Here is a 44,126-nt window from a genome sequence, read left to right as displayed (position 1 = left end):
GCTCCCACAGGTACTGCACAGGTCTTGGGCATTGTGCATTACCTGTGGGAGCTGGCTTGCCGGCGATAGGGCCGGAACAGGCGACATCATTGCTTGGGAAACAGCACATTCCCGCAACGCGAACAGAACGCCGCGCCATGCTCATGGCTCTTCTTGCTGCAGGTCGGGCAGTCGTGCTGCAACTGTTCCCCGCGCATGGCATTGGCCAGCTCGGCGGTAAAGATCCCGGTCGGTACGGCGATGATCGAATAACCGGTAATCATCACCAGCGAGGACAGCACCTGCCCAAGCGGGGTTTTCGGCACGATATCGCCAAAGCCTACCGTGGTCAGGGTAACGATGGCCCAGTAGATGCCCTTGGGAATGCTGGTAAAGCCATGCTCAGGCCCTTCGATCACATACATCAAGGTGCCGAACACCGTCACCAGGGTCGATACCGTCACCAGGAACACGATGATCTTCTGCTTGCTGCCGCGCAGCGCCTCCATCAGGTAATGGGCTTGCTTGAGATAGGGGCTGAGCTTGAGCACGCGGAAAATCCGCAGCATCCGGATCACCCGGATGATCAGCAGGTACTGGGCGTCGCTGTAGTACAGCGCGATGATCCCCGGCACGATCGCCAGCAGATCGACCAGGCCATAGAAGCTGAAGGCATAGCGCAAAGGCTTGGGCGAGCAGTACAGGCGGGTGAGGTACTCGGCCAGGAAAATCGCGGTAAAGCCCCACTCGATGCCGGCCAGCAGGCCGGCGTAGCCCTGGTGTACTTCGTCGATGCTGTCGAGGATGACGGTAACCAGGCTGGCCAGGATGATCAGCAGGAGGATCTTGTCGAAGCGTCTTCCAGCCACGGTATCGGTCTGGAAGACGATGATGTAGAGCTGCTCGCGCAGGCTCGCAGGATTGTTCATTGGCTCGTTCCACAAAAGCGATGGGCTGAGCCTAGGGGCTGCATTTCAGCTGTGCAAGCGGCTGGCGTCACGCTGCCGAGGCTGGGCCAGGTGGTTGCCCAGGTGCATCAGCCAGCAGGCGGCGACGAAGGGCGCGGTCAGGCCGGGCACCGGTAGCAGCTTGAACAGTGGTTGCAGCAGCAGGGCCAGGGCAATGGCCAGCAGTGTCACCCACGGCTTTTCACCCTGCCTGCTGAACGCCAGTGCCGCCAGCGCAGCGTTGAAACCATACAGGCCCAGCCAGGCGGCTTGCGCCTGGTCGGTGAGCAGTGCCGCGCCGCCGCCGATGGCCGAACCGATCACTGCCCACATTGCGGCATAAGGGTTGGCGATGAACATGCCGATGATGATCAGCAGACCGGCCAGGGGCTGGTCGAGCAGGAAGATCTGGCCCACGCCACGCGCCAACGCGTAAAGCGGGTCGGCCTCGACGAAGCCGCTGGGCGAGGGGGTGGCTATCAGCAATACGGCCCAGCCAAGCAGCACGAAGGGGGCGGTGTAGGCGATCAACAGCTTGCCACCGCGCTTGCGCCATTGGTGGGTGATGATGCTGGACAGGCCGCCAGCGGCGATGATCAATGGCGGCAGGATGGCCGACCAGGGCAGTACGACGCTGATCAGGATGCCGATCAGGACGCCGTTGTAGCTGTACAGCCCGGCTTGGCGGTCGGCACGGTCGTAGCCGCGTGCCTGGGCGGTGAGCAGGCCGGCCAGGGCGCCGAGCAGGGCACCACCGACCAGGCCGGGGGCGGTCAGCAGGATGGCCAGCAGGCAGCACAGGCCGCACAGGGGGTCACGCAGCAGCAGCACCTGGCTGAAGCCGTTGAGTAACGCCGTGGCCCAGTCGGGGCACGGGTTGACGAAATTTTTGGTGTACATCGGGGCAGTCAGTGAGGTTGATGGGGCGCGATGGGCCTCTTTGGGCCTCGGGTTTTCCGCAGGTCTGGTGTTTCGGTGTACGAGGGGGGCTTTGCCCTCCAATCGCCGGCAAGCCAGCTCCCACAGGGATTGCAAAGGCCTTTGAAGTGGTGCGATCCCTGTGGGAGCCGGCTTGCCGGCGATGCGGTCAGATCAAGGTCTCGATCCGCAGCGTGTTAGTCGACCCTGGCTTGCCGAAAGGCACACCGGCAGTGATCAGCAACGTGTCGCCACGGCTGGCCATGCCTTGTGCCTGGGCAATCTCCAGCGCAGTGGAAACCACCTCGTCCACCTGGCGCAGGCGGTCGTTTACCACCGAGTGCACGCCCCACGCCACGCTCAGGCGGCGCGCAGTGGTCAGGTTCGGGGTCAGGTTGAGGATCGGAGCCCGTGGCCGCTCGCGTGCCGCGCGCAAGGTCGAGGCGCCCGACTCGCTGTAGTTGACCAGCACCGCCACCGGCAGAATGCCGCTGATACGGCGGATGGCGCAGCTGATGGCGTCCGACACGGTGGCCTCGGCCTTCGGCCGGCCAACGTCGAGCTGGGCCTGGTAATCCGGGCCGTTCTCCACCTGGCGGATGATCTTGCTCATCATCTGCACGGCTTCCAGCGGGTACTCACCCGAGGCAGTCTCGGCCGACAGCATCACCGCATCGGCACCTTCGGCCACGGCGTTGGCCACGTCGGTGACTTCGGCGCGGGTCGGCGCTGGCGAGAAACGCATGGATTCGAGCATCTGCGTAGCCACCACCACCGGCTTGCCCAGTTGGCGGCAGGTGCCGATGATGCGTTTCTGAATCTGCGGCACGCTTTCGGCCGGTACTTCCACGCCCAGGTCGCCGCGGGCCACCATGATCGCATCCGCAAGCTGCGCGATGGCTTGCAGCTGTTCGACTGCCGATGGTTTTTCGATCTTCGCCATCAGGTAGGCACGGTCACCGATCAGCTGGCGTGCTTCGGTGATGTCTTCGGGGCGCTGCACGAACGAAAGGGCAACCCAGTCCACGCCCAGTTCAAGGCCGAAGGCCAGGTCGCGGCGGTCTTTCTCGGTGAGCGGGGAGAGGTCGAGCACCGCTTGCGGCACGTTGACACCCTTGCGATCGGACAGCTCGCCACCGGCCAGTACTTCGGTGTCGATGGCGTCGCTGTGCTTGGCGGTGACGCGCAGGCGCAGCTTGCCGTCGTCCAGCAGCAGGTCCATGCCCGGCTCGAGGGCGGCGATGATCTCGGGGTGCGGCAGGTTGACCCGGCGGCTGTCGCCCGGGGTGTTGTCCAGGTCCAGGCGCAGGGCCTGGCCGCGTTGCAGCTGCACCTTGCCTTCGGCAAAGCGGCCGACGCGCAGCTTCGGCCCCTGCAGGTCCATGAGGATACCCAGCGGGTAGTTCAGTTGCTGCTCGACTTCGCGGATCCACTGGTAGCGCAGGGCGTGATCGGCGTGCTCGCCGTGGCTGAAGTTGAGGCGGAAGATGTTCACCCCGGCTTCTACCAGTTGGCGGATGTCGTCGATGCCTTTGATCGCAGGGCCAAGGGTGGCGAGGATCTTTACTTTTTTATCAGGCGTCATGATTGGGCAGTCTCGAGGATCAGGATGGCGCGGAAGTCGTTGACGTTGGTGCGGGTCGGCTCGGTGACGATCAGCGCATCCAGGGCGGCGAAATAGCCGTAGCCGTTGTTGTTGTCCAGCTCGTCGCTGGCCGACAGGCCCAGGGCTTCAGCGCGGGCGTAGCTGGCCGGGGTCATGAAGGCGCCGGCGTTTTCTTCCGAGCCATCGATACCGTCGGTGTCACCGGCCAGGGCGTACACGCCCGGCAGGCCTTTCAGGCTTTCGGTGAGGCTGAGCAGAAACTCGGCGTTGCGCCCGCCGCGGCCATTGCCGCGCACGGTCACTGTGGTTTCGCCGCCGGACAGGATCACGCAGGGTGCCTTCAGCGGCTGGCCGTGCAGGACGATCTGGCGGGCGATACCGGCGTGCACCTTGGCCACTTCGCGTGATTCGCCTTCCAGGTCGCCGAGGATCAGCGGGCTGAACCCGGCCTGGCGGGCTTTGACCGCGGCGGCTTCGAGCGACTGCTGGGGCCTGGCGATCAGCTGGAAATGGCTGCGGGCCAGGGCCGGGTCATCGGCCTTGACGGTTTCCGAGGCTGGGTTGTTGAGCCAGTCGATGACGGCCTTGGGCGCTTCGATGTCGTAGCGCTTGAGGATGGCCAGGGCATCGGCCGAGGTGCTTGGGTCGGCCACGGTAGGGCCGGAGGCGATCACCGTGGCGAGGTCGCCCGGTACATCGGAAATGGCATAGGTGTACACCGTGGCCGGCCAGCAGGCCTTGGCCAGGCGGCCGCCCTTGATCGCCGAGAGGTGCTTGCGCACGCAGTTCATCTCGCCGATGGTGGCGCCGGATTTCAGCAGCGCCTTGTTGATCTGTTGCTTGTCGGCCAGGGTCAGGCCTTCGGCGGGCAGGGCCAGCAGCGCCGAGCCACCGCCGGACAACAGGAAGATGACGCGGTCGTCTTCTGTGAGGTTGCTGACCAGTTCCAGCACGCGCTTGGCCACGGCCAGGCCGGCGGCATCGGGGACCGGGTGGGCGGCTTCGACCACCTCGATCTTCTGGCAGTTGGCGCCGTGACCGTACCGTGTGACAACAAGCCCGGAGACTTCGCCCTGCCAGCTTTTCTCGACCACTTCGGCCATGGCGGCTGCGGCCTTGCCGGCACCGATGACGATGACCCGGCCGCTGCGGTCGGCGGGCAGGTAGGGTTCGAGGACTTGACGGGGGTGGGCGGCGGCGATGGCTGTGTCGAACAGCTCGCGGAGAAGTTTTTGCGGATCGACCGACATGGCAGGCTCCCAATTATTGTTGTTCTGCAAAATCAAAAACGCCCCTGGAACTGCCTCCGTGCAGGCCGAACCAGGGGCGGGTGTTGCTCGGTGCCACCTTTGAACCTGTGGTCGCAGGTTCAAAGGTGTTGAATTCATCGCCGGCAAGCCAGCTCCCACAGGTACAGCACAGGATTGAGGGATTGTGCGGTCCCTGTGGGAGCTGGCTTGCCGGCGATTGGGTTGCGCAGCAGCCCCCGAATTCGAATTACTTGTCGTCGCGGATCGAGAAGTTGGCCATGTGCTCCAGGCCTTTGATCAGCGCCGAGTGGTCCCAGTTGCCGCCGCCCAGGGCCTGGCAGGTGTTGAACACTTGCTGGGCATTGGAGGTGTTGGGCAGGTTGATGCCCAGTTCCTTGGCACCCTGCAGGGCCAGGTTCAGGTCCTTCTGGTGCAGGTTGATGCGGAAGCCTGGGTCGAAGGTGCCCTTGATCATGCGCTCGGCGTGCACTTCGAGGATCTTCGACGAGGCGAAGCCGCCCATCAGTGCTTCACGTACCTTGGCCGGGTCGGCGCCGTTCTTTGCGGCGAACAGCAGGGCTTCGGCAACGGCCTGGATGTTCAGGGCAACGATGATCTGGTTGGCCACCTTGGCGGTCTGGCCGTCGCCATTGCCACCGACGCGGGTGATGTTCTTGCCCATGGCTTCGAACAGCGGCAGGGTGCGTTCGAAGGCTTTCGGGCAGCCGCCGACCATGATGCTCAGGGTCGCGGCCTTGGCACCGACTTCGCCGCCGGACACCGGGGCGTCCAGGTAGGCAGCGCCAGTGGCCTTGATCTTCTCGGCGAAGGCTTTGGTAGCGGTAGGGGAGATCGAGCTCATGTCGATCACGACCTTGTTCGGGCCCACGCCTTCGGCCACGCCGTTGTCACCGAACAGGACGCTTTCGACCTGCGGGGTGTCGGGGACCATGACGATGATGAACTCGGCTTCCTGGGCAACTTCCTTCGGGTTGGCCAGGGCCACGGCACCGGCGGCGATCAGGTCGGCCGGGGCAGCGTCGTGGTGAGTGGAAACGAAGATGCTGTGACCTGCTTTCTGCAGGTTCTGAGCCATGGGCTTGCCCATGATGCCGGTCCCGATCAACCCGATTTTCCCCATCACAAGGTGCCTCTTAATATTTGTGATGCCTCACGCAGCCCCCAATCCCTGTGGGCGCGGGCATGCCCGCGAAACAGGCGACTCGGTGGATGGCACCGGCTATGCCGGTGTTCGCGGGCATGCCCGCTCCCACAGGGTTTCGTGTTTCACAGGGGGCTAGCGTTCAGCCGTTCAGATTGCGTTATGGGTCTTCAGCCAGCCCAGGCCCGCTTCGGTGGTGGTCAGCGGCTTGTACTCCGCGCCCACCCAGCCCTGGTAGCCGATGCGGTCCAGGTGCTCGAACAGGAAGCGGTAGTTGATCTCGCCGGTGCCTGGCTCGTTGCGGCCGGGGTTGTCGGCCAGCTGGATGTGGTTGATCAGTTTCAGGTTGGCTTCCATGGTACGAGCCAGGTCACCTTCCATGATCTGCATGTGGTAGATGTCGTACTGCAGGAACAGGTTGTCGCTGCCAACCTCGGCCTGGATTTCCAGGGCCTGTTTGGTGGTGTTCAGGTAGAAGCCGGGGATGTCGCGGGTGTTGATCATTTCCATGACCAGACGGATCCCGGCGGCTTTCAGCTTTTCCGCGGCGTAGCGCAGGTTTTCCACGAAGGTCTTGCGCACGGTGGCGCAGTCCGGGCCTTGTGGGCGAATGCCGGCCAAGGCGTTGACCTGGGTGTTACCCAGCACCTTGGCGTATTCGATGGCCTTGTCGACACCGGCGCGGAATTCCTCGACACGGTCAGGGTGGCAGGTGATACCGCGCTCACCCTTGGCCCAATCGCCCGCCGGCAGGTTGAACAGCACCTGGGTCAGGCCGTTGGCGTCCAGCTGCTGCTTGATCTCGGCAGCGCTGAAGTCGTAAGGGAAGAGGTATTCGACGCCGCTGAAACCAGCATCGGCAGCAGCCTTGAAGCGGGCCAGGAAGTCCTGTTCGGTGAACAGCATGGACAGGTTGGCAGCGAAGCGAGGCATGTTGTGTCTCCTTGCGATGAAGGCCCCCGGCGCCCTCAGGTAGGGGCCGGCACGGGGGCGTCAGGCGATCAGTCCAGCAGCGAGATGGCGGTTGGCGCGTCGTTGCCGACCAGGGCCAGGTCTTCGAACTCGTTGACCGCGTTGATCTCGGTGCCCATGGAAATGTTGGTCACACGTTCGAGAATCACTTCGACCACCACCGGTACGCGGAACTCTTCGGCCATCTTCTGTGCCTTGAGCAGGGCAGGGGCGATCTCGGCCGGCTCGAACACACGAATGGCCTTGCAGCCCAGGCCTTCGACCACGGCGACATGGTCGACACCATACGTGGCGGCGTCGGTCGAGTTGATGTTCTCGAACGCCAGTTGAACACAGTAATCCATGTCGAAGCCACGTTGCGCCTGACGGATCAGGCCCAGGTAGGCGTTGTTCACCAGTACGTGCACGTATGGCAGGTTGAACTGTGCGCCCACCGCCAGCTCTTCGATCATGAACTGGAAGTCGTAGTCACCTGACAGCGCGACCACCTTGCGCTTCGGATCGGCCTTGACCACACCGAGGGCGGCAGGGATGGTCCAGCCCAGCGGGCCGGCCTGGCCGCAGTTGATCCAGTGGCGTGGCTTGTACACGTGCAGAAACTGCGCGCCGGCGATCTGCGACAGACCGATGGTGCTGACGTAGCAGGTGTCCTTGCCGAATACCTGGTTCATTTCTTCGTAGACGCGCTGCGGCTTGACCGGCACGTTGTCGAAGTGGGTCTTGCGCTGCAGGGTGGCCTTGCGCTCCTGGCAGTCTTGCAGCCAGGCCTTGCGGCATTTCAGCTTGCCGGCGGCTTTCCACTCGCGGGCCACTTCGAGGAACACGTCCAGTGCCTTGCCGGCGTCGGAAACGATACCCAGGTCCGGGGTGAACACGCGGCCGATCTGGGTCGGCTCGATGTCCACGTGCACGAACTTGCGGCCTTCGGTGTAGACGTCGACGGAACCGGTGTGGCGGTTGGCCCAGCGGTTACCGATACCGAACACCAGGTCGGATTTCAGCAGGGTGGCGTTGCCATAGCGGTGCGAAGTCTGCAGGCCGACCATGCCGACCATCTGTGCGTGGTCATCCGGGATGGTGCCCCAGCCCATCAGGGTCGGGATTACCGGTACACCGGTCAGTTCGGCGAACTCGACCAGTTTGTCGCTGGCGTCGGCGTTGATGATGCCGCCACCGGCTACCAGCAGCGGGCGCTCGGCGTCATTGAGCAGGGCCAGGGCTTTTTCGGCCTGTACGCGGGTGGCGGATGGCTTGTGTACTGGCAGCGGTTCGTAGGCGTCGATGTCGAATTCGATTTCCGCCATCTGCACGTCGAACGGCAGGTCGATCAGTACCGGGCCTGGGCGGCCGGTGCGCATTTCATAGAAGGCCTTCTGGAAGGCGTAAGGCACCTGGCCTGGTTCCAGGACGGTGGTGGCCCACTTGGTGACCGGCTTGACGATGTTGGTGATGTCGACAGCCTGGAAGTCTTCCTTGTGCAGGCGGGCACGTGGTGCCTGGCCGGTGATGCAGAGGATCGGGATGGAGTCGGCGGAGGCACTGTACAGGCCGGTGACCATGTCGGTGCCGGCTGGGCCGGAGGTGCCGATGCACACGCCGATGTTGCCCGGGTTGGCACGGGTGTAACCCTCGGCCATGTGCGAGGCGCCTTCGACGTGGCGAGCGAGGACGTGATCGATGCCACCGACTTTCTTCAGGGCCGAGTACAACGGGTTGATGGCAGCCCCCGGGATGCCGAACGCGGTATCTACACCTTCACGGCGCATGACCAGAACGGCTGCATCGATTGCTCTCATTTTGCTCATGGTTTGTGCCTCATCGATTTTGTAATTGTATACAACTTGCTTTGTGCCAGAGTGTATTCACGGCTGGCCGCTTAGGTCAACGGGTTTTCGTCGGCGGATGTCGCTTTCGTTCGAGCGCCCGTGAAAACGGAGGTTTGCGCCATCGCATACGATCGTTTCAAAATATTGTATACAAAAAAATCTTTCGTTGTGTTCTATTTGATCTATCGGTTTTCAACTGCCCTCGGGGCTTCTCACAACAAGAAGAGGACCTTTCCATGAATGCTTTGAACCTGAAAGTCGCGGTCAGCCTGGTGAATGCCGCGCTGGCGGCGGGCCGCAAGATCAACGCCGCGCCACTGACCGTGGCAGTGCTGGATGCCGGCGGCCACTTACTGGCGCTGCAGCGCGAGGATGGCGCCAGCCTGATCCGGCCGGAGGTGGCTACCGGCAAGGCCTGGGGGGCGATTGCCCTGGGCAAGGGGTCGCGTCTGCTGGCGCTGGACGCGCAGCAACGGCCGGCGTTTTTTGCTGCGCTGAACGGGTTGGGCGAGCGGCCGGTTGTGCCGGCGCCGGGTGGTGTGCTGGTGCGTGATCAGGATGGCAAGGTGCTGGGTGCGGTGGGGATTAGCGGCGATACGTCGGATATCGACGAGCAGTGCGCGATCAGTGCGATCGAGGAGATGGGGTTGAAGGCGGATGCGGGTGTAGCAGCCTGATTCTCTATTGCCTGTTCCGGCCCTATCGCCGGCAAGCCAGCTCCCACAGAGCCGCCACAGACCTTGAAAACTGTGGTGTACCTGTGGGAGCTGGCTTGCCGGCGATGGGCTGCAAAGCAGCCCCACTGGCCCTGTCAGGCTAGCTCAGGCTCACACCCCTTGAGCACCATGCGGATTATGGTCTCCGCCGCGGCGTCATAATCGCTGTCGGCCAGCTTGGCCTTGCCGGTCACCGCAGAGATCTGCCAGTCGAAATCGGCGTAGGTCTGGGTCGCAGCCCAGATGCTGAACATCAGGTGATGCGCATCCACATGGGCGATCTGCCCGCGGTCGATCCAGCGCTGGATGCACTCGATGTTATGCCGCGCCTGCTCGTTCAGCTGCGCTACCTGGTTCGGCGACAGGTGCGGGGCGCCGTGCATGATCTCGCTGGCGAACACCTTGGACGCATGCGGCAGGTCGCGGGAAATACGGATCTTCGAACGGATGTACGCGCTCAGCACTTCCTTGGGGTCACCGTCGGCATTGAACGGGGTCGACGCCTGCATGATCGGCGCGATGATGCTTTCCAGGACCTCGCGGTAGAGGTTGTCCTTGGATTTGAAGTAGTAATACACGTTCGGCTTGGGCAGGCCGGCCTTGGCCGCGATATCGCTGGTCTTGGTGGCGGCGAAGCCCTTGTCGGCGAATTCCTCGCTGGCCGCGCGCAGGATCAGTTCCTTGTTGCGCTCGCGAATGGTGCTCATGGTCAGGGATCTTCCTCGTGTCTGGCCACCTCTAAGAGGGATCGGGCATGGTAGCACCGGGCTCGACGGGCGCTCAAGGCAGCGGCTTTGGGCTAGAATCCTCGACACTTATTCTTCTGGATGCAGGCAAACATGGCAGGAAGCAGTCTACTGGTACTGATCGACGACATCGCCACGGTACTCGATGACGTCTCGGTGATGACCAAGGTGGCGGCGAAAAAGACCGCAGGCGTGCTGGGCGATGACCTGGCACTCAATGCCCAGCAGGTCACCGGGGTGCGTGCCGAGCGCGAGCTGCCTGTGGTGTGGGCGGTGGCCAAAGGGTCGCTGGTGAACAAGGCCATCCTGGTGCCGGCGGCGCTGCTGATCAGTGCGTTCATCCCGTGGGCGGTGACGCCATTGTTGATGCTGGGCGGTGCATACCTGTGCTTCGAAGGCTTCGAGAAACTGGCGCACAAGTTCCTGCACAGCAAGGCCGAGGATGACGCCGAGCATGAAGCGCGCAAGGTGGCGGTGGCCGATGCCAACGTCGACCTGGTGGCGTTCGAGAAAGCCAAGATCAAGGGGGCGGTACGTACCGACTTCATCCTTTCGGCGGAAATCATCGCCATCACTCTGGGCATTGTTGCCGACTCGCCGTTGACCCAGCAGATCGTCGTGCTGTCGGGCATCGCGGTGGTCATGACCATCGGCGTGTACGGGCTGGTGGGCGGTATCGTCAAGCTCGATGACCTGGGGCTGTGGATGACCCAGAAGGCTTCACGCCTGGCCAGGGCGGTGGGGAGCGGTATTCTGCGGGCCGCGCCGTACATGATGAAGAGCCTGTCGGTGATCGGCACGGCGGCCATGTTCCTGGTCGGTGGCGGGATCCTGGTGCATGGCATCGAGCCTTTGCATCATGCCATCGAGGCATTCAGTGAAGGACGTGGTGGGGCGTTTACCGTGGCGCTGCTGAACGGCGGTGTCGGGGTTGTGGCCGGTGCCGTGGTGCTGGCCGTGGTGGGCATTGCGGGGAAATTGTGGCGGGCGGTTCGGCCGGCCAGTTGATGCTGCCTGGCCGGGGCTTCGCCCCGGTTCGCGGGTGAACCCGCTCCCACATGTATAACGTCTGCCATGAACCCGGTGCGGACCCTGTGGGAGCGGTTTTACCCGCGAATGGGCCGCAAGGCGGCCCCTTTACTCAGATCAGAAGTGAACCTTGACCAGGAAGCTCATGGTGTTCTGATCAGTGGTGAAGGCATCGCTGTCCTTGATGCCGTACTTGTTCTTCCAGTAGTCGTATTCCACACCCACATACAGCTGCTCCTCGCCCAGGTGCAAGGCCTTGCCCAGGTCATACTTGATCTGCGGGTTGAAGTGCAGGTTGGCCTGATAGGTGCCGCGGCGGTTTTCGTCGTTGTCCACCACCCAGTCCATGAAACCGTCGATCAGCACATCGGACGAACCGACCGGAATGGTGTACGACCATACCGGGGTGATCTGCCATACGTTGTCGCCGGCGCGGCTGCCGTCGGTGGTGCGGTTGTAGAAGTTAAGCTGGAAGTAGTCGAAGCCAGGGATGTCCAGGTCGAAGCCCGGGCCGATCAGGTACGACTCGGTATCACCTTCGCCGAACTCGTAGGTCATCGCCAGCAGCACGTCCTTGACCGGGCCGAAGGCCAGCTTCTGGTCGAAGATCTTGCCGAACGACAGGCGCGGGCTGATTTCGCCATAGTAGGTGTTCGGGCCATTGCCCTCATCTTTCTGGCCCTGGTAGAAGATCTTGTCGACAAAGATGAAGTTGTCGCCGTACTTCCAGCCATCAGCGTGCTCGAAGGTCACGGTTTGCTGGATCGACGGGTTGACCTTGAAGTTCTTGCCCCACAGGTAGGTCAGGCTGTTGTTCTGCCACTGCAGCAGGTCGCCGCCGAAGGTGGTGCCACAGGCCAGCAGGCCGCCGGCGAGGATCAGGCTGTTGATGGTACGCATTGCGAGTGTCGCTCCCTTGATTGATCTATTGTCAGCGCTTGTTGTTGGCGCTTTTTTGTCTTGCGAGTCAGCTTTTTTCGATAGGCCACAGCTGTTTGGCAAGGGTTGAGCCAACTTTCCTGGGCTGGCAAAACCTTCCTGCTCGACTTCGTTCTGAACGGATGAAAAGGGTCTTTCAGGCTGGCAACACGTTGGCCAACCGCCCGTATTCATTGACTGAGCGGTCAGTAAACGCAGGCAGAATCCCTTCTGCCCTGATCGAGGGGGCGCGCAGATTACTGGCTTGCGCGCCTTGCCTCAAGTGCTCCGTCCTGGAGCAGGGTGGATCAAACTTGTGCGTTTGGTCAGTTTTCTAGAAGTGCACCTTGATCAGGGCACTGGTGACGCTCTGGTTGCTGTCGATGTTGCCTTGGCTGTCGATGCCGTACTTGTCCTTCCAGTAGCTGTACTCAATGCCCACGTACAGCTGCTTGGCGCCCAGGTTCAGGGCTTTGCCCAGGTCGTACTTGACCTGTGGGTTGAACTGCAGGTTGGCATGGTAGGTACCGCGGCGGGTCTGGTCGTTGTCGACCACCCAGTCCATGTAACCGTCGATCAGAATGTCGGATTTGCCCACCGGAATGGTGTACGAGAAGGCTGGGGTGATCTGCCAGACATTGTCACCGGGGCGGCTACCTTCGGTGTTGCGCAGGTAGAAGTTGAGGGTGAAGTAGTTGAAGCCGGGTATGTCCAGGTCGAAGCCGGGGCCGATCAGGTAGGCCTCGTTGTCGCCCTCGCCACGCTCGTAGGTCATGGCCAGCAGTACATCCTTGATCGGGCCGAACGCCAGCTTCTGGTCGAAGATCTTGCCGAACGACAGGCGCGGGCTGAACTCACCGTAGTAGGTGGTCACGCCTTTGCCCGGGTCGGGCTTGCCGTTGTAGAAGATCTTGTCGACGAACATGAAGGTATCGCCGTACTTCCATTTGTTGGCGTGCTCGAAGGTCACTGTCTGCTGGATGCGTGGGTTGACCTTGAAATCCTTGCCGTACAGGTAGGTCAGGCTTTCGCCATGCCACTGCAGCCATTCGCCAGCGTGGGCGGGGACGGTGGCCAGCAGGCTGCTGCCCAGCAAGAGGGACGAGGTGATGCGTTTCATGTTGTGGTTCCCGGACTTATTGTTTTTGTTTGGTTTTTTTGGCGCGCAGGCGCCCCGGACGGCCCATTCCGGCGGGCCGACGGTGTAGCGTTTACGGCGAATTCGAGGTGGGGCGGCAGTGCGCCGCCCCCCTGTGCTCAATGCTGGTGACAGGCGTCGTTGTGCACCGCACGGTCGGCACCACCCAGGATGTTGAACAGCACGTTCAACACCAGGGCACTGACCGTGGCCATGGCGATACCACTGTGGGTGATGGGTTCCATCCACTCGGGCATCTGGGCGAAGAACTCCGGACGTACCACGGGGATCAACCCGAAGCCGACGCTCACCGCGACCAGCAACTGGTTGCGACGGTCGCCGATGTCCGCCTCCTGGAGAATCTTGATCCCGGTGGCGGTGACCATGCCGAACATGGCGATGGACGCGCCGCCTAGTACTGCAGGCGGGATCGAGGCAATCAGGAAGGCCGCCTTGGGCAGCAGGCTGAGCAGGATCAGCAGGGCACCGGCCACGATGGTGACATAGCGGCAGCGCACCCCGGTCATCTGCACCAGGCCGATGTTCTGGGCGAACGAGGAGTGGGTAAAGGTGTTGAAGAAGCCGGCGATGAACGACGCGCCAGCATCGCACAGCAAGCCGCGGCGCAGCATCCCCGGGGTAACTTCACGATCGGTCACCTTGCCCAGGGCCAGGAACATGCCCGTGGACTCGACGAAGATGATCACCACCACCAGGCACATCGACAGGATCGGCGCCAGGCTGAAGGTCGGCATGCCGAAGTGCAGTGGGGTCACCACTTGCAGCCACGGTGCGTCGTTCAGGCCCGACAGGTCGACCATGCCGATGGAGCCGGCCAGGATGTAGCCCAGGCCCATTCCCACCAGCACCGACACGTTGACCCAGAAACCGCGCATGAAACGGTTGATCAGCAGGATTACTGCCAGCACCAGGCCGGCCACCAGCAGGTAGATCGGCGAACCGAAGGTCCCTGCTTCCTGACCGCCACCGGCCCAGTTGACTGCCACCGGGAACAGCGACAGGCCAATCGAGGTGATCACCGTGCCGGTGACCAGTGGCGGGAAGAAGCGTACGACCTTGGACATGAACGGCGCGATCAGCATGCCGAAGAAGCCGGCGGCGATGGTGGCACCGAAGATCCCCTGCAGGCCTACGCCGGGCATGCCGGCCATGGCCACCATGCTGCCGACGGCAGCGAAACTGGCACCCATCATCACCGGCATGCGGATGCCCACCGGGCCGATACCGAAGGACTGGATGATGGTGGCGACGCCAGCGACCAGCAGGTCGGCGTTGATCAGAAAAGCGACTTCTTCACGGGACAGCCCGGCGGCCTGGCCGATGATCAATGGCACGGCGATGGCGCCGCCGTACATCAGCAGAACGTGTTGCAGGCCAACCAGGATCAGTTGGAACAGGGGCAAGGGCTCGCGCGGCGGCGCAACAGGGATATGCGCCTTGCGTGACTCGGACATGCAGCACCTCGAGTTTTGTTTTTATTCTCGGATCCAAGCGCCGGCCTCAGGCGGCAGGCTTCCGGTTAAGAAAGCCTGAGGTTCCCGCTTGAGGCTGAACGCTCGATGCTTGCTTGTTGCGTATGTCTTGAAACAGAGGCCGGGAGTGCCGGCCTCTTCGCGGGTGAACCCGCTCCTACAGGGGCGGTGTTATCCCGACAATTGTGTTTCAGTTGACCGGGGCGCCTTTGGCGATCCAGTCACCGACCAGCTTGCGCTCTTCGGTGGTCATCTGGGTGATGTTGCCCAGCGGCATGATCTGGCTGGCGACCGCTTGCGCCTGGATGCGCGCGGCCTGGGCCTGGATCTGCTGCGGGGTGTCGAACATCACGCCGGCAGGGGCGGCGCTGAACAGTGGGCTGGTCGGCTTGGACGAGTGGCACACGGTGCAGCGTTCCTGGATGACATTGTGGATCTTGTCGAAGCTCTCGCCGCCAGCCTGGGCCGTGGCCTGGGCAGGGGCTTCTGCCGGTGCGGCAGGCGCTGCGGCAGCCTTGGCGGCCTCCTCGGCGCGTTGCTCGGCAGCGGTCTTGCCACCTACAGCGGTCGCAGGCAGTGGCTGGTACTCGACCTTCGCCGCGGCTTGCTCAGGGCTGACGGCCATCGGTTTCGGACCGGTGACGTAGGCCAGGCAGATCATCGCCAGGGCGCCGACCGGCAGGGTCCAGGCGTACTTGTTGCTGTCGTGGCGGGTGTTGAAGTAGTGGCGGATCAGGACCGCGGCTACTGCGATACCGGCCAGGATCAGCCAGTTGTACTGGCTACCGTAGGTGCTCGGGAAGTGGTTGCTGATCATGATGAACAGCACCGGCAAGGTGAAGTAGTTGTTGTGGCGCGAGCGCAGCAGGCCCTTGGCCGGCAGTACCGGGTCCGGGGTCTGGTTGTTCTCGATCGCAGCCACCAGCTGGCGCTGGGCCGGCATGATGATGCGGAACACGTTGCCGACCATGATGGTGCCGATGATCGCGCCGGTGTGCAGGTATGCACCACGGCCGCTGAACACCAGGCTGAAGCCCCAGCACGCGGCGATGATCAGCACGAACAGTACGGCACCGAGCAGCGCTGGTTTCTTGCCCAGGGGCGAATCGCACAGGAAGTCGTAGATGAACCAGCCGGCGATCAGCGAGCCGATACCGATGGCCACGCCTTCGGCACCGCTGAGGGTGCTGCCAGGGGCCAGCAGGTACAGGGCCGGGTTCCAGTAGAACACCACGCACAACAGGGCGATACCGGACATCCAGGTGAAATAGGCTTCCCATTTGAACCAGTGCAGGTTCTCGGGCATTTTCGGGGGGGCGAGCTTGTATTTCTCCAGGTGGTAGATACCACCGCCGTGAATTGCCCAGAGATCACCCGACAACCCATCGCGCGGGTTGCTTCGGTTCAGGTGGTTCTCCAGCCAGACGAAGTAGAACGATGCACCGATCCAGGCGACACCGGTGATCATGTGAACCCAGCGAATGCTCAGGTTCAGCCATTCGTGAAGGTGTGCTTCCACAGTATGTACCTCTTGCCGGTCACCCGCTCGGGCAAAGCCCTTGAATGACCGACCTTTTCTTATTGGTGGGGATTGAGGACCAGCATCTGTTCCTCGGTGAAGTAATGCTCGTCGCAGTTGTTGCCGGAACCACTGCGATCAACCACCAGGAAGTCATCCCGCTTTTCGATCGTCAGCACCGGGTGGTGCCAGACGCCGCGATGGTAATTAACGCCCTGCCTGCCATTACTGCGGAAGGCTCGGACCAAGCCTGATACAGGTGCATCGCCAACTGGCGCGACCACGATCAGAAAGGGGTTGCCGAGCAGCGGAATGAAAGCCTGGCTGCCCAGCGGATGGCGTTCCAGCATGCGCACGGTCAGCGGCATGTCCAGCGCGTCGGCGCGGAAGATGCTGATGATCGCCTTGTCTTCAGGCTCGGCGGTTTCGACCGTGGCGAGCTTGTGGAAGCGCATGGTCGAGCCGTTGTTGATCATGAAGTGGTCGCTGCCGTCGGTTTCGATCACGTCTCCGAAGGGGGCGAAGGCTTCTTTGGTCAGGGGCTCGATCATCAGGGTGCGCATGCGGATATCTCTTCTATGTTCGTTGTTCTGGATAAGGCTCAAGCGTTGCGGCGGCTTTACAGCTGCAGCAGGCGGAACAGGGCGATCAGGTTGATCTGCGCCAGGGCTTCCTTGAATTCGGCATCGGCATCGTTGTGAATGCGTTTTTCGAAGGAGGCGAGGATCTGGTGCCGGTTGCTGCCTTTTACCGCCATGATGAACGGGAACTGGAACTTGGCCTTGTAGGCGTCGTTCAGCTCGGTGAAACGGGCGAACTCTTCGGCGGTGCACTGGTGAATACCGGCGCCGGCCTGCTCGTTGGTGCTCGATTCGGTCAGCTCGCCCTGGATGGCGGCCTTGCCGGCCAGGTCCGGGTGAGCGTTGATCAGCGCCAGCTGGTCGGCGTGGTTGGCGCTGAGCAGGATGTCGCTCATGCGCTGGTGCAGCGCCTCGATCTCGTCCAGCTCGCCCAGTTGGCCCAGGTCATAGGCTTTTTCGGCTACCCACGGCGAGTGCTCGTAGATGTCGGCGAATGCCTCGACGAAGGCGTCACGGCTCAGGGCGGATGGCTTGAGGGTTTTGAAGGCTGTCATCAGGCGTTCTCTTTCTTGTACGGGTGGGTGGCGTGCCAGTGGCGGGCGATGTCCACGCGACGGGCGAACCAGACCTGGTCATGGCTTTTTGCGTAATCGACGAAGCGCTTCAGTGCGGCCAGGCGTGCCGGACGGCCGACCAGGCGGCAATGCAGGCCGATGGACAGCATCTTCGGGGCCTCGGCGCCTTCGGCGTACAGCACATCGAATGCGTCCTTCAGGTACTGGAAGAACTGCTCGCCGCAGTTGAAGCCCTGTACCTGGGTAAAGCGCATGTCGTTGGTGTCGAGGGTGTAGGGGATCACCAGGTGCGGCTTGCCGGTAGGGTTGTTCGGCTCCCAGTAGGGCAGGTCGTCGTCATAGGTGTCGCTGTCGTACAGGAAGCCACCTTCCTCCATCACCAGGCGGCGGGTGTTCGGGCCGGTGCGGCCGGTGTACCAGCCCAGCGGGCGCTCGCCGGTGATTTCGGTGAGGATGCGGATCGCTTCGAGCATGTGCTCGCGCTCCTGGGCCTCGTCCATGTACTGGTAGTCGATCCAGCGGTAGCCGTGGCTGCAGATTTCATGGCCGGCCTCGGCCATGGCACGGATCACGTCGGGGTGGCGCTGGGCGGCCATGGCCACGGCGAAGATGGTCAGCGGCACGCCACTGTCCTTGAACAGTTTCAGCAGGCGCCACACGCCGGCACGGCTGCCGTACTCGTACAGCGATTCCATGCTCATGTTGCGCACGCCCTGCAATGGCTGGGCGGCGACCATTTCCGAGAGGAAAGCTTCGGACTCCTTGTCACCGTGCAGGATGTTGCGTTCGCCACCTTCCTCGTAGTTGAGGACGAAAGACAGCGCGATGCGAGCGTTGCCCGGCCATTGCGGGTGAGGAGGGTTGTTGCCGTAACCGATCAGGTCGCGAGGGTAGTCAGCGCTCACTGCAGTCTTCCTTCTTGTGCGTTAGTGCGGGTGGTGGGCGGGCCGCGTCGGTATGTCGCACCACCGGATGGGCTGATTGTATACAACTTCTGAAATCTTTTGTAAGCCTGTTTTTCCGCATTTCTTCCCTTTTGTCGCCTCGAAGCGACCTGGAAAAACAGTGCAAGAAACCTGCCTGATTGGTCAGCTAATGACGTTGGCGTCTGTGTCGCGCCTGTATTTGCGACCGATGGGTCGTTAATGGGCACGAAACGGCGGGTGCGACGCATGGGCTCAAAAAATTGTGTACAATTTTGCGATGGAATGTCTTAATGGCGTCATTCCCGCACATCGCAGGCCCTTTGGCGTGATGATGGCCGTGTATTTTTTGCCCACAGATTGAACAAGAGGCGACAAGCAATGGGACGTTTGACCACACACGTACTGGATGCCGCGCATGGCTGCCCGGGCAGCTCGATCAAGGTCGAGCTGTACCGTGTTGAAGGCCAGCAGCTGGAGCTGGTGAACACTGCCCTGACCAACAGCGATGGCCGCGTCGACGCGCCGCTGCTGCAGGGTGACGACTACCGTACCGGCGTCTACCAGCTGCAGTTCAGCGCTGGTGACTACTACCGCGCTCGCGGTGTACAGCTGCCGGCCCAGGCGTTCCTGGATGTTGTCGTGCTGCGCTTTGGCATCGACGAGCAGCAGGAGCACTACCACGTGCCGCTGCTGATCTCGCCGTACAGCTATTCGACCTATCGTGGAAGCTAGTTGGTCGCTAGAAGAATCTTCGTAGGTCCTTTGGCCCGCTCTCACACTGGCGGGCTTTTTTTCGTCTGCTGTTTTTGTATCGCCTGCACCGGCCTCTTCGCGGGCTTGCCCGCTCCCACAGGTACGGAGCCGGGTTTTAAGGCTGTGGTGATCCTGTGGGAGCGGGCAAGCCCGCGAAGAGGCCGGTACAGGCTGTAGCAATAAAGAAAGGGCGCCGAGGCGCCCTTGGTTGGTGCAGCAGGGGTCAGAGGAACACGAACTTGGCAATGAAGATTGCGCACAGCACCCACAGGCTGGCCGAGATTTCCTTGTACTTGCCGGTACCCGCCTTCAACGCGACGTAGCTGATGAAGCCCAACGCAATACCATCGGCGACCGAGAAGGTCAGCGGCATCATGATGACCGTGACGATCGCTGGAATGCTGTCGGTAGCTTCGTCCCAGTGGATATGCGCCATGCTGCCCATCATCAGCATCGCCACGTAGATCAGTGCGCCGGCAGTGGCATAGGCGGGAATCATCCCGGCCAGCGGCGCGAAGAACATTGCGGCAATGAACAGCAGGCCGACCACCACGGCGGTGAGGCCAGTGCGGCCACCCGCTGCGACACCCGCAGCACTCTCCACATAGCTGGTCACCGGCGGCACACCGACCACTGCGCCGAACACGCTCGAAGCACTGTCTGCCTTCAGCGCTTTGGACAGGTTCTCGATGCGCCCGTCCGGCGCCACCAGGTTGGCGCGCTGCGCCACGCCCATCAGCGTGCCGGCGGTGTCGAACATATGCACGAACAGAAACGCCAGCACCACGCTGATCATGCTGACGTTGAACACGCCAGCCACATCCATTGCCATCCAGGTCGGTGCCAGGCTCGGCGGCATCGACATCACCCCGCCGAACTTGACCAGGCCCAGCCCCCAACCCGCCAGGGTGACACAAATGATGCTGATCAGGATCGCCCCAAACACCCGCTTGTAGCTGAGGATGGCAATCAGCAGGAAGCACACGGCTGCCAGCAGTGGCCCTGGCTCATGCAGCGAACCCAGCTTGATCAGGGTAGCGGGGCTGTCGACGATGATGCCTGCCGTCTTCAGGCCGATCAGCCCGAGAAACAATCCGACGCCGGCCCCCATGGCATGGCGCAGGCTGACCGGGATGCTGTTGAGCAACCATTCGCGCACTTTCGACAAGGTCAGGAACATGAACAGCACGCCCGAGACGAACACCGCCCCCAGTGCCGTTTCCCAGTTGTAGCCCATGGTGCCGACCACGGTGTAGGTGAAGAAGGCGTTAAGCCCCATGCCTGGTGCCAGGCCTACCGGCCAGTTGGCGTACAGGCCCATCAGCAGGCAGCCCAGCGCGGCGGCGATGCAAGTGGCGACGAAAGCGGCACCGTGGTCGATGCCGGCGTCGGCCATGATGTTGGGGTTGACGAAGATGATGTAGGCCATGGTGATGAAGGTGGTCACCCCGGCGATCATTTCGGTTCTGACGGTGCTGCCGTGTTGCTTGAGTTTGAAAATCCGCTCCAGCCAGCTCGTTTCGAGCGGTGGGGCAAGATCCAGCGTAGGGGCTTCGGATTTGCGGCTTTCCACAGCGAGTACTCCTCAAGTCTTTCTTGTTGTTATGGAGCCAGGGGCCTGCGCAATGCACTTGGCGGCTCCGCGAGGGAAGGCAGACGTCTGACCGGTTTGTTGACTTTAGGGTCAAGAAGTTGCTCGGTGGATTATCCTTTTGTGTACAAAGAATGCAAATAATGTTTTATCTTTTGTGTGCGCAATGCGTCGTACAACGGCTATATAGGTAAAAGGCCACCTGCAGAAACGGCTCAGCCTGTGTACAATGGCGCCATACTTTCCTTCGTGCCTCGAGAGCCCATGAACGAACAGCTGCAACCTCTGAAGAAACCTGCGCGTACCGGCAAGGCCGGCCGCAGTGGTACCCAGGACGACATCGTCTACGCGCATATTTTCGAGGCGATCCTCGAGCAGCGTCTGGCACCGGGCACCAAGTTGAGCGAGGAAGCGCTGGGCGAGATCTTCGGCGTCAGCCGCACCATCATCCGCCGGGCCTTGTCGCGTCTGGCCCACGAAAGCGTGGTGCTGTTGCGGCCGAACCGCGGCGCGGTGGTTGCCAGCCCTACGGTGGAAGAGGCACGCCAGGTGTTCTTCTCCCGGCGCATGGTCGAAAGGGCCATTACCGAACTGGCCGTGCAGCACGCTACCCTCGAGCAGCTCAACGAGCTGCGGCAGATGGTGCGTGAGGAGCGCGACAGCTTTTCCCGTGGTGACCGCGGTGCCGGCATTCGTCTTTCCGGCGAATTCCACCTCAAGCTGGCCGAGGCCGCGGGTAATGCGCCGCTGGTCAGCTTCCAGCGCAGCCTGGTGTCGCAGACTTCGCTGATTATTGCCCAGTACGAAAGCGGCAACCGTTCGCATTGCTCGTATGACGAACACATGCAGCTGATCGATGCCATCGAGGCGCGCGATGCCGAGCAGGCGGTGAGCCTGATGATGCACCACATGGACCACATCGACAGCAAGCTGAACCTGGACGAGGAGAGTGCCTCGGACGATCTGCATGCGGTGTTCTCGCATCTGCTGAAAAAGCCCAAGGTTTCTGCCAAGGGTTGATCGTTTGCTGAAGTGAAAGTAGTGCGCCGTTGTGGGAGCGGGTTCACCCGCGAACACCGGCGCAGCCGGTGCCATACACCGTGTCGCCTTGTTCGCGGGTAAACCCGCTCCCACAAGCAGTACGGCCATCTCTCGCAGTTGACCAAACGTCTGCTAAATTCTTGTGAGCAAACCTTCATCAAGCAGTTGGGCTTGCGCATTGGTTGCGTTCAACTTCTTGAGGAATGGACTCATGAGCATGTCCCTCGGTAAACGCATGGGTGCCGAGCTGGTCGGCACCTTCTGGCTGGTGCTTGGCGGCTGTGGCAGTGCGGTACTCGCCGCCAGTTCCCCCATCGGCATTGGTGTACTTGGCGTCGCCTTCGCCTTCGGCCTTACCGTGCTGACCATGGCCTTCGCCATCGGCCATATCTCCGGCTGCCACCTCAACCCCGCCGTGTCGTTCGGGCTGGTGGTGGGCGGGCGCTTCCCGGCCAAAGAGCTGTTGCCCTACGTGATCGCCCAGGTGATCGGCGCCATCCTGGCGGCAGGTGTGATCTACCTCATCGCCAGCGGCAAGGCAGGTTTCGAGCTGTCTGCGGGGTTGGCTTCGAACGGCTACGCCGACCACTCGCCCGGCGGCTACACGCTCGGGGCGGGCTTTGTCAGTGAGGTGGTGATGACGGCGATGTTCCTGGTGGTGATCATGGGTGCCACCGATGCCCGGGCGCCGGCGGGTTTTGCACCGATCGCCATCGGCCTGGCCCTGACCCTGATCCACCTGATCTCGATCCCGGTGACCAATACCTCGGTCAACCCCGCGCGTAGCACGGGGCCGGCCTTGTTCGTCGGTGGCTGGGCCCTGCAACAGCTTTGGCTGTTCTGGGTGGCGCCGCTGATCGGTGCTGCGATCGGCGGCGCACTGTACCGGGGCCTGGCAAAAGAAACTTAGCGCTGGTGCACGCAACGCCCGGCGGCGTAGGTTTCACGCACAGTGCGGTCGTCGCCGAGGGTGGTTAGCACGAACAGGGTTTCCTCCATGCTGTTGGACTGTTGGATGCGGTAGTCCAGCAGTGGCGTGGCCTTGTAGTCCAGTACCACAAAGTCGGCATCGTTGCCCGGGCGCAGGCTGCCGATGCGGTCGTCCAGGCGCAGCGCGCGGGCGCCGCCAAGGGTGGCCAGGTACAGTGACTTGTACGGGTGCAGGCGCGCGCCCTGCAGCTGCATCACCTTGTACGCTTCGTTCAGGGTGTTGAGCAGCGAGAAGCTGGTGCCGGCGCCAACGTCGGTGCCCAAGCCTACATTGACCTTGAAACGCTCGGCCTGGGGCAGGTTGAACAGGCCGCTGCCCAGGAACAGGTTGGAGGTGGGGCAGAAGGCCACGGCCGAGCCGGTTTCGGCCAGGCGCTGGCATTCGTCATCGCACAGGTGCACGCCATGGGCGAATACCGAGCGTTCGCCCAGCAGCTCGAAGTGGTCGTATACGTCGAGATAACCCTTCTGCTCGGGGAACAGCGACTTGACCCAATCGATCTCCTTGAGGTTTTCCGACAGGTGCGTGTGCATGTACACGCCCGGGTGCTCCTTCAGCAATTGGCCGGCCAGCGCCAGCTGTTCAGGCGTACTGGTCGGGGCGAAGCGCGGGGTGACTGCATAGTGCAGGCGGCCCTTGCCGTGCCAGCGCTCGATCAGTGCCTTGCTTTCGGCATAGCCGGACTCGGCGGTGTCGGTCAGGTAGTCCGGAGCGTTGCGGTCCATCATCACCTTGCCGGCAATCAGGCGCAGGTCCAGGCGCTCGGCTTCCTCGAACAAAGCATTGACAGATTGCGGGTGCACGCTGCCGAACACCAGGGCGGTGGTGGTGCCGTTGCGCAGCAGTTCCTTGAGGAAAATCTTCGCCACCTGGTCGGCGTGGCCCTTGTCGGCGAACTGCTTTTCGCAAGGGAAGGTGTAGGTGTTCAGCCAGTCCAGCAGCTGTTCGCCGTAGGAGCCGATCATGCCGGTCTGCGGGAAGTGGATATGGGTGTCGATGAACCCCGGGGTGATCAGCGCGTCCTGGTAGTGCTCGACCGGGATATCGGCATCCAGCGTCGGCAGCAGTTCGGCGGCGTGGCCAACGGCGCGGATACGGCCATCGTCGACCACCAGCAGGCCGTCCTCGAAGTATTCATGGGAAGCCTCCAGGCCCACCTCGGCCGGGTCGGCGATGCTGTGCAGGATAGCGGCACGGTAGGCTTTGCGGGTAACGGTCATAACACACTCGTCAAATGGCTTGGCTGCGCCGGGAAGGCGGCAGCAACTGGGCAATGGGGCCGGCATTGGCGGCAGCATCGTGCTGGCCGAAGCAGGCGTTGTAGGTGGCGATGATTTCACCGGCGATGGACACGGCGATCTCGATGGGCAGCTTGCCCTTGACCTCGGCCAGGCCCATCGGGCAGCGCATGCGCGCCATCACGGCATCGTCGTAGCCGCGTTCGCGCAGGCGGTGCTCGAACTTGACCCGTTTGGTCTTCGAGCCGATCAGGCCGAACCAGGTGAAGTCGTTGCGCTTGAGAATGGCGGCGGTCAGTTCCAGGTCGAGCTGGTGGTTGTGAGTCATGACGATGCAATAGCAGCCTGGCGGCAGCTCTGCTACCTCGTCGACCGGCTCCTCGCTGACCACCCTGGTCACCCCGTCGGGGATCAGGGCAGGGAATTCCTGCTCGCGCGAATCGATCCAGCGCACCCGGCAGGGCAGCGCGGCGAGCAAGGGTACCAGAGCCCGGCCGACATGGCCCGCGCCGAACACCGCGATCTGCGCCTGCACCGCGGCCATGGGTTCGAACAGCAGCACAGTGACGCCGCCGCAGCACTGGCCAAGGCTGGCACCGAGGCTGAAGCGCTCCAGGTGCGGGGTGGTGCGGTGCTCTTCGAGCATCTGCCGGGCGATGTGCAGGGCTTTGTATTCCAGGTGGCCGCCGCCGATGGTGTCGAACAGGCCGCTGGCGCTGACGACCATTTTCGAGCCGGCATTGCGTGGGGTCGAGCCGCGCTCCTCGATGATGGTGACCAGCACGCAGGCTTCGCCACGGGACTGGTGGTCGGCGAGGGCGTTGATCCATTGGTGCATGATGCAGATCCTCATTTCAGGTGGCCTGTACTGGCCCTATCGCCGGCAAGCCGGGCTCCCACAGGTACAACACAGGGCTTGCCAGCGGCGCAGTACCTGTGGGAGCCGGCTTGCCGGCGATAGGGCCCGAACAGGCGCCCACCCAACCTCAGTGAGTGACGGTTTCCAGCTCCGGCTCGGCAGGTTGCGCTGCAGCCACCGCCTTGCGCATCTGCTCGCACCCCCACAACACCCGCTCCGGCGTCGCCGGCGCATCCACCTGTGGCTGCACGCGGTAATCGGCGATGCTGGCCACGGCGTCCTTGATCGCGCACCAGGCGGCGATGCCGAGCATGAACGGCGGCTCGCCCACGGCCTTGGAGTGGAACACGGTGTCTTCCGGGTTCTTGCGGTTCTCCACCAGCTTCACCCGCAAATCCAGCGGCATGTCGGCCACTGCAGGGATCTTGTAGCTGGCCGGGCCGTTGGTCATCAGCTTGCCCTTGGCGTTCCACACCAGTTCTTCGGTGGTCAGCCAGCCCATGCCCTGAATGAAGCCGCCTTCCACCTGGCCGATGTCGATGGCCGGGTTCAGCGAGTCACCCACATCGTGCAGGATGTCGGCGCGCAGCATCTTGTATTCGCCGGTCAGGGTGTCGACCACCACCTCCACGCAGGCGGCGCCGAAGGCGAAGTAGTAGAACGGCCGGCCACGTGCCTGGCTGCGGTCGTAGTAGATTTTCGGCGTGCGGTAGAAGCCGGTGCTGGACAGCGACACCTGGGCGAAGTAGGCCTGCTGCACCAGTTGCTCGAAGCTGACGATCTGGTCGCGCACGCGTACATGGCCGTTGCGGAACTCGACGTCTTCTTCGGTCACCTGGTAGTGCCGCGCGGCGAACTCGGTCAGGCGCTTCTTGAGGATTTCGGCAGCGTTCTGCGCCGCCTTGCCGTTCAGGTCGGCACCACTGGAGGCAGCGGTCGGCGAGGTGTTGGGCACCTTGTCGGTATTGGTGGCGGTGATCTGGATGCGGCTGAAATCGACCTGGAAGATCTGCGCCACCACCTGTGCCACCTTGGTGTTCAGGCCTTGGCCCATCTCGGTGCCACCGTGGTTCAGGTGAATGCTGCCGTCGGTGTAGATATGGATCAGCGCACCGGCCTGGTTGAGGAAGGTGGCGGTGAACGAAATACCGAACTTGACCGGGGTCAGCGCCAGGCCCTTCTTCAGGACCGGGCTGTTGGCGTTGAAGCGGCGGATAGACTCGCGGCGCTCGGCGTAGTCACTGCTGGCTTCCAGTTCGGCGGTCATCTCTTCGAGCATGTTGTGCTCGACGGTCTGGTAGTAGTGGGTGACGTTGCGCTCGGTCTTGCCGTAGTAGTTGGCCTTGCGCACCGCCAGCGGGTCACGGCCCAGGTGGCGGGCGATGTGGTCCATCACCTGCTCGATGGCGACCATCCCCTGCGGGCCGCCGAAGCCGCGGTAAGCAGTGTTGGAGGCGGTGTTGGTCTTGCAGCGGTGGCCGTGCACGGTGGCATCGCCCAGGTAGTAGGCGTTGTCGGAGTGGAACATGGCGCGATCGACGATCGAACCGGACAGGTCGGGCGAGTAGCCGCAGTTGCCGGCCAGGTCGAAGTTGATGCCGTGCAGGCGCCCGTCGTCGTCGAAGCCCACGTCATACTCGACGTAGAACGGGTGGCGTTTGCCGGTCATGGTCATGTCTTCGACCCGTGGCAGGCGCATCTTGGTCGGCTGGCCGGTCAGGCGCGCCACCACGGCGCACAGGCACGCCGGGCTGGCGGCCTGGGTTTCCTTGCCACCAAAACCGCCACCCATGCGGCGCATGTCCAGCACCACCTTGTTCATTGGCACGTCGAGTACTTCGGCGACCAGCTTTTGCACTTCGGTGGGGTTTTGCGTGGAGCAGTAGACGATCATGCCGCCGTCTTCGGTGGGCATCACCGAGGAAATCTGTGTTTCCAGGTAGAAGTGTTCCTGGCCACCGATGTGCAGGGTGCCCTGGATGCGGTGCGGGGCACTGGCCAGGGCAGCAGCGGAATCGCCACGCTGGTGGGTGTGGCTGTCGAGCACGAAATGTTTCTTGCGCAATGCTTCGACCACATCCAACACCGGCTCCAGGTCTTCATACTCGACGATGGCAGCCATGGCCGCACGGCGTGCGGTGTCAAGATCGCGGGCGGCCACGGCGAGCACCGGCTGGCCGAAGAACTCGACCTTGTCGATGGCCAGCAGCGGGTCGCCGGCCACTACCGGGCCGATGTCCTTGAGACCGGGGATGTCTTCGTGGGTGATGGCTATGCGCACGCCCTCGAAGGCATAGCACGGCGTGGTGTCGATGCGCAGGATGCGCGCGTGGGCGCGGTCGGCGGTGCGTGCATAGACGTGCAACTGGTTGGGGAATTCCAGGCGGTCGTCGATATATACCGCCTCGCCGGACACATGCTTGTCGGCGCTGTCATGCTTGACGCTGCGGCCGACCCCGGTGGTCAGGTCCTGGCTGAACAGTTCGGCCATCTCGGCCTGGCTCTTGGCTACGTGATGGTTAGACATAAGCGGTCACCCGGGTTTCGATGTACGGCGTTTGCTGTTCGATGAAGTACTTGCGCAGCAGGTTCTGCGCGGTCAGCAAGCGGTATTCCTTGCTGGCGCGGAAGTCGCTGAGCGGGGTGAAATCTTCCGCCAGGGCCTGGCACGCACGCTCGATGGCGGCCTGGTTCCACGGCTTGCCACGTAGCGCCGCTTCGCAGGCACGGGCCCGTTTGGGGATCGCCGCCATGCCGCCGAAGGCGATGCGCACACCGCTGACCACGCCGTCTTCGATGCTCAGGTTGAAGGCGCCGCACACGGCGGAAATGTCATCGTCCAGGCGCTTGGACACTTTATAGGCGCGGAATGCCCAGTCGGTGGTGGCGCGCGGCACGATGATCTTCTCGATGAACTCGCTGTCCTGGCGGGCAGTGATGCGGTAGTCGATGAAGTAGTCCTCCAGTGGCATCACCCGCTGGCGCTCGCCCTGGCGCAGGACGATCTGTGCATCCAGGGCAATCAGCAGGGGTGGCGAGTCGCCGATTGGCGAAGCGTTGCCGATATTGCCGCCCAGGGTGCCCTGGTTGCGGATCTGCAGCGAAGCGAACCGGTGCAGCAGGGCGCCGAAGTCCGGGTATTCCTCGTTCAGCGCGCCGTAGCAGTCGGTGAGCGGGGTGGCGGCGCCGATTTCCAGGTGGCTGGCGGTCTTCTCGATGCGCTTGAGCTCGGCCACATGGCCGACGTAGATCATCACCGGCAAGGTCTTGTGGAACTGGGTGACTTCCAGGGCCAGGTCGGTACCGCCGGCCAGCAGCCGCGCCTCGGGGTGCGAGCTGTACAGGTCGGCCAGGTCGGCGACGGTCAGCGGCACCAGGCAGCGTTTGTCGCCGCTGTTCAGCTCGCCAGTCTGGGTTGGCGCGATGGCCTTGAGGCGGCTGATTGTCTGCGCTTGCTGGGCATCGAACTGGTCGCGGCAGGGTTGGCGGCAACTCTGCTCGGCAGCATCGAGGATCGGCCGGTAGCCGGTGCAGCGGCACAGGTTGCCGGCCAGGGCCTCCTGGGCCTGGTGCAGGTCGGGGCCGCTGCTGTTCTTCTGCAGGGCGAACAGCGACATGACGAAGCCGGGGGTGCAGAAGCCGCACTGCGAGCCATGGCAATCGGCCATGGCCTGTTGCACGCTGTGCAGCTGGCCCTGGTGCTTGAGACCCTCGACGCTGATCAGTTGCTTGCCGTGCAGCGACGAAACGAAGGTCAGGCACGAGTTCAGGCTGCGGTAGCGCAGGCTGTCGTTGCCTTGGTCGTCCTGGGTCAGTTCGCCTACCACCACGGTGCAGGCGCCGCAGTCACCACTGGCGCAGCCCTCCTTGGTGCCAGGTTTGCCCAGGTGCTCGCGCAGGTACTGCAGCACCGTCATGTTTGGGTCCAGGGCATGCTCACTACGCAGCTCCTGGTTGACGAGAAACTGGATCACGGGGATGGCCTCGCAATGGTTTTATTGTTGTTGGGCGGACTCTAAGCAAGAGCTGTCCAGCTGGTCAATATTTTTCTGACTCAAAGGTCAAGAAATTGCTCATGTCCAGGCCCGGCCGCACACATTGCCCATATCCCAAGCATAGATCGCGCCGGGCATCGGGTTGCCTTGCAGCTCAAATAAACCGCCAGGCCCCTCTGCGCGATTACCGGCCAATTACGCTACAATCGGTTCCTTGTGCCCAGTTCAATGATTTTGAAGGAAAACCATGACGTTCAAGGCCCCGGACAGCCTCTCCGAGCAGATTGCCGATTACCTGGCCGAACGCATCATCCGTGGCGAGCTGGCGCCAGGCGAGCGTATCCAGGAGCAGAAGGTCACCCAGGCACTCAACGTCAGCCGCGGCTCGGTGCGCGAGGCACTGCTGATCCTTGAACGTCGCCACCTGGTGGCGATCCTGCCGCGCCGGGGTGCCCACGTGACCGAGCTCGACGAGCGCAGCGTGCGCAGCCTGTGCGCACTGATGGGCGAGTTCTACATCCTGCTGGGTAACGCGGTTGCGCAAAAATGGCGCACCGATGCCGACCTGCGCCCGTTCCTGGAGATCCAGCAGCGCCTGCAGCGGGCCCATGACCAGCTGGACATCAAGACCTTCGTCGCCGACAGCTTCGCGGTCATGCGGGCGGCCTATCCGTTCGCCGACAACCCGTTCCTGCAGGAAACCGTGGAAAACCTGCAGCCGGCGATGAGCCGTGCGTACTACCTGTCGCTGGACCAGCGCCAGGCCAACATGATCGATTACCTGGACCTGTTCGCCCGCCTGCTCGACGCCGTGATCGCCCGTGACCTGCCGCGCATTCGCGAGGTACTCACCGCCTATGGCCAGCGCAGTTGCGAACTGGTGCTGGCGGCGTTGGCCCGAGGCTGACCAATGCGCCTGAAGTGCATTCGCCTGGCCGGGTTCAAGTCGTTTGTCGACCCGACCACGGTCAACTTCCCCAGCAACATGGCGGCCGTGGTCGGCCCGAACGGCTGTGGCAAGTCCAACATCATCGACGCCGTGCGCTGGGTGATGGGCGAGAGTTCGGCGAAGAACCTGCGCGGCGAGTCGATGACCGATGTCATCTTCAACGGCTCCAGTGGCCGCAAGCCGGTCAGCCAGGCCAGCATCGAGCTGGTGTTCGACAACAGCGAAACCACTCTGGTCGGCGAATATGCCGCCTATGCCGAGATCTCGATCCGCCGCAAGGTCACCCGCGACGGGCAGAACAGCTACTACCTCAACGGTACCAAGTGCCGTCGGCGCGATATCACCGACATCTTTCTCGGTACCGGCCTGGGGCCACGCAGCTACTCGATCATCGAACAGGGCATGATCTCCAAGCTGATCGAGGCCAAGCCCGAGGAGCTGCGTAACTTCATCGAGGAAGCCGCCGGCATTTCCAAGTACAAGGAACGCCGCCGGGAAACCGAGAGCCGCATCCGCCGCACCCAGGAAAACCTGGCGCGTCTGACCGACCTGCGCGAAGAGCTGGAGCGCCAGCTGGAGCGCCTGCACCGCCAGGCTCAGGCAGCCGAGAAGTACCGCGAATACAAGGCCCAGGAACGCCAGCTGAAGGCGCGCCTGTCGGCCTTGCGCTGGCGTGACCTGGACGAACGGGTGCGCCAGCGCGAGGCGGTGATCGGCGACCAGGATGTGTCCCATGAGGCGCTGGTGGCCGAGCAGCGCAATGCCGATGCCAGCATCGAGCGCCTGCGTGATGGCCATCACGAATTGTCCGAGCGCTTCAACCAGGTGCAGGGCCGCTTTTACTCGGTCGCTGGTGACATAGCCCGGGTCGAGCAGAGCATCCAGCACGGCCAGCAGCGCCTGCGCCAGTTGCAGGATGACTTCAAGGAGGCCGAGCGTACGCGCCTGGAGACCGAGTCGCACCTGGGCCACGACCGCACCCTGCTGGCGACCTTGGGCGAAGAGCTGGCCATGCTCGAGCCCGAGCAGGAGATTACCCTGGCCGCTGCCGAACAAGCTGCCGCTGCCCTTGAAGAAGCCGAACTGGGCATGCACGGCTGGCAGGAACAGTGGGACAGCTTCAACAACCGTTCCGCTGAGCCGCGCCGCCAGGCCGAAGTGCAGCAGGCCCGCCTGCAGCAGCTGGAAGCCAGCCTGGAACGCCACGCCGAGCGCCAGCGCAAGTTGGGCGAAGAGCGCGAGCTGCTGGGCAGCGACCCACAGGATGCAGCCCTGCTCGAACTGGCCGAGCAACTGGCCAGTAGCGAGATGTTGCTGGAAGAGTTGCAGTTGTCGGAAGAGCAGGTGGTCGAACGTCTGGAAGGCGCACGTGAGCAGCTGCAACAGGCCATCCAGGCCCAGCAGCAGGCGCAGGGCGACCTGCAACGCCTGGGCGGGCGCCTGGCCTCGCTCGAAGCCTTGCAACAGGCCGCCCTGGAGCCGGGTGCAGGTGCTGCGGACTGGCTGCAGGGCCAAGGCCTGGAGCAACAACCGCGGCTGGCTGAAGGGTTGCGGGTCGAATCGGGCTGGGAGCTTGCGGTAGAGACCGTGCTCGGCGCCGACCTGCAAGCTGTGCTGGTGGACGACCTCGGTAACCTGGATTTTGCCGGCCTGGAACAGGGCGAGTTACGCTTGCTGCTGGCCAGCGGTACCGGCTCGTCGCTGCCCGGCAGCCTGCTGGAAAAGGTCGAAGGCAGTGTCGACCTGGCGCCCTGGCTGGGCCACGTCAAACCCGTGGAAGACCTTGCTCAGGCACTGGCGCAGCGCGCCTCGCTCGGCGAAGGCCAGAGCCTGGTCAGCCGCGATGGCTACTGGGTTGGCCGACACTTCCTGCGGGTGCGCCGTGGCGGCGAAGCCGAAGGCGGCGTGCTGGCACGCGGCCAGGAGATCGAGCGCCTGGGCCAGGAGCAACTGGAGCAGGAAGCGGCGCTGGAGCAGTTGGAGCAGCAACTGCAGGCCCTGCGCGAGCAGCAGCTGGGCCTTGAAGAGCAGCGTGAACAACTGCGCCGCCGCACCCAGGAAGAAAATCGCCTGCATGGCGAGCTGAAAGCCAACCTGTCGGCTGGCCGCGCACGTGCCGAGCAAGTCGAGCTGCGCCGCCGGCGCCTGCACGACGAGCTGACCGAGCTGGAAGAACAGCGCGCCCTGGAACATGAGCAGCTGGGCGAAGCCCGCCTGCTGCTGCAGGAGGCCCTGGAGCTGATGGCCCAGGACACCGAGCAGCGCGAGCAGTTGATGGCCCGCCGCGACACCCTGCGCGAAAGCCTCGATCGCGTGCGCCAGGAGGCCCGCCAGCACAAGGATCACGCCCACCAGCTGGCTGTCCGCCTGGGCTCGCTGCGCGCACAGCATGATTCCACCCGGCAGGCCCTGGAGCGCCTGGAGCAGCAGGCCGCGCGCCTGATCGAGCGCCAGGAGCAACTGAGCCTGAACCTGGAAGAGGGCGAGGCCCCACAGGAAGAGCTGCGCCTGAAGCTGGAGGAACTGCTGGAGCGGCGCATGAGCGTCGACGAAGAAATGCGCCAGGCCCGCCTGCACATGGACGAAGCCGACCGCGAACTGCGCGACGCCGAAAAGCGCCGTACCCAGGCCGAGCAGCAGGCCCAGTTGCTGCGTGGCCAGCTGGAGCAGTTGCGCTTGGAGTGCCAGGGCCTGGATGTGCGACGCAAGACCCTGCAGGAGCAGTTGCTGGCCGATGGCTACGACCTGCAAGGCGTGCTCGCCACCCTGGAGGCCGAGGCCAGCGAGCAGGGCACCGAACAGGAGCTGGAGCAGCTCGAGGCGCGTATCCAGCGCCTGGGGGCGATCAACCTGGCGGCCATCGAAGAGTACGAGCAGCAGTCCGAGCGCAAGCGTTACCTGGACGCCCAGGACGCCGACCTGGTCGAAGCCCTGGAGACCTTGGAAAACGTCATCCGCAAGATCGACAAGGAAACCCGCAACCGCTTCAAGGATACCTTTGATCAGATAAATGCCGGATTACAGGCACTTTTCCCAAAAGTTTTCGGTGGTGGCAGCGCTTATCTGGAACTGACGGGCGAAGATCTACTCGATACAGGGGTAACGATCATGGCGCGACCACCGGGCAAGAAGAACAGCACCATCCATCTGCTGTCCGGCGGCGAGAAGGCACTGACCGCATTGGCGCTGGTGTTTGCCATCTTCAAGTTGAACCCCGCACCGTTCTGCATGCTCGACGAAGTCGATGCGCCGCTGGACGATGCCAACGTCGGGCGTTACGCCCGCCTGGTCAAGGAAATGAGTGAAAGCGTGCAGTTCATCTACATCACCCATAACAAGATTGCCATGGAGATGGCGGATCAATTGATGGGGGTGACCATGCATGAACCGGGCTGTTCACGTCTGGTTGCCGTCGATGTGGAGGAGGCCATGGCCATGGTCGACGCCTGATGCTCGACGATAAGGGCATATTCTGTGGCGAAATGCCCCCGCCATGTGCGACAGACGGTGTAAAGTTGTCTTTGGTCGTGCTAGCTTAATGTCACTCGTTTTTTGCGTGGGTAAAACGCCTGTCAGAACATAGAGTTGGCGCCACGTGTTAAAGGGCTTTGAACCCTTTGTTTTCAAGCATATTTTTATAGAGGCACGGGATTACATGGAAATCGGTCTGCGCGAGTGGCTGATCGTCATCGGCATCATTGTCATTGCCGGGATTCTTTTCGACGGCTGGCGCCGCATGCGCGGCGGGAAAGGCAAGTTGAAATTCCGTCTGGATCGCAGTTATTCCAACCTGCCGGACGAAGAGGGCAATGCCGAAGTGCTTGGCCCGTCGCGGGTGCTGGATACCCACAAGGAGCCTGAGCTGGACGAAAGCGACCTGCCGTCGCTCAGCGCTTCTGCGCGTGATCGCGAGCGCGAACCCAAGCCGGCCAAGGCTGCCAAGCGCGGCAAGCGCGCCACCGCTGCTGCGGATGCGCAGCAGGGCGACCTGAACCTGAGCGCCGAGCCGCGCGAGCCTGACCTGTTTGCCGACAGCGATGATGACTTTGCCGCGGAAAATACCCGCAGCAACGGTGCCGCACCTGCCAGCAGCAGCGTCAAGGAGCTGCCGCCGGCCGAGGAAGTGCTGGTGATCAGCGTCATCTCCCGCGACGAGGGTGGCTTCAAGGGCCCGGCGCTGCTGCAGAACATTCTGGAAAGCGGCCTGCGCTTCGGCGAAATGGACATCTTCCACCGTCACGAGAGCATGGCCGGTCACGGCGAGGTGCTGTTCTCCATGGCCAACGCCGTCAAGCCCGGTGTGTTCGACCTGGACGACATCGACCACTTCAGCACCCGCGCGGTGAGCTTCTTCCTCGGCCTGCCGGGGCCGCGCCATCCGAAGCAGGCCTTCGATGTGATGGTGGCTGCGGCGCGCAAGCTGGCGCACGAACTGAACGGTGAGCTCAAGGACGACCAGCGCAGCGTGCTGACCGCCCAGACCATCGAGCACTATCGCCAGCGCATCGTCGAGTTCGAGCGCCGTGCGCTGACCCAGAAGCGCTGACAGATCCAGACGAAAGAGCAGCCTGAGGGCGTGCTGGTCGGTTCGGGTAATGCTGTTGCCTGCACTGGCCCTATCGCCGGCAAGCCAGCTCCCACAGGTGTATCACTGCCCTCCAGGCCTGTGGTTTACCTGTGGGAGCTGGCTTGCCGGCGATAGGGCCGGGGCAGGCAACACCAATCCAGGCCCCATGCACCACCTCAGGCTGCTCTTTTGCTTTGCAAGAGAAGACAAATCCCATGACCGCCGAAACCCGTATCCACGAACTGCGTGTCGAGCTCGACCAGCACAACTACCGCTACTACGTGCTCGATGAGCCAAGCGTGCCCGATGCCGAATACGACCGCCTGTTCAACGAGCTCAAGGCGCTTGAAGCCGAACACCCGCACCTGGTAACCCCCGACTCGCCCACCCAGCGCGTTGGGGGCGAAGCCCTGGCCGCGTTCAGCCAGGTACGCCACGAAGTGCCCATGCTCAGCCTGGGCAACGCCTTCGAAGAAGCCGACTTGCGTGAGTTCGGCCGTCGCGTGGTAGACGGCCTCGACCAGCCCGGTGCGGTCGACTACAGCTGCGAGCCCAAGCTCGACGGCCTGGCCGTAAGCTTGTTGTACCGCGACGGCCAGCTGGTGCAGGGCGCCACCCGTGGCGACGGCACCACTGGCGAAGACATCAGTGCCAACGTGCGTACCGTGCGCAACATCCCGCTCAAGCTGCAAGGCGAGGGATGGCCGGCGGTGCTGGAGGTGCGCGGCGAGGTGTACATGAGCAAGGCCGGTTTCGATCGGCTCAACGCCGCCCAGGCCGAAGCCGGTGGCAAGACCTTCGCCAACCCGCGCAACGCCGCCGCCGGCAGCCTGCGTCAGCTGGATTCGAAAATCACCGCCAGCCGCCCGCTGGAATTCTGCTGCTATGGCGTCGGCCAAGTGTCCGCGAGCATTGGCGACAGCCACATCGGTATCCTCGAGCAGCTCAAGGCCTGGGGGCTGCCGATCAGCCGCGAACTCAAGCATGCCGCCGGCATCGAAGAATGCCTGGCCTACTACCGCGACATCGGCGAGCGACGCAACAGCCTGCCATACGAAATCGACGGCGTGGTGTTCAAGGTCAACAGCCTGGCCGCCCAGCGCGAACTGGGCTTCCGCGCCCGTGAGCCGCGCTGGGCGATTGCCCACAAGTTCCCGGCCATGGAAGAGCTGACCGAGGTGCTGGATGTCGAGTTCCAGGTCGGCCGCACCGGCGCGGTAACGCCCGTGGCACGCTTGAGGCCGGTCAAGGTCGCAGGTGTGACCGTATCCAACGCCACCCTGCACAACATGGACGAAATCGCCCGCTTGGGCCTGCGCATTGGCGACACGGTGATCATCCGCCGTGCCGGTGACGTGATCCCTCAGGTAATGCAGGTGGTACTGGAGCGTCGCCCGGAAGATGCGCGCCCGGTGCAGGTGCCGAGCGAATGCCCGGTATGCGGCTCGCAGGTCGAGCGTACCCAGCTGGTCAAGCGTAGCAAGGGCAAGGAAACCACCAGCGAGGGCGCGGTGTACCGCTGCGTCGGTCGCCTGGCCTGTGGTGCCCAGCTCAAGCAGGCAATCATCCACTATGTGTCGCGCCGCGCCATGGACATCGACGGCCTGGGCGAGAAGAGCGTCGAGCAACTGGTGGACGAAGGCCTGATCGGCTCGCCGGCCGACCTGTACAAGCTGGAATTTGACCAGATCGTTGGCCTGGAAGGTTTTGCCGAAGTGTCCAGCAAGAAGCTGCTGGATGCCATCGAAGCCAGCAAGCGCCCGAGCCTGGCGCGCTTCATCTACGCCCTGGGCATACCGGACGTAGGCGAGGAGACCGCCAAGGTGCTGGCCCGCTCGCTGGGCAGCCTGGCGCGCGTGCAGCAAGCGCTGCCGCAAGTGCTCACCTACTTGCCAGACATCGGCTTGGAGGTGGCCTACGAGATTCACAACTTCTTCGAGGACGAGCACAACCGCAAGGTCATCAAACAGTTGCTCGACAGTGGCATGCAACTGCAGGACGAAGGCGAGCTGGCTGCCGAATTCGCCGCCAGCACCACCCTGGCCGGCATGATCGCCAAGCTCGATATCGCCTCGGTTGGCCCGACCGGTGCCGAGAAGCTGGTGGCCAAGCTCGATAGCCTGGACAAGATCATCGCCGCCGACGGCATCGACCTGCGCCAGGCCCTGGCGGCCAAGCAGGCCGAAGCCGTGCGCGAGTTCTTCAAGGATGAAGCCAACCAGAAGCTGGCCCGGGACATCGAGGCACAATTGCTGGCGTTCGGCATGCACTGGAGCAGCGAGAAGAAAGTCGCCGAAGGCCTGCCGCTGGCCGGCCAGACCTGGGTGCTGACCGGCACCCTGGAGCGCATGAGCCGTGATATCGCCAAGGAAAAGCTGGAAAGCCTGGGGGCCAAGGTGGCGGGTTCGGTTTCTGGCAAGACCCACTGCGTGGTGGCGGGGCCGGGGGCGGGGTCCAAGCTGGCCAAGGCCAGCGAGTTGGGCGTGAAGGTACTTGATGAAGATGCCTTCGTCACCTTCCTGGGTGAGCAGGGCATCGCTGTCTAGCAGGCCAATGGCAGATCTTGCTGCTTGCACGGTCCTTGTGGGGGCGGGCATGCCCGCGAACACGGGCGAAGCCCGTGCCATCCACCGCGGCGCCTGCTCCCACAGGTCCTGCGCTGATCTTGCTGTCAGCGCCAACCCTGTAGGAGCGGGTTCACCCGCGAATTGGCAGCTCCAGGCCACCCCGGCCCGGACAAGTCATTGAGAAATGATGACTTTTTCTCCTCCAGAGGTTGTATCTGCCCCCAAGACCGGTACAATGGCGCCACTCGCTGTTCAGCGAGCCTTGTAGTGGTGGCCCCATCGGTCCCCCCGCATTGATTACCCGTTAACCTGGTCAGGCCCGGAAGGGAGCAGCCATAGCGGGAACATCGAGTGCCGGGGTGTGGCTGGTGGGGCCGCCTCCATTTCAGGTCCTTGAATTCTCGAGGATTTCTCGCTTTACCCAACTCGACAACTTCGGCCTGGTGAGAGCCTCCCTCTCCTCAAGCGCATTGGGAAGCTACGCGAACGAGGTTTTCAGAAAAGAGCCCTCGCTGATAAACGTAGACTTTCCCGCCCGTGTCCCCTTTGAACGTCTCGATCACATTGTCCGCGGCAACAGGGCTGCTCAGGATCACGCGATAGCTTCGGCTCGTATGGGTAACGTTCGGCGATTGCTGATTCTCTTGCAGCTTCTGCATGACGCAGGCGGAAAAAACTTCCGGAGATTTAGCGGTCACCAGCTCCTTTGTCGGCTGGTTAGGCGCGGATGCGCACCCCGCCAGCAGCGTGAGAGTGAAGGAGGCAGCAGCAAGAGGCATAAAGCGCATCAGACAGTTCCAGATTTGAGTTCAGGCGCCATTCTCCATTTCATTCGGTTGATAGAAAACAGGTAAGTGTCGATGTTACCTATCATCGATCTTGATGAATAACGAGCGTCCTAGCACCTGCTACATTCTGGCTGACCCCCCATTCGTCTCCCACCAAGCCTTCATACCAACAGAAGCACTTTCCGGCCGTAGAACGGCATGGAAAGCTCCAGCTGATCGCCTCGAAAACGGGGCAAGCCGGATCGCTGAAAATCCTCCAGGATACGAAAATCTATGCGGGCAACTTCTCACAAGGTGAGTCGCAGGTGTTGGTGCTCGATCTACGGGCAACAGGCTCGGCACCTTCCAGGAAGCAATCCTTCGGGGGCTGCAAGACGCAGGCATGTGCCCGGCGCCGGTAGGTGCCATCTGACTTCCATTCCTGCCGCGACCGCGCCGATGCAGCGGAGTAGGCGCTGTTGTCCTACCCGCATCGAAAGCCCGGTATCAGCAGGTATCCGTTACTTTAGAGAAACCTGTCCGGCCTCAAGTTTGAGCGCCTTGAGGCGCTTCAGCAGCGTGCTGATATTTGTGCGTGCCGAACCTTCATTGGCCAGCCGCAGGCGCTTGATCGCGATAACGGAGTCGCCAACGCCGGCGGTAAAGGGCGTCCGAATGATCTCTCGGAAAATAACGGTATTTGAAGCAGACTCGGTCAACGTATATTCAGCCTCGCAGGTAACTTCGAAATCCAAGCCAAAAATGGGTTGGTCGACGCGCAGCAGGTTGGCGCGCAGAGTGTAGGCAGCAGGTGCTTCGCCAAGCAGGTCAGCACTGGCAAGTGATTGTTTGAGTGCGGCACCGAAGTCAGGGCCGTCGATTTCCGAAGTCCAGAGCGGGTTGGTGGCGTCTCCGCCATTTACTTCGGTTACCTGAATGTTGCGATGCAGCCGTTGATCATAAAACTGCGCATCGGTCTGGTCGGATGCCACGGACATTCCGGAAATTTGAGCTGGCGAAGCGCACCCTGTGCAAAGGGCAATAAATACCGAGACTAGAAGCACACGGAAGTAGGTCACTTGAATAATCCTTGAGTGATATGCCGGTAAAGCAAGACGAAAGCCTTACATCGTGTATGGCTTCAACTATTGAAAGGCGCGCCGCGTTATCGTTGGGAACGTACAGACCTCAGGCCGATCGTTGCGCTGTGCGGCAGATGCCTTTACAGGTTGTACTTCTCATCGATTCTGCGTTTGTCGAGCGTGTAGCGTTTGAGGTCGATCGAGTCAGATTCCAGCTTGGCATCGAGTTCGTCCATGTCGTGCTTTTTCAGCGTTGCAACATGGGCTTTGGTGGCTTGGTAGTTGATCATCTCTGCAGCGTCATGCCCACTCACCGGGTCCCACAGAATGGAAAGCGGCCAGAACAGCAGGTTCACCACACCAAAGCCATATGCGCGACCGTAGAACGAACCGCCACCTGGAAGCAGGCCAAGGCCGGCAGCAAGCCCTGGGCTTTTCTCTTCAACCGCGAGGTTTCTGGCGCGATAGCTGGCAAGTTCCGACTCTTGGGCCGAATTTAGGCCGGTAGCACAACCAGTGGTCAGCGCTATCAGTGCGGCAGCGGTGAGATTTCGAATTGTGGACATGCAACATTTCCTGAGTGTGAGTACTGTTCTCGGCGCACGGTTGGGCGCGGAGGCGCGTAACTCTACACTGAGCAGTGGCTTATTGATATCGTATTGCCACTACTCTATTCAGGCGATGATGCATTCAGGTGGTGGTTTTATCCTGGTCACTTAAAGGCAACTGTTGAACTGCCCTTCTTTTTCCCATGCCCCGCCGCCGACAGCTTCATCAGCCGCTGGAATTTCGGGCATGCCAGGTGATCTTCCTCAGGGCACTGCGCCGCATGCCGCAAGCCTTTGCTCATCGCCTGCAAGCGCCTGATTCGTGCATCCAGTTCGTCGGCCTTGGCGATCAGCATCTGGCGGTCGACCTGCAGGTCCACCAGCATCGCCCCCACTTCCTCCAGCGAAAACCCCGCAGCCTGGCCCAGGGCGATCAGCGCCAGCCGGTCTGCAACATCGGCTGCGAACTGCCGCCGCTTGCCAGGCCCGGCAAGTGACTTGAGCAGGCCTTTCTTCTCGTAGTAGCGCAGCGTCGAGGCGGGTACGCCTGTGCGTTTGGCGACGTCGGCAATGTCCATTTCGGGCCCTTGACTTGAAGTTGACTTCAACTTCTATGCTGCGCGGCATGGTGATGACCGTCAATCTTCGAGGGCTTGTTCAATGACGTTTACTGCGATGTTTTCCGCCGCCTTGCCAATTGGTATCGGGGCCACGATGGTGATGGACTTGTGGGGGCTGCTGCTGAGGCGGATGGGTGTCGCCACGCTGAACTTCGCCATGGTCGGGCGTTGGGCGGGGCATTTGCTGCACGGGCGTGTGCGGCACCAGGCGATTGCCAAGGCGGAACCGGTGCGGCATGAGCTGGCGTTGGGGTGGGGGATTCATTACGCCATCGGCGTGCTGTTCGCGATGCTGCTGGTCGTGATCGTGGGGGAGGGCTGGTTGCTGGCACCTACATTGTTGCCTGCGCTGGTTGTTGGTGTGGTGACGGTCGTGGCGCCTTTGTGCTTCATGCAGCCGGCGATGGGCGCGGGGTTCTTTGCGTCGAGGACGCCGACGCCTGCGCGCAACTGCCTGAAGAGCCTGGCCACGCATTCTGTGTTTGGCGTGGGGATGTTCTTGAGTGCGGGTTTGCTGGCTTTGGCGTGAGGGCAGGGTGCTTGGTTAACGCGAGCGCACAATCGGCATGCTTGCCGACAGCACCACCAGGCTTGAGCTTGCAATATAGATTGTGAATGCGCCGCACAATCCTGTGGGAGCGGGCATGCCCGCGAAGAGGGCAACTCGGTGGATGGCACCGGCTTTGTCGGTGTTCACGGGTGAACCCGCTCCCACAGCGGGCGTACAAGGGGCGGGGGGCATCAGGTATGCGTGGCTCAGGGGCGAGCCACAGACATGGGTTCTTGGTTGCCCATCCCCCCATACCGCTGCACAATCCGCTCGATCTCCCCCGACTGCTTCATCTTCACCAGTGCCCGCAGCAGCCCTTGGGTCGGTATCGCCGGGTCATTGCGTACCATGCACCCCAGGTCCTGGTCCTCCAGCACCGCCAGCGCCTGCAATTGCTGCTCGGCGGGTAGCCCCTGATTGAACCACTGCAACGACAGCTGGTTGCTTACCGCATGCCGATAGCGCCCGGCTTGCAGCTTCTGCAGCACCAGCAACTGGCTGCGGCTGTCCTCGCGGTGCAGACGGCCCTGGTCCAGCAGCGGTTGCAAGGTCGAATAGGTATAGCCAAGCACTGTGCCGATGGCCTGGACAGGCAGTTGTTCCGGCGGCAGCGGGGTACTGTCACCCGCGCGGCCTACCAGCAGGTCTCGCTGGTGCAGCAGCGGGATGCTCCAGACAAAATTCCCCGGCCGGTCGTTGAACCACTGGGTGCTGACATAGCAGCGCACATCTATGTCACCGTTATTCATCGCCTCCTGCAGGCGCAGGCGGGCCATGACATGGTATTCGGGGCGTACGCCCACCTCCTTGGCCAAGGCCTGCATGAGGTCGTACAGCAAACCTTCCACCGGCTGGTCGCTTTCGATGCGCACCAGCGGCATGCTCCAGCTCTCGGCGACAGAAAAACGCAACACGGGCTGTTCAGCCTGGCTGTAGGTGTTCCACAGCAGCAACAGGGCCAGCAGTCTTCGCAAAGGCAATCCTCCCTGGATGGCGCGCCAGTTTCAAAGCTTAGCCGACTTGCGCAGGGTGCAATTTTGCCCCCGCTCCGCTAGCATTAGCGATCTTCCGCTCGATCAGGCTACGATGGTTTTTCGATGAGTTATCAGGTTCTTGCACGTAAATGGCGTCCGCGCTCGTTCCGCGAAATGGTCGGCCAGACCCATGTGCTCAAGGCCTTGATCAATGCCTTGGACAACCAGCGCCTGCACCACGCCTACCTGTTCACCGGTACCCGGGGCGTGGGCAAGACCACCATTGCCCGTATCATCGCCAAGTGCCTGAACTGCGAAACCGGCATCACCTCCACGCCCTGCGGCACCTGTTCGGTATGCCGGGAGATCGACGAAGGCCGTTTCGTCGACCTGATCGAGATCGACGCCGCCAGCCGCACCAAGGTCGAGGACACCCGCGAACTGCTCGATAACGTGCAGTACGCCCCGAGCCGTGGGCGCTTCAAGGTTTACCTGATCGACGAAGTGCACATGCTCTCGACCCACTCGTTCAACGCCTTGCTCAAGACGCTGGAAGAGCCGCCGCCCTACGTCAAGTTCATCCTCGCCACCACCGACCCGCAGAAACTGCCGGCCACCATCCTGTCGCGCTGCCTGCAGTTCTCGCTGAAGAACATGAGCCCGGAGCGGGTGGTCGAGCACCTCAGCCATGTTCTGTCCGCCGAAAACGTGCCATTCGAGCCGGATGCCCTGTGGCTGCTGGGGCGCGCGGCCGATGGTTCGATGCGCGACGCCATGAGCCTGACTGACCAGGCCATCGCCTTTGGCGAAGGCAAGGTGCTGGCCGCCGATGTGCGGGCCATGCTCGGCAGCCTCGATCATGGTCAGGTCTACGGGGTGCTGCAGGCGTTGCTCGAAGGCGATGCCCGGGCCTTGCTCGAGGCCGTGCGCAACCTGGCCGAGCAGGGGCCGGACTGGGCTGGCGTGCTGGCCGAGATGCTCAATGTGCTGCACCGCGTGGCCATTGCCCAGGCGCTGCCGGAGGCGGTGGACAACGGCCAGGGCGACCGCGAGCGGGTGCTGGCGCTGGCCTCGGCATTGCCAGCCGAGGACGTGCAGTTCTATTACCAGATGGGCCTGATCGGCCGCCGTGATCTGCCCTTGGCGCCGGACCCGCGCGGTGGTTTCGAAATGGTCCTGCTGCGCATGCTGGCGTTCCGCCCGGCCGACACCGACGACGCGCCGAAACCGGTACTAAAGCCAGTGGGGATCAGCCAGGCCACAGCTGATCCTGCAACACCGGTGGCAGCGCCGGCGGTTGCCGTGGCGCCGCCGGCCACTGCTGTCGTGGAGCCTGTTGCTCCGGCTGCCGCGCCACAAGTGCAGGCGCCCGCAGCGGCCGAGCCAGCGCCGCAGCCGGTTGTCGAGCCAGTGGTGGCAGCTGAGCCTGCCCCGGTCAGCGAACCTGAGCCAGGACCAGAACCCGTGGCAGAGGTGGTTGACCTGCCGTGGGAAGAGCCCGCGCCAGCGCCTGCACCGGTAGTGGCCAAACCTGCGCCGGTTCCTGCTCCAGCTCCGCCCGCTGCACCCACGCCGGCACCTGCCGCCCCGGCACACGACGACGAGCCGCCCTTCGACCCGTCCGCCTATGCCGCCGTGGGCATGGACCGCGACGATGAACCGCCCCTGGACGAAGACTATTATGGCGGCGAAAGCGATCCGGTCGGCTTCAGCTACCTGGACGAACTGGCCGAACACGTCCAGGAAGAAGCATCCAAGCCGGCAGCCGAACCGCTGCCCGCAGCCAAGCCGGCTACCGGCCTGGCCCTGCAATGGCTGGAATTATTCCCACAGTTGCCTGTGTCCGGTATGACAGGCAACATCGCGGCGAACTGTACGTTGATTGCAGCCGATGGTGACGACTGGCTGCTGCACCTGGACCCTGGCCAGGGTGCGCTGTTCAACGCCACCCAGCAGCGGCGCCTTAACGAAGCGCTCAACCAGCACCTGGGGCGCACGCTGAACCTGCGCATCGAGCTGATCCTGCCCGAGCAGGAAACCCCGGCCCAGGCAGCGGCGCGCAAACGCGCCGAGCGCCAGCAGGACGCAGTCACCTCGATCGAGCAGGATCCGTTGATCCAGCAGATGATCAAGTTGTTCGGCGCCAAGGTGCGGCAGGATACTATTGAGCCTGTAGAAGCCCTGGTTGACCAAGGCCAGTAACGGATAACCATGCGGCCGGCCCGGTGCCGGGCCGCATCACATGACCCAATCGAGGTATACCCCCATGATGAAAGGTGGCATGGCCGGCCTGATGAAGCAGGCCCAGCAGATGCAGGAAAAGATGCAGAAGATGCAGGAAGAGCTGGCCAACGCCGAAGTCACCGGCCAGTCCGGTGGTGGCCTGGTTAGCGTGGTGATGACCGGTCGTCACGACGTCAAGCGTGTCAGCATCGACCAGAGCCTGATGTCGACTGATGAAGACGACAAGGAAGTGCTGGAAGACCTGATCGCCGCCGCGCTGAACGACGCCGTGCGCAAGGTCGAGCAGAACAGCCAGGACAAGATGGGCAGCATGACCGCCGGCATGCAGCTGCCGCCGGGCTTCAAGATGCCGTTCTAAGGGCATTTGCGTTACCGAAAACCGCCGCTGATGACAGCGGCGGTTTTTTTTACAGAGATTTCAACCCAGGCGCGGTCTGTTTTTTGTGGGAGCGGGGGGGGGGTGGGGGGGGGGGGGGGGGGGGGCCCCGC

The 44,126-nt window shown here is 62.7% G+C and carries 38 protein-coding genes and 1 other RNA gene; 14 read left to right on the top strand and 25 right to left on the bottom strand.

Translation table 11 applies throughout. The features are described from left to right. Positions 1-86: 86 nt before the first annotated feature. The 7 genes from IRZ77_RS22335 to gcl all read right to left on the bottom strand — a co-directional run bounded on the left by IRZ77_RS22335 (position 87) and on the right by gcl (position 8,639). Positions 87-908, bottom strand: a complete 822-nt coding sequence (locus IRZ77_RS22335) for an ion transporter (RefSeq protein WP_013973544.1) — start codon at positions 906-908, stop codon at positions 87-89. A gap of 45 nt (positions 909-953) precedes the next feature. Further along, a complete protein-coding gene (locus IRZ77_RS22330; protein ID WP_108480565.1) occupies positions 954-1,826 on the bottom strand; it encodes an urea transporter in 873 nt (290 codons plus the stop codon). A 187-nt stretch (positions 1,827-2,013) separates the two neighbouring features. Then, positions 2,014-3,429 carry a pyruvate kinase gene (gene pyk, locus IRZ77_RS22325; RefSeq protein WP_085601234.1) on the bottom strand — a complete coding sequence of 472 codons (1,416 nt, stop codon included), beginning with the start codon at positions 3,427-3,429 and terminating at the stop codon, positions 2,014-2,016. Further along, a complete protein-coding gene (locus tag IRZ77_RS22320) occupies positions 3,426-4,700 on the bottom strand; it encodes a glycerate kinase type-2 family protein (RefSeq protein WP_196174447.1) in 1,275 nt (424 codons plus the stop codon). The genes pyk and IRZ77_RS22320 overlap by 4 nt, the downstream gene beginning before the upstream one ends. Before the next feature lie 247 nt (positions 4,701-4,947). Next, positions 4,948-5,841 (bottom strand): 2-hydroxy-3-oxopropionate reductase, encoded by an 894-nt coding sequence (locus IRZ77_RS22315; protein WP_196174449.1) that lies wholly within the window; start codon positions 5,839-5,841, stop codon positions 4,948-4,950. Positions 5,842-6,012: 171 nt separating this feature from the next. Next, on the bottom strand, positions 6,013-6,795 hold the full coding sequence (gene hyi, locus IRZ77_RS22310) for a hydroxypyruvate isomerase (RefSeq protein ID WP_196174446.1): 783 nt from the start codon (positions 6,793-6,795) through the stop codon (positions 6,013-6,015). Positions 6,796-6,863: 68 nt separating this feature from the next. Continuing rightward, complete coding sequence (gene gcl / locus IRZ77_RS22305) at positions 6,864-8,639, bottom strand: glyoxylate carboligase (RefSeq protein WP_085601235.1); 1,776 nt, start codon at positions 8,637-8,639, stop codon at positions 6,864-6,866. A gap of 257 nt (positions 8,640-8,896) precedes the next feature. Between gcl and IRZ77_RS22300 the strand changes: the two genes are divergently transcribed. Then, positions 8,897-9,337 (top strand): GlcG/HbpS family heme-binding protein, encoded by a 441-nt coding sequence (locus IRZ77_RS22300; protein ID WP_046615026.1) that lies wholly within the window; start codon positions 8,897-8,899, stop codon positions 9,335-9,337. 134 nt (positions 9,338-9,471) lie between these two features. Here the strand turns inward: IRZ77_RS22300 and IRZ77_RS22295 are convergent, their stop codons facing one another. Beyond that, entirely contained in the window at positions 9,472-10,083 is a 612-nt protein-coding gene (locus IRZ77_RS22295; protein ID WP_015271167.1) for a TetR/AcrR family transcriptional regulator, read from the bottom strand. Positions 10,084-10,215: 132 nt separating this feature from the next. Between IRZ77_RS22295 and IRZ77_RS22290 the strand changes: the two genes are divergently transcribed. Further along, positions 10,216-11,130 carry a DUF808 domain-containing protein gene (locus tag IRZ77_RS22290; RefSeq protein ID WP_046615027.1) on the top strand — a complete coding sequence of 305 codons (915 nt, stop codon included), beginning with the start codon at positions 10,216-10,218 and terminating at the stop codon, positions 11,128-11,130. 138 nt (positions 11,131-11,268) lie between these two features. Here the strand turns inward: IRZ77_RS22290 and IRZ77_RS22285 are convergent, their stop codons facing one another. The 7 genes from IRZ77_RS22285 to puuE all read right to left on the bottom strand — a co-directional run bounded on the left by IRZ77_RS22285 (position 11,269) and on the right by puuE (position 18,280). Then, positions 11,269-12,051 (bottom strand): outer membrane protein OmpK, encoded by a 783-nt coding sequence (locus IRZ77_RS22285; RefSeq protein WP_196174445.1) that lies wholly within the window; start codon positions 12,049-12,051, stop codon positions 11,269-11,271. Between the two features lie 352 nt (positions 12,052-12,403). Next, positions 12,404-13,189: an outer membrane protein OmpK gene (locus IRZ77_RS22280; RefSeq protein WP_046615029.1), complete on the bottom strand. Its 786-nt coding sequence runs from the start codon at positions 13,187-13,189 to the stop codon at positions 12,404-12,406. Positions 13,190-13,326: 137 nt separating this feature from the next. After that, a complete protein-coding gene (locus tag IRZ77_RS22275; RefSeq protein WP_196174444.1) occupies positions 13,327-14,682 on the bottom strand; it encodes a nucleobase:cation symporter-2 family protein in 1,356 nt (451 codons plus the stop codon). Positions 14,683-14,890: 208 nt separating this feature from the next. Next, positions 14,891-16,219: a urate hydroxylase PuuD gene (locus tag IRZ77_RS22270; RefSeq protein WP_046615031.1), complete on the bottom strand. Its 1,329-nt coding sequence runs from the start codon at positions 16,217-16,219 to the stop codon at positions 14,891-14,893. 59 nt (positions 16,220-16,278) lie between these two features. Next, on the bottom strand, positions 16,279-16,782 hold the full coding sequence (locus IRZ77_RS22265; RefSeq protein ID WP_003259500.1) for an ureidoglycolate lyase: 504 nt from the start codon (positions 16,780-16,782) through the stop codon (positions 16,279-16,281). Between the two features lie 56 nt (positions 16,783-16,838). Next, entirely contained in the window at positions 16,839-17,354 is a 516-nt protein-coding gene (gene uraD / locus IRZ77_RS22260) for a 2-oxo-4-hydroxy-4-carboxy-5-ureidoimidazoline decarboxylase (protein WP_046615032.1), read from the bottom strand. Further along, positions 17,354-18,280, bottom strand: coding sequence for an allantoinase PuuE (gene puuE / locus IRZ77_RS22255; RefSeq protein ID WP_013973531.1), 927 nt, complete (start codon positions 18,278-18,280; stop codon positions 17,354-17,356). Before puuE ends, uraD begins: the two co-directional genes overlap by 1 nt. 399 nt (positions 18,281-18,679) lie before the next feature. On the opposite strand from puuE, the gene uraH reads away from it, so the two are divergent. After that, a complete protein-coding gene (gene uraH, locus IRZ77_RS22250; RefSeq protein WP_003259496.1) occupies positions 18,680-19,033 on the top strand; it encodes a hydroxyisourate hydrolase in 354 nt (117 codons plus the stop codon). Between the two features lie 244 nt (positions 19,034-19,277). Here uraH and IRZ77_RS22245 read toward each other — a convergent pair whose 3' ends face one another. After that, positions 19,278-20,627, bottom strand: a complete 1,350-nt coding sequence (locus IRZ77_RS22245) for an NCS2 family permease (protein ID WP_196174443.1) — start codon at positions 20,625-20,627, stop codon at positions 19,278-19,280. 282 nt (positions 20,628-20,909) lie between these two features. Here IRZ77_RS22245 and IRZ77_RS22240 point away from each other — a divergent pair, with 282 nt between their 5' ends. Then, positions 20,910-21,665 carry a GntR family transcriptional regulator gene (locus IRZ77_RS22240; RefSeq protein WP_015271161.1) on the top strand — a complete coding sequence of 252 codons (756 nt, stop codon included), beginning with the start codon at positions 20,910-20,912 and terminating at the stop codon, positions 21,663-21,665. Positions 21,666-21,897: 232 nt separating this feature from the next. Next, positions 21,898-22,596 carry an aquaporin Z gene (gene aqpZ, locus IRZ77_RS22235; RefSeq protein ID WP_108480596.1) on the top strand — a complete coding sequence of 233 codons (699 nt, stop codon included), beginning with the start codon at positions 21,898-21,900 and terminating at the stop codon, positions 22,594-22,596. Here aqpZ and guaD read toward each other — a convergent pair. The 4 genes from guaD to xdhA all read right to left on the bottom strand — a co-directional run bounded on the left by guaD (position 22,593) and on the right by xdhA (position 28,748). After that, positions 22,593-23,897, bottom strand: a complete 1,305-nt coding sequence (gene guaD / locus IRZ77_RS22230; protein ID WP_196174442.1) for a guanine deaminase — start codon at positions 23,895-23,897, stop codon at positions 22,593-22,595. The two genes, aqpZ and guaD, sit on opposite strands and share 4 nt — an antisense overlap. A gap of 10 nt (positions 23,898-23,907) precedes the next feature. Continuing rightward, entirely contained in the window at positions 23,908-24,753 is an 846-nt protein-coding gene (xdhC, locus tag IRZ77_RS22225) for a xanthine dehydrogenase accessory protein XdhC (RefSeq protein WP_046615034.1), read from the bottom strand. A 148-nt stretch (positions 24,754-24,901) separates the two neighbouring features. Further along, complete coding sequence (xdhB, locus tag IRZ77_RS22220) at positions 24,902-27,301, bottom strand: xanthine dehydrogenase molybdopterin binding subunit (protein ID WP_046615035.1); 2,400 nt, start codon at positions 27,299-27,301, stop codon at positions 24,902-24,904. Beyond that, complete coding sequence (gene xdhA, locus IRZ77_RS22215; protein WP_085601239.1) at positions 27,294-28,748, bottom strand: xanthine dehydrogenase small subunit; 1,455 nt, start codon at positions 28,746-28,748, stop codon at positions 27,294-27,296. The genes xdhB and xdhA overlap by 8 nt, the downstream gene beginning before the upstream one ends. Positions 28,749-29,016: 268 nt before the next feature. Here xdhA and IRZ77_RS22210 point away from each other — a divergent pair, with 268 nt between their 5' ends. The 5 genes from IRZ77_RS22210 (at position 29,017) to ffs (ending at position 37,226) form a co-directional block, all read left to right on the top strand. Beyond that, positions 29,017-29,676, top strand: coding sequence for a GntR family transcriptional regulator (locus IRZ77_RS22210; protein ID WP_046615036.1), 660 nt, complete (start codon positions 29,017-29,019; stop codon positions 29,674-29,676). Positions 29,677-29,679: 3 nt separating this feature from the next. Next, positions 29,680-33,168, top strand: coding sequence for a chromosome segregation protein SMC (smc, locus tag IRZ77_RS22205; RefSeq protein WP_046615037.1), 3,489 nt, complete (start codon positions 29,680-29,682; stop codon positions 33,166-33,168). A 205-nt stretch (positions 33,169-33,373) separates the two neighbouring features. Then, complete coding sequence (gene zipA, locus IRZ77_RS22200) at positions 33,374-34,264, top strand: cell division protein ZipA (protein ID WP_015271153.1); 891 nt, start codon at positions 33,374-33,376, stop codon at positions 34,262-34,264. Positions 34,265-34,500: 236 nt separating this feature from the next. Next, entirely contained in the window at positions 34,501-36,831 is a 2,331-nt protein-coding gene (gene ligA / locus IRZ77_RS22195) for an NAD-dependent DNA ligase LigA (RefSeq protein WP_196174441.1), read from the top strand. A 298-nt stretch (positions 36,832-37,129) separates the two neighbouring features. Beyond that, positions 37,130-37,226: signal recognition particle sRNA small type (gene ffs / locus IRZ77_RS22190), an RNA gene on the top strand. Between the two features lie 87 nt (positions 37,227-37,313). On the opposite strand, the gene IRZ77_RS22185 is transcribed toward ffs, so the two are convergent. Further along, a complete protein-coding gene (locus IRZ77_RS22185; RefSeq protein WP_046615046.1) occupies positions 37,314-37,640 on the bottom strand; it encodes a hypothetical protein in 327 nt (108 codons plus the stop codon). 98 nt (positions 37,641-37,738) lie between these two features. Here IRZ77_RS22185 and IRZ77_RS27405 point away from each other — a divergent pair, with 98 nt between their 5' ends. Continuing rightward, complete coding sequence (locus IRZ77_RS27405) at positions 37,739-38,041, top strand: pirin family protein (protein WP_196174448.1); 303 nt, start codon at positions 37,739-37,741, stop codon at positions 38,039-38,041. 99 nt (positions 38,042-38,140) lie between these two features. Here IRZ77_RS27405 and IRZ77_RS22175 read toward each other — a convergent pair whose 3' ends face one another. The 3 genes from IRZ77_RS22175 to IRZ77_RS22165 form a co-directional block, all read right to left on the bottom strand. Continuing rightward, positions 38,141-38,698 (bottom strand): hypothetical protein, encoded by a 558-nt coding sequence (locus IRZ77_RS22175; protein WP_256573755.1) that lies wholly within the window; start codon positions 38,696-38,698, stop codon positions 38,141-38,143. Between the two features lie 143 nt (positions 38,699-38,841). Continuing rightward, positions 38,842-39,267 (bottom strand): hypothetical protein, encoded by a 426-nt coding sequence (locus IRZ77_RS22170; RefSeq protein WP_015271150.1) that lies wholly within the window; start codon positions 39,265-39,267, stop codon positions 38,842-38,844. 146 nt (positions 39,268-39,413) lie between these two features. After that, positions 39,414-39,827, bottom strand: coding sequence for a helix-turn-helix domain-containing protein (locus IRZ77_RS22165; protein ID WP_196174440.1), 414 nt, complete (start codon positions 39,825-39,827; stop codon positions 39,414-39,416). 82 nt (positions 39,828-39,909) lie between these two features. On the opposite strand from IRZ77_RS22165, the gene IRZ77_RS22160 reads away from it, so the two are divergent. Beyond that, positions 39,910-40,398 (top strand): DUF2938 domain-containing protein, encoded by a 489-nt coding sequence (locus tag IRZ77_RS22160; protein WP_046615049.1) that lies wholly within the window; start codon positions 39,910-39,912, stop codon positions 40,396-40,398. A gap of 227 nt (positions 40,399-40,625) precedes the next feature. On the opposite strand, the gene IRZ77_RS22155 is transcribed toward IRZ77_RS22160, so the two are convergent. After that, positions 40,626-41,393 carry a substrate-binding periplasmic protein gene (locus tag IRZ77_RS22155; protein ID WP_135002847.1) on the bottom strand — a complete coding sequence of 256 codons (768 nt, stop codon included), beginning with the start codon at positions 41,391-41,393 and terminating at the stop codon, positions 40,626-40,628. Between the two features lie 123 nt (positions 41,394-41,516). Here IRZ77_RS22155 and dnaX point away from each other — a divergent pair, with 123 nt between their 5' ends. Further along, positions 41,517-43,595, top strand: coding sequence for a DNA polymerase III subunit gamma/tau (gene dnaX / locus IRZ77_RS22150; protein ID WP_196174439.1), 2,079 nt, complete (start codon positions 41,517-41,519; stop codon positions 43,593-43,595). A gap of 64 nt (positions 43,596-43,659) precedes the next feature. Continuing rightward, a complete protein-coding gene (locus IRZ77_RS22145; protein ID WP_003259671.1) occupies positions 43,660-43,995 on the top strand; it encodes a YbaB/EbfC family nucleoid-associated protein in 336 nt (111 codons plus the stop codon). Positions 43,996-44,126: the final 131 nt, after the last annotated feature.

Origin of the sequence: Pseudomonas pudica, assembly GCF_015680405.1 — a bacterium.
GTDB classification, from domain to species: Bacteria; Pseudomonadota; Gammaproteobacteria; order Pseudomonadales; family Pseudomonadaceae; genus Aquipseudomonas; species Aquipseudomonas pudica.
Note: the sequence above shows the minus strand (reverse complement) of the source record. Positions and strands in the feature narration are given on the sequence as shown.

Coding starts and splice junctions, on each gene's coding strand:
- xdhC (WP_046615034.1), bottom strand. CDS start 24,753: ATGCACCAATGGATCAACGCCCTCGCCGACCACCAGTCCCGTGGCGAA.
- IRZ77_RS22295 (WP_015271167.1), bottom strand. CDS start 10,083: ATGAGCACCATTCGCGAGCGCAACAAGGAACTGATCCTGCGCGCGGCC.
- IRZ77_RS22335 (WP_013973544.1), bottom strand. CDS start 908: ATGAACAATCCTGCGAGCCTGCGCGAGCAGCTCTACATCATCGTCTTC.
- IRZ77_RS22185 (WP_046615046.1), bottom strand. CDS start 37,640: ATGCGCTTTATGCCTCTTGCTGCTGCCTCCTTCACTCTCACGCTGCTG.
- ligA (WP_196174441.1), top strand. CDS start 34,501: ATGACCGCCGAAACCCGTATCCACGAACTGCGTGTCGAGCTCGACCAG.
- IRZ77_RS22210 (WP_046615036.1), top strand. CDS start 29,017: ATGACGTTCAAGGCCCCGGACAGCCTCTCCGAGCAGATTGCCGATTAC.
- xdhB (WP_046615035.1), bottom strand. CDS start 27,301: ATGTCTAACCATCACGTAGCCAAGAGCCAGGCCGAGATGGCCGAACTG.
- guaD (WP_196174442.1), bottom strand. CDS start 23,897: ATGACCGTTACCCGCAAAGCCTACCGTGCCGCTATCCTGCACAGCATC.
- IRZ77_RS22330 (WP_108480565.1), bottom strand. CDS start 1,826: ATGTACACCAAAAATTTCGTCAACCCGTGCCCCGACTGGGCCACGGCG.
- IRZ77_RS22165 (WP_196174440.1), bottom strand. CDS start 39,827: ATGGACATTGCCGACGTCGCCAAACGCACAGGCGTACCCGCCTCGACG.
- aqpZ (WP_108480596.1), top strand. CDS start 21,898: ATGAGCATGTCCCTCGGTAAACGCATGGGTGCCGAGCTGGTCGGCACC.
- IRZ77_RS22240 (WP_015271161.1), top strand. CDS start 20,910: ATGAACGAACAGCTGCAACCTCTGAAGAAACCTGCGCGTACCGGCAAG.
- IRZ77_RS22285 (WP_196174445.1), bottom strand. CDS start 12,051: ATGCGTACCATCAACAGCCTGATCCTCGCCGGCGGCCTGCTGGCCTGT.
- IRZ77_RS22320 (WP_196174447.1), bottom strand. CDS start 4,700: ATGTCGGTCGATCCGCAAAAACTTCTCCGCGAGCTGTTCGACACAGCC.
- hyi (WP_196174446.1), bottom strand. CDS start 6,795: ATGCCTCGCTTCGCTGCCAACCTGTCCATGCTGTTCACCGAACAGGAC.
- zipA (WP_015271153.1), top strand. CDS start 33,374: ATGGAAATCGGTCTGCGCGAGTGGCTGATCGTCATCGGCATCATTGTC.
- uraH (WP_003259496.1), top strand. CDS start 18,680: ATGGGACGTTTGACCACACACGTACTGGATGCCGCGCATGGCTGCCCG.
- pyk (WP_085601234.1), bottom strand. CDS start 3,429: ATGACGCCTGATAAAAAAGTAAAGATCCTCGCCACCCTTGGCCCTGCG.
- IRZ77_RS22265 (WP_003259500.1), bottom strand. CDS start 16,782: ATGCGCACCCTGATGATCGAGCCCCTGACCAAAGAAGCCTTCGCCCCC.
- IRZ77_RS22300 (WP_046615026.1), top strand. CDS start 8,897: ATGAATGCTTTGAACCTGAAAGTCGCGGTCAGCCTGGTGAATGCCGCG.
- IRZ77_RS22160 (WP_046615049.1), top strand. CDS start 39,910: ATGACGTTTACTGCGATGTTTTCCGCCGCCTTGCCAATTGGTATCGGG.
- IRZ77_RS22290 (WP_046615027.1), top strand. CDS start 10,216: ATGGCAGGAAGCAGTCTACTGGTACTGATCGACGACATCGCCACGGTA.
- IRZ77_RS22280 (WP_046615029.1), bottom strand. CDS start 13,189: ATGAAACGCATCACCTCGTCCCTCTTGCTGGGCAGCAGCCTGCTGGCC.
- IRZ77_RS22145 (WP_003259671.1), top strand. CDS start 43,660: ATGATGAAAGGTGGCATGGCCGGCCTGATGAAGCAGGCCCAGCAGATG.
- IRZ77_RS22170 (WP_015271150.1), bottom strand. CDS start 39,267: ATGTCCACAATTCGAAATCTCACCGCTGCCGCACTGATAGCGCTGACC.
- smc (WP_046615037.1), top strand. CDS start 29,680: ATGCGCCTGAAGTGCATTCGCCTGGCCGGGTTCAAGTCGTTTGTCGAC.
- gcl (WP_085601235.1), bottom strand. CDS start 8,639: ATGAGCAAAATGAGAGCAATCGATGCAGCCGTTCTGGTCATGCGCCGT.
- IRZ77_RS22275 (WP_196174444.1), bottom strand. CDS start 14,682: ATGTCCGAGTCACGCAAGGCGCATATCCCTGTTGCGCCGCCGCGCGAG.
- IRZ77_RS22315 (WP_196174449.1), bottom strand. CDS start 5,841: ATGGGGAAAATCGGGTTGATCGGGACCGGCATCATGGGCAAGCCCATG.
- uraD (WP_046615032.1), bottom strand. CDS start 17,354: ATGACAGCCTTCAAAACCCTCAAGCCATCCGCCCTGAGCCGTGACGCC.
- dnaX (WP_196174439.1), top strand. CDS start 41,517: ATGAGTTATCAGGTTCTTGCACGTAAATGGCGTCCGCGCTCGTTCCGC.